This is a genomic window from Streptosporangium sp. NPDC020072, assembly GCF_040631445.1.
In the GTDB taxonomy this organism is placed as follows: domain Bacteria; phylum Actinomycetota; class Actinomycetes; order Streptosporangiales; family Streptosporangiaceae; genus Streptosporangium.
In genome coordinates, this window is record NZ_JBEYAB010000013.1 from 1 (window position 1) to 56,313 (window position 56,313).

The following is a 56,313-nucleotide window of genomic DNA, read 5'->3' on the forward strand; positions in this document are numbered from 1 at the left end:
TATCGCCGGGGGGACCCGTGGGTGGCCCGCGGCCCCCCCCGCGGGTGAGGACCCGCGGAACACGTCTCAGACCTTGGCCGCGCGGAGTCTCGTGACCGCTCTGGCGGCGACCGCCTGGGCGGCCGCGGCCTTCGGCGGCCGGAAGGCGAGCTGGCTGAGGACCATGAGGGTGGCGCGCACCCTGGCCAGAACCAGCACCTCCCCGTAGGCCCACTCGCCGTTGACGTTCACGGTGATCCACATGGCCCGGCTCCGGTCGCCGAGGGCGGCCATCCTGATCGGGGTGACCCGCACGACGGAGACGGCCGGGCGCTCACCCCGGTAGGCGAGGCTGAACGACGAGCAGCGGGGCAGCACCCTCAGGACGCGGTCGAGGTCGTGGTCGGCGACGACGGCCGTCGGGTAGCGCCGCAGGTTCTCCACGACCCACGGGCCGAAGGCCCCCTTGGCGGCGAACCCGGCGAAGGCGTAGTCGACGCCACGGTATCGGGGCCTGCTGAACTCCAGTTCGTCGAGTACGGCGGCGCACTCCGGACTGGTGCTGGTGCTGTAGGGCCTGTACTCGGGCTTCCAGGGGGCGTAACCGGCGGGCAGGTCGGCGAGGGTGAGCAGCCCGCGGCCGAGCGCGGGCACGGCCCTGCCCGTGGTGCCGTCGGCCCGTCCGGCCGACGGCACGAGCAGAACGAGCAGAACGAGCAGCAGAGGGACGGCCAGGAGAGTACGGCCAAGCGTCCCGGCACGGGACATGGCGTCACCACCCTTCGGTGGGAAACGGGGAGACGGGTTCCGGCACTGGTGCGTCGCGGTAGCGCCTGAGGTGGTCGCAGCGTCTGACGAACGCGGTCCACGCCAGTCCCTCCAGGTCCTGGGACCGGGTGCGGGCGCCGCGCAGGAACAGTTCGCCGACCTGGCGCAGAAGGCCGTCGTCCGAGTCACGCAGCGTCTCCCCCAGCCGCGCCCTGGCGGCGTGGTCGGCGGGAGCGCCGAATCCGGACACACCGACGGTGAACAGCCCCAGGCAGATCACGCCCGCCTGGGGTGAGTCGGGAAGCGCCGCCGCGCGCGTCGTCACGGGCGGAGGGGGCGCGGGAGAGAGGGTCAGCGGGCCTAGCGGGAGCACGAGGACGAGGACGAGGAGGGGCGCAGCCGTACGGAGGGGCAGGCGCGGGGCGAGCAGCGCGACCAGCGCGAGGACCAGCAGGAACAGCGCCGCCTGGGGGGTGATCATCAGGCGGGCGAGGTCGGCGGCTCCCCACTGCTCGGAGGCGGCCAGGCGGGCGGCGAGGGACCACGTGCCCAGCACGACGGCGAGCATCAGGGCCGCCAGGGGCGCCGTGTACCGCCAGGCACGCGTCCCCGCCCTGGGCGCCCACGCGCGGGCGGCCAGGGCGAGCCAGCCGGTCACCGCCGTGGTCAGCGCCAGGAGCGTCACCGTCATCCAGATCGCGGTGCCCGGCTGGATCTCGGTCGGCTCGGCGACGGCCGTGAAGTCGGGCGCCGTGGGGATCCAGCGGCTCCACCGCACACCCGACCTGGGCGCCAGGACCAGCCCGGCCACCAGTCCCGCCCCCAGCCCGAGGCCGCAGGCCAGCACCTGGAGCCGGGTGAGGACCCGCGCCGCCCCCGCCCGCCAGACGGCCAGGCCGACGATCCCGGAGACGGGCACCGCGGCGACGAGACCGGCCACCCAGTAGGCGACGAGCGGCGGCACGGGCAGCAGCGTCCGCAGGCTCACACCGAGTTCGGTGACGACGACGCCCGCCGCGATCCCGGTGGCGACGGCCTCGACGGCGGAGGGCCGCAGCAGCAGGTCCGGGTCGAGCAGCACCCTCAGCCGCCGTTCGTGGGGCGGGTGCAGGCGCAGCAGGCCGCGGCGTTCCTGCTTTCCGCCGGTCAGCAGGGCGAGCATGCCGCCGGGCCGCAGGTCGCCGCCCCACAGGTCGGCGTCGTGCTCGCGTGCCCTGACCACGGCGGCCCAGGTGCCCGTGACCAGCAGTGCGAGCACGAGGTCGCGCCAGGTGACGGCGAGCGCCGGGGTGGGGCCGGTGACCAGCAGCGCCGAGAGCCCGACCGGCGCGATCGTCACCAGCGCCAGGCTCACGACGGCGAAGACGGCCAGGTAGGTACGGTCGACGTCCCGGTTGCGCAGGTGACCGAGCTCGTGGGCGAGCGTCGCGGTGACCCGCTCGGTGTCCGTCACGGCGCACAGGGGGGTGTCGGAGGAGAGCATGACGCGGTGCCGGTTCCTGCGGCCGTAGACGAACATCCACAGCGGCCCGCTCTGTTCGCTGAGCATCAGCGTCGGCGTCCGGTCGAGTCCCGCCCGCTCGACGGTCTCCCGTATGGCCCGGGGCCAGGGGTCGAGCGGACGGGCGCCGTGCCGGTGGGTGATCACGGTGGGCGCCGCCAGGTAGGCCGACACGGTCAGGACCGCGACCAGCGCGGGACCGGCCAGCGGGACCAGTGCCTGGAGCACCAGGATCCGGGTCGAGCAGTCGAGGAACTCCTCGATCCCGGGCAGCGCGCCGCAGGCCCGGTTGCGTTCGCTCCAGCCGTCCTGGACGAGCACCAGGAACCAGTAACCGCCGAAGAGCGCCCCCGCCGCGACGGTGAGGAACAGCAGCCGCAGGCGTTCGACGCTCGTCGAGGGCAGGGTGGGGCCGTTCCCCCGCACGGGTCACCCCCCGGACGCGTCGGGTGGGGCGTCGATCCCGAGTTCGCGGTGGAGCGCGCCGACGACCGCGTCGGCCAGGAGCCGGGCCCGGGGCTCGGCCAGGCCCGCCGCGAGGGCGTTGGACAGGACGGCCTCCCCGATCCTGCGGCGTTGCCGGTCGTCGAAGGGCGGTAGCGGCTCCTCGATGAGCCGTTTCCTGCCGCGCCGGGTCACCCGGCCGAAGAGGCCGCGTATCCCGGTGCGGGTCTGGTCGGAGATCTCGTCCTTGGCGGCGTCCAGGAGGGCACCGCCGACGAAGGAGATGACCACGGGTGTCCAGGCGGTGATCTCCACCAGGATTCCGGAGCCCATGAGCCGCTCCCGGGACCGGCCGTCCGTGGGGTTCCTGACGTGGACCGCCCAGAGCCGGGGCAGGAAGGGGAGTTCCTCGGGGCCGAGGTCGGCGATGACCGCCTCGACGATTTCGTAGGGTGTGCGCCGTTGCGACACTGACGCTCCCGATGCCAAGGGAGAATGAGGCGTATCAGAAGGTACTCCTCCCGCCGGAGAATCGCCCCACCCGCCATGGCCTTTCTGCCGGATAAGCCATACCAAAACTGAATATTAACCTTTAAGGAAGATATATCCCTTAAGGGCGATATTTCGTTGCATAGCGGGATGAACGCCTGGTCAGGGGACGGTGACCACCACCTTGCCCCGCGCGTTCCCCTCCTGGACATAACGGATGGCCTCGGCCACCCGCTCCAGCGGATACGTACGGTCGACGACGGGGGTGACCTTTCCCGCCTCGATGAGTTCTTTCATGAGAAGAAGGTCGGCGCGGTCGTCGGTGTGCACCCGCACCCGCAGGCTCTGCCCGACGAACGGCGACAGCGCGAAGGCCCTGAACCAGCGGTCGGTCCCCCAGAACCAGGGGCCGCCGGTCCCTCCGACGATCACGAGGGTCCCGCGCGGCTTCAGCGCGCGACGGCACTCGGCCAGGGACGGGCTCCCCTGCACGTCGAGGATGAGGTCGTAGCGCTCCCCCCGGTCGGCGAACCTCTCCCTGGTGTGGTCGACGACGTCCTCGGCCCCCAGGGAACGCACGAGGTCGGCCTTGGCCGGGCCGCAGACACCGGTGACGGTGGCGCCGTACGAGCGGGCGATCTGCACGGCGAACGTGCCGACGCCGCCGGAGGCGCCGTTGACCAGGACCCGCTGCCCCGGGCCGATCCGCCCGTCGCGCAGCCCCTGCAGGGCGGTGAACGACGAGATGGGTACGGCGGCGGCCTGCTCCAGGGAGAGATTGACCGGTTTCGGCAGGAGTTGTCCCTCGGGGACGGCGACGTACTCGGCGAAGGAGCCGGCACACCAGCCGAAGACCTCGTCACCCGGCTCGAACTCCGTGACGTTCGCGCCGACCTCCTCGACCCGTCCGGCGACCTCAAGCCCGGCGACGGGGTTCCTTGGCCTGCGCAGCCCGGTCACGAACCGGGCGACGTACGGCATGCCCCGCATGAGGTGCCAGTCGTCTCCCCCGATGGGGGCCGCGTGGACCCTGACCAGCACCTCCCCGTCCCGGGGGACCGGCCTGGGGATCTCCTTGAGCCGTAACACCTCGTCGGGCGGGCCGTACCGCTCGTGGGTGATCGCGCGCATGACCGTCTCTCCTCACTGACTGGGGGTCGCGAGGAGCGGGGTCACTCCTCGGTTTCGGGGTACTGGAAGACGTCGTCGAGCGGGACGCCGAAGACCCGGGCGATGCGGAAGGCCATCTCCAGGGACGGCGAGTAGCGGCCCTGCTCGATGGCGATGACGGTCTGACGGGTCACACCGACGCGTTCGGCGAGTTCCGCCTGTGTCATCTCACCCTGGGCGAATCTGAGGGACCGGATCGTGTTCGTGATCCTGGTCGGCTTCACCACGTCTGGAAACCCCTGCGGTAGGCGATGATCTTGGCCGCCGATCCGAGGACCGACGACAGGACGAACGCCAGATAGATCACGTTGGCGATCCAGAAGTGGTCCAGCCTGGCCATGGCCATGCCGAGCGCCGCCACGCCACCCGCGACGACGAACGACCGGCCGACGTACTCGCCGAACCGGTAGATCTCCCGGTCGCGCTGGTCCTTCCTGTCGGCGTCCCCGGGTGAGGCTATCGCGAGCGCCACATCGAGCACGATCGTCGCCACGATCGCCGAGCCGACGGTCCACAGCAGCACCGGAACGTACGGCACGGCGGCCAGGGCGCCCTCTCCCACCCGTCCGAGGACGACCAACACGTAGGTCACGTAGGACACGACCGTGACCACCAGCATGACCCAGGCGCGCTTCTCTTCCGCCGACATGCCTTCAATGTAAAGCAAACAAAACATCATGTCTACTTTTCTTTACATCGCCGATCGTGGCCAGGATGTACGGAGGCGGGGCACTCTGTCAGTGACAGCACGATCGAACATCCGGGGGCCGACCTTGCGCGTGGAACACGACGGGGAGAACGACGTCGCCTACGTCCACCTGGCCGAGGAGATCGCCCCGGGCGCGGCGAGAACCCGGATCGTGGTCGAGGACCCGGCGCTGCGGGGTGAGGTGATCCTCGACCTCGACGAACACGGCCGCCTGCTGGGCGTCGAGGTCGCCGGCGCCTCCGCCGCGCTGTTCCCCGAGACCCTGGCCGAGTCCGAGCAGGAGGGCACGCCGTACGAGGGGTGACGCGGCGGTCGCCGTGAAGAAGATGTGCCCGTTTCAGTAAGTAGGGGTGTGAACCCACGAAGAACACCCCTGACGGCCATCGACGCCACCGGTAGAAGATGATCACAACCCCATCGCGAGAGGCCGAGGACGCCCATGCGATCGAGGAGTCCCTCCACGTCCCCGAACGGTTCGCCGTCCTCTACGACCGTTATTTTCCGGACATCCACCGCTACGTCGCGGGCAGGCTGGGCACCCAGACCGCCGACGACCTGACGGCGGAGGTCTTCCTCGCGGCCTTCCGCGGCCGCGAGGGCTTCGACCCCGCCCGGGGAACGGTCCGCGGCTGGCTGTACGGCATCGCCACCAACCTCCTCGCCCGCCACCGTGGCCAGGAGGCACACCACCTGAGCGTCCTGCGCCGGATGTCGGCCGACGACGGGATCGACGCCGGACACGAGGAACTGGTGGCCGGACGGCTCACCGCCGCGGGCGTGCGGGGGCCGCTCGCGGAGGCCCTGGAGGCGATGCCGGAGGCCGACCGTGACGCGCTGTTGCTCCTCGCGCTGGCCGAGCTCAGCTACGAGGAGATCGCGCACGCCCTCGGCGTCCCCACGGGAACCGTCGGATCGCGGCTCAACCGCGTCCGCAGAAAACTGCGAGCCGCCCTCGGCGGCGTCAACCCCTTGATCGGAGCATCGGATGGATGACCTCGCCCAGATCCGCGCGCTGATGTCGGTGCGGCCGCCCACGCCGGAGGTGGTCGCCGAAGGCAGGGCACGACTCACCGCCGCCTTCCAGGAGCCCCTCCGGGAAACCGTTTCCCGGGAACCCGTTCTCCCCGAGCCCACCGTCGGCCGGATCCGCAGGGCCATCCGGGCGGCCAGGTGGACCGCCCTCGGCGCGGGCCTGCTCGGCGTCGCGGCCACCACGGCCGTCGTGCTCTCGCAGGGGGCCCCGGATCCCGCGCCCACGCGCTCCGTGGCGACGCTGTCCGCCAAGGACGTCTTCCTGGCCGCCGCGAACTCGACCGTCAAGATGCCCACGACCGGGAAGTACTGGGTGCGCAAGGCCGTCAACGGCCGCCGGCTCGACTCTCCCGACAAGCGCTACCGCCTTGTGAAGACCACCGCGGTCGAGTCCTGGGTCCCGCGGGCACCGGGTGGACGCGCGTGGACGATCACGCAGGAGCAGGGAATCGTCCCGGCGACGCCCGAGGACGAGAAGGCCTGGCGGGCCGCGGGCTCCCCGCGGAGCTGGACCTACCCCGATCGGAAGATCACGCTCCACGCCGAACCGGGTGAACGCCAGGCCGTGTGGAACGACACCGGTAAGCCGATGACCCTGCTCGACACCCCCATGACCCCGCAGGCGTTGAAGGCGCTGCCGACGACCCCCGAGGGGATGCGGACCTACCTGGAGAAGGTCGTCGCCGACGGGTACGGCGCCGAGCCGGTCAACATGAACGCCAACGTCTTCCAGTACGGCACCCAGCTCGTCATGGACTTCCCCGTCTCCGCCGAGGTGCGGGCCGCGGTCTACCGCATGTGCGCCGTGTTGCCCGGTGTGAAGTCCCTCGGCACGGTCACCGATCCGCTCGGCCGTACCGGTCAGGCGGTCGGTTTCCAGGAGGGGGCCGCCGCGCGGACCCGGTTCGTGCTGGACACCGCCACGGGACGACCACTCGCGTCCGAGTCGGCCAACTCCTACCGTGGCGAGCTGATCGAGTCCTACGCGGCGGTCAGCTCCCTCACCTGGACCGACGAGGAGCCCGACCTCCCCACCAAGCAGAGCCCTCAGGACCGCCCGGCCGACTGACCCGCGTACGGCCCGCTCCGCCCGGCCACGCCTCATCCGGCGTGGCCGGGTGGACCCTTCCCACCTACTTCACAAAGCGGACAAGGGGCCTAATATCGGTCTGGACGCACGAACGAGTGGGGCTGGACCCACTGTGATCGCTCGCCCCGCACGGTGCACAGTTGAGGCACCGAACAAAAGCGAGGAAAGACATGAAACGCCTGGCATCGTGGCTGACATGTGCGGGGACGGGCTTCGTACGGTCATGTGTCGTGGTGGCCGTCAGCCTGTTGGTCCCGGCCGTGTGGGCGGTCGCCGTGGCACTGTGGATCCGGGTGTGGCACGGAGACCCGTGGTCGGGGATCGTCCCGCTCCTGTGGGCCTGCGTCGGCACCCTCGCCCTGGTCCGCCCGGTCTGCCGGATGGTCCGCTCCCTCGTCGCGAGGTGGACGGGAACCGTCATCCCCGCCGGGTACCGGCAGCCGGGACCGGTGACGCAGCTGTCCACCGGATACTGGTGGAACGGCCACTCCTACGAGCGCAGCGATCGCGACGCCCTCATGGACCAGAAGTGGCGGCTCCGCTGGAAGGACCCGGCGAACTGGCGTGACCTGCGGTTCGTGGCCATCATGCCGTTCACCGCGGGAGTGTCCGCGGTCATCCCACCGGCCGGGATCGCGGGAGCGATCGTCGGACTCTCCCAGCCGTCACCCGTCATGCGCCTCCTCGGCGTGTTCGGCGGCGCCGTGGCCGTCTTCCGCTCCCCGGACGCCTGGCGGGTCGTCGAGCCGGTGGCCGTCCGCTTCCTGCGCCCGTCGTCCGCGATGACGCTGGCGGAACGGGTCGACGAACTGACCGCCCAGCGCGCGGACACCACGGTCGCGCAGGCCGCCGAGATCCGCCGGATCGAGCGGGACCTGCACGACGGGGCGCAGGCACGCCTGGTCGCGCTCGGGATGTCGCTGGCGACCGTGGAGAAACTGATGAGGACCGACCCCGACCAGGCCGCCGAACTGCTGCGGGGAGCACGGGCGGGCGCCGCCACCTCCCTGGCCGAGCTGCGCGACCTGGTCAGGGGCATCAACCCGCCGGTGCTGAGCGAGCGGGGCCTCCTCGACGCCGTCCGCGCCCTCGCCCTGGACAGCCCCCTCGAAACGACCGTCAGCGCCGACGCCCGGCTGAGCCTGGACCTGCCGATCGAGTCCGCTCTCTACTTCGGGATCGCCGAACTGCTGACCAACGCGGCCAAGCACGCCCACGCGAGCCTGGCGCGCGTCTCCATCGTCCGGGACGAGACCGGCGTCGTCGTCGACGTCGAGGACGACGGCCGGGGCGGGGCCGACATGCGGACCGGCGGCGGACTCGACGGGCTGCGCCGCCGTCTCGCCGTCTTCGACGGCACCCTGGCGGTCACCAGCCCGGCAGGCGGTCCGACCCACGTGAGGATGATGGTGCCATGCGCGTCGTTGTAGCCGAAGACCTCTATCTCCTGCGTGACGGGATGATCCGCCTCCTCCAGGCGTACGGGCACGAGGTCGTGGCGACGGCCACCACCGGCCCCGAGACGCTCGACGCGCTGCTGAAGTGGCGGCCGGACGTCTCCGTGGTCGACGTCCGGATGCCGCCGACCCAGTCGGACGAGGGCCTGAAGGCCGCGCTCGCCGCCCGCCGCGAGGTGCCCGGCCTGCCGGTCCTGATCCTCTCCCAGCACGTCGAACAGCTCTACGCCCGGGAACTCCTGGCCGACGGCGCCGGAGGGGTCGGCTACCTCCTCAAGGAGAGCGTGTTCGACGCCGACCAGTTCGTCGACGCCATGGAACGCGTCGCCGGAGGCGGGACCGCCATGGACCCGGCCGTCATCGCCAGGCTGCTCTCCAGCGGCTCCACGAACAGGCGGCTCGAAGGCCTCACCGAACGCGAGCACTCCGTACTCGCCCTGATGGCCGAAGGACTGTCCAACCAGGCCATCCGCCGGCGGCTCTTCCTCAGCGAGAGCGCCATCAGCAAGTACACGACCTCGATGTTCGACAAACTCGGCATCACCGACGACCACCACAACCGTCGCGTCCTGGCCGTCCTCACCTATCTCAACAAAGCCTGATATTTCCGTCGCCGGGCGCCGTGGGCGCAGGTACGATCTTCACCCACGAAGATCACGGACTGGACGGGGATGACGAGGAGAAGACCCAACGGTCTCACCGCTCTGCCGGTGGCCGTCCTGCTGCTCACCGGATGCGCGGACCAGGGCGCCGAGAGGGCGGCCGAAGCCCCCAGGAGGCCCCTGGACGTCTCCGTCCTGCGTATCTCCGAGGCGGACTACGACCCCGCCCTCTCACCGGAGGCCCTGGCCGGACAGGAACCCGTCGTCGTGGCCGGGGTGGTGGACGGCTGGCAGCGGGGACCCGCCCTGGAGAGCTACGAGGACGGCCCCCTCGACCACCGCGTGGTGCTGAGGATCAGGGCCACCGACGTCCTCAAGGGCACGGTCCCCGGCGGAGTGGTCTTCGTGGAGCTTGACCAGGGGGCGGTCGTCCGGGACGACTCCCTGCCCGCCGAGAAGTGGAAGCCCGCGAAGTCGGTGGCCGACTTCGCCACGGCGATCCCCGCCGGGACGAAGGCCATGGCGTTCCTCGCCGAGAGGCCGCCCCACGAGCAGCGGGTCCTCGACGCGGGCGAGCCGCTTCCCGCGCAGGCGCACCTGATGAGCGCGCCACCGCAGGGCCTGGTCTTCGAGGACCCGTTCCTGGCCGCCCGGCAGCCCGACCGCCCCGCGCTCGTCGGCGGCAAGGAGCCCCTCGACGCCGCGGGCCGTACGCCATGGCTGGAACCGAGAAACATGACCGAACTGATCGACCGCCTGAAGGACAAGGGCTTCTCCGGATAGCCCTTCGGAGGGCGCGCCGCCGTACCTTGAAAGCATGATCGAACGGGCTGGGGTCGCGGTTGTCGGTGTCGGTAACAACGTGTCCGCGTTTCTGCAGGGGATGGCGCTGTACCGGGCCACGGGGGAGTTGGTCGGGGTCCGGCGGCCGGTGCTCGGGGGGATGGGCGTCGGTGACATCGACTTCGTGGCGGCGTTCGCCATGTCCCCGGGGAAGGTCGGGAAGGACCTCGCCGAGGCGATCTTCGCACCGCCCAACAACTTCCCCCGGATCGTCGACGACCTGCCGCCGTCGGGCGTCACGGTACGGCGTGGCCTCACGGCCGACGACGCAGGTGCCGACGCCGCCGAGGTGGAGCGGGTGGCCGGGGAACTCGCCGGGGCCGAGGTGGTGCTCTACGCGGCCCCCAGCGGAAGGCAGCGAACGGCGGAGGCCTACGCCGAAGCGGCGCTGCGGGCGGGCGCGGCGTTCGTCAACATCACCTCGGACACGGTGGCCCGTGATCCGCGGTGGCTTGACCGGTTCACCGAGGCCGGGCTTCCCCTGCTGGGGGACGACCTGACCAGCCAGTTCGGCACGTCCATCGTGCACCACGCCCTGTTGCGGCTGCTGGAGGAGCGAGGGCTCACCCTGGTCAGCTCCTACCAGGTCAACCTGGGCGGCACCGAGGACTTCCGCAACCTGGCGGAGAACGACAACACCAAGATGGAGTCCAAGCTCAACGCCCTGGGCACGGCCGGGCGGGTTGAGCTGGCCCCGCTCGGATACCTGCCGCACCTGGAGTCGCACAAGGTGGCGCACATCAACATCGAGGCGCAGGCGTGGGGCGGGGCCCCGGTCAGCCTGGACCTGAAGCTGAAGGTGCACGACCCCAGCGGCGGCGCCGGGGTGATCGTCGATCTGGTCCGCATCGCGGCACACGCGCTCCGACGGCGGCGCGGCGGCTGTCCGCCCGAGACGGCGTCACTGCTCAAGTCCCCGCCCACCGTCTAGGCCTTCCCACCGCCTTGCCAGGGCGGTCAGCGGGCATGAAAAAAGGGGCGTTCGCCCCTTTCCACTCTCAACGTATAGCGCATGGGGGGACTTGCCACAAGGCCCCGGGTATGCCGCAGAATCGTCGGCCGAGGCCAGGATCTGCGAAAACGGGGGACGCGGAATGCGTGTGGTGTTGTCGACGTACGGCTCGCGAGGGGACGTCGAACCACTGGTGGCGCTGGCGGTGCGGCTGCGGGAACACGGCGTGGAGGTGCGGGTGTGCGCGCCGCCGGACGAGGACTTCGCCCGGCGGCTGGCCGGGGTCGGTGTCCCGCTGGTTCCGGTCGGGCCGTCGGCCCGTGCGCTGACGACGGCGGCTCCGCCGTCCGCGGGAGACCTGCCCCGGCGTGCGGCCGAGGTGATCGTCGGCCAGTTCGAGGCGCTCGTCCCGGCGGCCGAGGGGTGCGACGCGCTGGTGGCGACCGGCATGATGCCCGCCGCCGCGGGCGCGCTCTCGGTGGCCGAACGGCTGGGCGTCCCCTCGGTCTCCGTGACCTTCCAGCAGCTCACCCTGCCGTCGCCGTACCACGCGCCGCTGGCCTACCCGGGCAGGCCGTTCCCGCCCGAGGTGACCGACAGACGGACGCTGTGGGACCTGGACGCCCGCAATATCAACGAACTGTTCGGTGAGGCGCTCAACGTCAACCGGACGGCGGCCGGGCTGCCGCCGGTCGACGACGTCCGTGGCTACGTCGTCGGCGAGCGGCCGTGGCTGGCCACGGACCCGGTCCTGGACCCGTGGCGGGAGACGCCGGAACTCGACGTCGTGCAGACCGGCGCGTGGACGCTGCCCGACGAACGGCCGCTCCCGGCCGAGCTGACGGCCTTCCTCGACGCCGGGGAGCCCCCGGTCTACGTGGGCTTCGGCAGCATGCCCATGCGGTCCGTGAAGGCCGAGGCGGTCGTCGAGGCGGTCCGGGCACGGGGCCGTCGTGTGGTCCTCGCCCGTGGCTGGGCCGACCTGGCCCCGATCGGCGGCCGGGACGACTGTTTCGTCGTCGGCGAGGTCAACCACCAGGCGCTGTTCGCCCGGGTGGCCGCCGTCGTGCACCACGGCGGCGCGGGCACCACGACGACGGCCACCCGGGCGGGCGCGCCCCAGGTGGTCGTGCCCCAGGCCGCCGACCAGCCGTACTGGGCGGGCAGGGTGGCCGAACTGGGTGTCGGCGTGGCGCACGACGGCCCGGCCCCGACGGCCGAGTCCCTGTCGGCCGCGCTCGGGACCATACTGAGCCCCGAGACCCGGGCGCGGGCGACCGCCGTGGCCGACACGGTCCGCGCCGACGGTACGGCGGTGGCCGCGCGGCTGCTGCTCGACATGATCGGCGGGAAGAGGCCGTGAACCGCTCAGAACCGCCGAACAAGATCGGAACCGATGTGAAGACCGTCAGCGCGTTCGACCTTCCCGAAGGCCTTGCCGCCAAGGCCGTACCGGCGCTGATCGCCCGTGACGAGCGGCACTTCGCGGCCATCGCGGAGAGTCTCGAACAGTCGATCGCCGAACTGTCCGACCGGCTCGACGCCGAACTCAAGGCTCCCGGCGGCGCGGGACGGCAGGCGATGGACCGGGACATGCAGGTCCACCGGCTGACCGCCCGCCTGCGCACCCTGCGCCGTTTCGGCCTGGACCTGTGCCTCGGGCACATGGTCGGTACGGACGACCCCGAACCCGTCTACATCGGGCGGCTCGGTCTCACCGACAGTGAGGGCCGCAGACTGCTGCTCGACTGGCGTTCCCCGGCGGCGGAGCCGTTCTTCGGCGCCACCCACGCCAACCCGATGGGGCTGGCCAGCCGCAGGAGATACCGCTGGACCCGGGGCCGGATCAACGACTACTGGGACGAGGTGTTCACCCAGGACGGGTTCGAGGGGCACGCCGCGCTCGACGACCAGTCCGCCTTCATCGCCAGCCTGGGGACCAACCGGTCGGCCAGGATGCGGGACGTGCTGGGCACCATCCAGGCCGACCAGGACGCCATCATCCGCGCCGGGTCCCGTGGTGCCCTCGTCGTGGACGGCGGCCCCGGCACCGGCAAGACCGTCGTCGCCCTGCACCGTTCGGCCTACCTCCTCTACTCCGACCCGCGTCTCGGGCACAACCGGGGCGGCGTGCTGTTCGTCGGCCCGCACCAGCCGTACCTCGCCTACGTCGCCGACGTCCTGCCCAGCCTCGGCGAGGAGGGCGTACGGCTGTGCACCCTGCGTGACCTCGTCCCCGAGGGGGGCTCCGCGGCGGTCGAGGCCGATCCCGAGGTGGCCCGGCTGAAGGCGTCCGCCGACCTGGTGGGGGCGATCGACAAGGCCGTCAGGTTCTACGAGAACCCGCCGACCGAGGGGATGACGGTCACGACGCACTGGTCGGACATCTGGCTGGGCGCCGACGACTGGGCCGAGGCGTTCGCCGTACCGGACCCCGGCACCCCGCACAACGAGGCGCGCGGTCAGATCTGGGAGGAGCTGCTCACGATCCTGGTGGACAAGCACGGCGACGAGGAGGCCCCCGCCCATCTGCTGCGCAGGTCGTTGACGGGCAACCGGGAGCTGGTCACGGCCTTCAACCGCGCGTGGCCGCTGCTTGAGGCGACCGACCTCGTCGGGGACCTCTGGACGGTGCCGGCCTACCTGCGGCTGTGCGCCCCCTGGCTCGACCGCGACGAGATCCGCAGGCTCCAGCGGGAGAACGCCCAGGCCTGGACGGTCTCCGACCTGCCGCTGCTCGACGCGGCACGTCAGCGGCTCGGCGACCCCGAGGCGGCCCGGCGCAGGCGTCGGCAGAACGCCGCCCTCGCCGCCCAGCGTGAGCGCATGTCGCGGGTCGTGGACAACCTGATCGAGGCCGACCCCGACGGTGAGGGGCTGGTGACGATGCTGCGCGGGGAGGACATGCGCAACTCCCTGGACGACGAGACCGTACTGCCCGGCGCCGAGAAGGACCCGCTGGCCGGGCCGTTCGCGCACATCGTCGTGGACGAGGCCCAGGAGCTGACCGACGCCGAATGGCAGATGCTGCTCTCCCGCTGCCCGTCCCGCAGTTTCACCGTCGTCGGAGACCGCGCCCAGGCCAGGCACGGGTTCACCGAGTCGTGGCAGGAACGCCTCGAACGCGTCGGTCTCGACCAGATCGCCCTGGCCTCCCTCAGCGTCAACTACCGGACGCCTGAGGAGGTCATGGCCGAGGCCGAACCGGTCATCCGGGCCGCGCTTCCCGACGCCAACGTGCCGACCTCCATCCGCAGTGTCGGCGTCCCCGTCCTGCACGGCCCCGTATCCGACCTGGACACGATTCTCGGCACCTGGCTCGCCGAGCACGCCGAGGGGGTCGCCTGCGTCATCGGCCGCCCCGCCTTCCGGGAAACCCCCCGCGTCCGCTCCCTCACCCCGGAACTGGCCAAGGGCCTGGAGTTCGACCTGGTCGTCCTCGTCGATCCCGACAGGTACGGCGAAGGCATAGCGGGAGCCGTGGACCGCTACGTCGCCATGACCCGGGCCACCCAACGCCTGGTCATCCTCACGACCCCCTGAGCATCAGCTCCGGACCCGGGAGAGCACCACGTAGCCGCCCGACGAGAAGGCGACGCGGTAGTCGTTCCTGAGCAGGAAGTCGACCCGTGCGGTCTGCTCGTCGAGTGACGGGAACGGGAAGGCGTGCTTTCCGACGTCCGCGACCACCCAGGGGGCCCAGCGTACGGTTCTGTCCCACAACAACGTCCTGGTCCGGCTTGAGAGAGCGGGGGCGACATTGTTCGCGGCTTCGACCAGGGCGTTATCGGGAACGACGGCAACGGCTGCGGCAGCCGCCTCCGTCCGGGTCGTCGAGGCGTGGAAACCCACGCCGAAGAACCTTCCAAACGCGAAGAAGGGAATCATCGCGACACTGACCAGAAGGACCAGTGAAGGCCATCCTCGAACGACGCGGAGAAGCCGTCCGGGGTTCTTCGCGTATGGCTCCGGTGACGTCCGGGATCGTATGCGGGCCGCCATTCTCCGATATCCGTCGACTCCCCCGAAGAACACCACCATCACGATGAAGGCGTTGTAGTGGTATTTCGGCTCCCACCAGTTCGGGAAAGAGCTTGAGAGCATTCGCTCCATCAGCAACGGAATGGCGGCGACGGTGACGGGCGACATGACCGAGGCGAAAAGGAGCGGGGCGAGGAGCAGAACCACGGTCTGGATCTTGACGGGAGGCGTGGCGAGCAGGGAGACGGCGTCGAACGGATGCGTCAAAGCACGCAGCGCGGCCTCTCTGAAATCACGGCCCAGCCCCGAGTAGGCCCAGTAGTAGTCCGCCCGGCCGCCGAAGTGCGGGATGAGGACCTGGGTGCACAGATAGGCCGCCGCCGCGCCGACCAGCACGAAGAGCGCCCCGAGGACGCGGTCCCCCTTCCTGGTGATGAAGAACAGTCCCACACCGGCCACGAGAAGCCCCATGTCCTCCTTGACCTGCAGGATCAGGAAGGCGGCCAGCAGGACGTGCCACCTCCTGCCCGCCTGGTGGCGCTCAAGGAGAACGGCCGTCAGCAGCGGGACGAAGGCGACCTCGTGGAAGTCGAAGGCGACGGCCTCCGCGACGGGCCAGGAGATCGCATAGGCGACGGCGACGCAGTACGCCATGCGCTCGGCGCCGTACTTGGAGACCACAGGCCCGGCGCTGAACGCCCTGAAGGCGTATCTCCAGAGAAACGGTATCGCCGACGCCAGAAGTATCGCCTGAAGAACGAGCAGGGTCTCCGGACCGTCGTGCACCCAGTAGAACGGGGAAAGCAGGGCCAGGATGGGCGACCAGTGGTCCCCCAATATCGAGAACTGGTCGCCGAAGCCGTTGTGGACACCTTTCACCATGGCCACCGGCGGCCCCAGCTGCGAATACGAACGCACCGCCTGATCGAAGATCACCAAGTCGTAGGCGCTCGCCCGGAACCTGGCGAACGATATGAGGGAGTACGCGGAGTAGAACACGGCGGAAAGAACGGTGAGGACAAGGAGGGGTGTCCTGCTCAGCCCCTTCTCCGGGGCCCGGAACGCCGCCGGAGATTTCCTTCTGCTCAGAGTTCCGGCCATGCGTCCTCTCCGTACGGAGGCCTCGGGAAAACAAGAAAGCTGCCGATCTCCCCCTGTGACGGGATTCGACCGGCAGCTTCTTCGGTACATGATCAGCTTACCTACCTTTTGGCAGGATTGCCGAATTTTTGGTGATTTATCGGCCGAAGTCCGGCAGGATCAACGCCCTCGGCGACCTCGGACCCCGTGCGTGTTTTCTCCCTGAAATTGAGACGTCTTGAATCTTTCCGGCATCCGGTACAAATGATCCGACCGATCGGCACTCATCGAGAAGGACCGGTGGCCCAAGGCGTCGGCTGTGGAAACCCTCGGCACGGACACCGACGCGGGCGGCCGAACGACGGCCCGCTCGGGAGTGGGTCTAGCCCCACCCTTCCGTACGGCCACCCTCATACTGGGCCGGTCGGGATCTCCGTAGCGTCGTCACCACAGCGACACGGAGGAGAAGGACCCATGAACGAGATGACGAGCACCGGCGACGCCCGCGCCCAGGAGGCCTTCGCGGCGGCGAGGAAGTACGTCCTGCTCTTCGGTGCCATCAGCGCCGTCGTCCTGGGAACGGTCGCCGTGATGGCCCTCATCGGCGGCGAGACGACCTCGTTCATGTGGGTCCGGGCGGTCGTCATGCTCGCGATCGCCCCGCTGCTCCACCGGATGGTCGTCCGCGCCGCGGAGGGGTCCGCCAAGGCCTTCGACCGGGTACGGACCCTGTCCGTCGTCATGCCGATCGCGATCATCGGCGTCGACCTGATCCCCGGCCTCTGCCCCGCGTGGTACGCCGTGCTCCAGGGCCTGTCGGGGCTCGCCCTCGTCGCCGTCGCCGTCATCACCCGCGGCCCCGCCTTCCCCAGGAAGAAGTGACCGCTCCGCCTGGGGAGCCTCCCGGCCACCCAACTGTCGACGATAGACGGATATGGCCGGATATGGACAGCGGGTCTCGATGCCGATTCAGCGCCGGTGACGGAGGCGGCGGAACGCTCACCACCGGCCCGGGGCCCGGCCTGAGCGCGAACCTCTCCAAGGACATCCGGAGGATCGAGCTCTGCGAGCTGAAGCCGGATGGGGATACTCCTGCGCGGACTGGAAGCCCTGATCCGGCCGGGAGGTTCCAGGCCGGGGCGCCCGTCCTACACGTGCGTACGAGGGGCGGCCGGTACAGACCGGTCTCCCCTCGCATGTGCCGGCAGGGACACCCAAGGCCCTGTATGGAGGCGTTAGTCTGCGGCCATGATCGTCTTCCGTGAGGCCGTGCCCGATGACTTCGCCGGTGTCATGCGTCTCTATCGGCAGTTGCAGCCGAAGGACCCGGTCCTGAGTGACGGGTCCGACGTGGCGACCTTCACGCGGATCCTGGACTCGCCCGGCCTGCATCTGTTCGTACTCGAAGCCGAGGGGGCCGTGGTCGCCACGGCGTATCTGAACGTGATCCCGAATCTCACCCGCTCCGCGTCGCCGTACGCCGTCATCGAGAACGTCGTGGTCGAGGAGAGCCTGCGGGGCACGGGGCTGGGCAAACAGGTCATGGCCGGTACGCTTCGGGTCGCCTGGGACGCGGGCTGTTACAAGGTGATGCTGCTGACCGGGTCGAGCAGGCCCGCCACCCACGCGTTCTACCGGGCGTGCGGTTTCTCCTCCGACGCCAAGACGGCCTACCTCGCCCGCCCCTCGTGAGGCCGTGGACTCACGAGGGGCGTTCACCCGGCCCGGCCGGTAGCGAGGATCATGAGACCAGCGGGGTCGTGAAGGACGTGGCGGGCCTGGGGCGGGGGCCGCTCAGCAGGAGACCTCCGGTGAGGGCGACCATGGCCGCGGTCGCGCCGTGCACGCCGAAGGCGATCGCGGGCGTTCCACCGGAGAACAGCACGAGGAGCATGTCACCGACCGGAGTGAGCGCGATGGCCAGCATGGCCCACCCCAGGACTCGGCGGTTGCCGGTCAGGGTGATCGCGAGGATCACCAGGCCGGAGACCACGTCCCGGATCCCCTTGACCGCGAGGAAGCCGGCTCCTTCGCCCTGCGGCCAGCTCGGCAGGCCGAAGTTGGGCGCCATGGACTGGGGTGCGACGAGGTAGCTCACCCCGATGTAGCCGATGAACAGGGCGCCGACGACGGCGAGGACGGTACCGATCTTCGTGAGCATCAGAGCTCTCCTCCACCGTTGGTGGACGCCTGGCGGTCACGGGTCCAGACCGGGCTGTCGAGGAAGTGGTTGTCGTACAGCTCCTGGGAGGCCAGCAGTTCCTCAAGCGTGGCCTCTCCCCTGCGCAGCCGGTCGAGCAGCCGGAAGTACTCGAAGCGCTGGATGCCCGGGGCGACGACGATGAGGAGGTCGGCGGTGTGGCCGGGAGCGGCGGCGAAGGCGTGCGGCGTCATCGGGGGCACGGCCGCCACGTCGCCCGCCCCCAGCGTCACGATCTCCTCGCCCGCCAGGATGCGGGCCTTGCCGTCCAGGATGTAGAACAGCTCGGTCGAGGTGGCGTGGTGGTGGGGCACGGCGCCGTCCGCGCCCTCGGTGAGGGTCATCCTGAGGGTGCTCAGCGCGCCGCCGGTGTCGCTGGAGTCGAGCAGCAGCCGTCCGGTGGCGGTGGCCGAGACGATGGTCTCGGCGTCGACCTCTCGGACGACGGCGGTTTCCGCGATCAGCGACATGTCATGTTCCCTTCGAGCGCGCAGGAGACGAGCCGTTCCGCGTAGGCCCGGTCGGTCGGTGCGCCGGTGATCATTACTCGGTAGTAGAGGGCTCCCGCGAGCTGGTCGAACAGCGCCTCGGCGTCGAGGTCGGCGCGCAGTTCACCGCGTAGCCGGGCGCGCTCGATCAGGGCGAGCGCGATGGCGTTGCGTCTGGCGTACTGCTCGCGGCCCAACCGGCCGATGTCCTCGTGTCTGGCCGCGGCGCCCACGAGTTCGCCGACGGCTCCCGCGGACGGGCCCCTGTTGCCACCCGCGGCACGCATCCGGTTGAGCCCGGCGGCGATCTTCTCCAGGTAGTCGACGAGGTCGGTCCGGATGTCCCCGGTGTCGGTGATCTCGTCGTCGGCCTGCAGCCGGGCCACCACCGCGACGGCCAGGTGGTCCTTGGTCGGCCAGCGGCGGTACAGCGTGGTCTTGGCCACGCCCGCCTGCTCGGCCACCTCGTCGACGGACAGCCCGGCGTAACCGCGCTCGAAGATCAGCGCGGCGGCGATCCGGAGCACCCGTTCGTCCACCTGCGTGTCACGCGGTCGTCCGCGCGGCGCCATCGCGACCCCCTCATTTACGAAACCCTTGTTGCGAAATAAAAGCTACTCCTCCGCCCTCCAATTACGCAACTCCGGTTTCGTAAACAACGCGGGGACCGGTCAGCGGAACGCGGCGGCGTTGCGCGTCGCCCAGGCGGCGAACGGCGCGGCCGGACGGCCGAGGACGCGCTCCACGTCGGGGCTGACCGCCTGCTCGGCCTCGGTTGGCTCGCCGAGGATGGACAGCGTGCCCTCCACCACCGGGGCGGGCATGAACGCCGACATCTGCGCGTGCGCCTGCTCGCGGGTCTGCTCGACGAACGTCACCGGCTCACCGATCGCCCGCCCGATCGCCTCGGCCCGCTGCCTCGGCGTGGTCGACTCCGGGCCGGTGAGCACGTAGGTCGCGCCGTCGTGCCCGTCACCGGTCAGTACGGCGGCGGCCACCGCCGCGACGTCGTCGGGGTCGACGAACGGCAGGCCGACCTCGGCGAACGGGGCGGCGGCGGTCCGGTGCGCGCGGATCGGCTCGGCCCAGGCGAACGCGTTGGAGGCCATTCCGCCCGAACGCAGCACCGTGAACTCCAGCCCGGAGGCGGCCACGGCCTGCTCGAAACCGGCGGCGTGCGCGTAGGCGCCGCCGGGCCGGGTGCCCACCCCCTGGGAGGACAGCAACACCACCCTGGCCACCCCTGCGGCCTTCGCCCTCGCCAGCACCCCGGCCGGGTCCTCCCCGGCGACCAGCAGGAACAGCGCCTTGGCACCGGCAAGCGCGCCGGAAAGACTGTCGGCGTCTCCCAGGTCCGCGGCCACGGCGCGAACCCCGGCCGGGACGTCGGCCGCCTCGATCCGGCGGGCCACCGCCGTCACCTGCTGCCCGGCCTCGACGAGCTCCCGCACCAGCGCACGGCCGACGTTCCCGGTGGCACCCGTAACAACGATCATGACTCTCCCCGTTCCAGGATGGCGAATCGCTTCGCCGCTTTGTTAGTTAGTTGACTAACTGAAAACAAAGCTAGCGGACCGCCTCCTGCTTGTCCAATCTGAGTTGGGCAACTGACTCACAACGGATCGCGCGGGACCGCCGGGCTCGGAGGCGTGACCGTTCCCGGGGCCGCCGACCGGCGACTCCGTCAGGGGGCGAGACCGGATCGGCGAACAATCGAGGGAAACGCCAGGTGCCTCAGGAAGGACGCTGATGGTCGAGATCCCCGTGGAGAAGCTCAAAGATGTCTTCGACCTGCTCGTGGAACGGATCAGCGCCGGCGGGCAGGTGGTGGAGATCAACGCCGAGGAGTTCTGGTCCGTGCCCCGGGACCAGGCCTACGACGTCTACAACGAGCCGCGAGACCTCACGATCGGCGCGCTGTCCGATTCGTGGGGCTACCTGGACGACATGCTCTCCGATCCCGACCGCGTCGTGGGATACGGGTTCGTCTGGCTCTCCGAGGTCCTCCGCGCCATCGGCGACGAAGCATCCTCCTGAAGGCCGTCCAGCGGCCGACGCCGTCCAGTTCGGCCAGGTCACCCGGGCCCAGGAGCCACCGGGTGTACTCATCGTGACGCCCTCGTCGTGCGCCCAAGGCGGCGCCCGCACCGGCATCGGCATCGGCATCGGCATCGGAGAGAAACTTCCCATGGGGAAGTAGGTACTTTGGAGCGTGTAACCCGTCCGCCGGTGAGAGGTGCGACCAGTGACGACGAAGGCGACCCAGGCCAAGGTGGAGTACGACGCGTTCCTGGCGGCGTGCCCCAGCCGGCAACTGCTCGCCCGGATCTCGGACAAGTGGGTCGTCCTGATCCTGTGCGCGCTGGGCGGCGACGACGGCCCCGGCAGGGCGATGCGTTACTCCGAGCTCGCCCGGCTCCTGGCCGGGGTCAGCCAGAAGATGCTGACCCAGACGCTGCGGTCACTGGAGCGCGACGGCCTGCTCACCCGCACCGTGACGCCGACCGTCCCCGTCACCGTCTCCTACGAGCTGACCGACCTCGGCCGCTCGCTCCACCACATGACGCGCGGGCTCAGAAGCTGGGCGCAGACACACATGGCCGAGGTCCTCGCGAACCGCGACCACTACGACGCCCGCTGAGCTCCGGCCCGGGACCGGTACACCTGGAGCACGGCGCCCACCATGACGACCCCGGCGGCGACCGCCAGGATGTTCCCGGCGAACGCGACGGGGAGGTGTTCCCGGGGCGCGAAGCCGTCGGGACCGAAGGCGGAGATCCCCAGTTTCCAGCCGCTCCACGCGGTCAGGAAGCCCGATCCGGCGAAGGCCACCGCCATCGGGAACCACACGGGCAGCCGCCTGGCCACCCGGGCGGTCAGCACACAGACGCCTCCCGCCGCGGCGAACGCCCACACACCGGAGGTGGCGGCGAGCAACCGGCCGTTCAGACCGAGGTCGGCGCGGAGCCCCACGGTGCCGCCGACCGCCCAGAACGACCACATCACCCCCAAGCCCGCCGCGACGGCAAGTGCCGCCCGTACGGCGTTCGCCCGCCAGGTGGGACGGACCCGGGGGAGGTCGCCGACCCGGCCCAGAAACGCCCAGGGCCACCGTTCCCGCAGATAGATCGGCAGTCCGACGGCCAGGCCCAGCCCCATCCCGGCGAAACCGATGGCCAGGAACGCCATCTCCCATCCGGCCGCCGCAGGCTCGGCGACGCTCACGGCACGTGCCCCCTCCTCGGCGTTCCCGTCGCCGAGCAGAGCGCTCACCACCATGTAGGGCAGCATCGGCACCAGGAAACCCGCGGCCGTCCAGGCGGGGAGCAGCAGCAACGGCGCCGGGATCCGCATTCCCCAGGGCCGGGCCAGTGACAGCCCGAGCGCCACCCCGGCCGCCGCCATCACCACGGTCAACGCGTTGAGCAGCGCCCAGTCGGCCACCTGCGTCTCGGCCTCCCACGAACCGCCGCCGAGCAGCAGCCTCGCCACCCAGATCACCTTGACCAGCAGATACAACGACATCGTCCCGGCCGCGCAGTATCCGGCGCCCTGCCGTACGGCACGCCACCTCGGCCCCACGGACGCCGCCTCTGGAATCGACATGTACTGGAGTATGACGAGACGGGACACTGACCTTTAGGTCGCTCTCAGCCTCCTCTCAGAGGGTCTCAGCCTCCTCTCAGAAACGGCCCGGGACCCTTGGTTCCCGGAAATGTCAGAAACGACGCCAGTCGTAACCGACGGCGGCGTATCCGGTCGGGCAGTCGGCGGTCAGGCCGGTGGTGTCGCCGAAGTCCTTCGCGAAAAGGCTCCAGTACCAGAGACCGTTCGCGCACTTGACGCCGATCTGGTATTTCTCCGGTCCGGTGCCGCCGCACCAGCCGGTGGCGTGGCCGGTTCCGGACTGCTGGTAGTAGGAAATGGCACAGGTACCGTTCCAGTCGGCATTGGCGGCGGGGGCGGCGAGCAGGGCGGCACCGAAGGCCGCCGAGGCGATCCCACCCAGGAGAGCTGCGCGTATGCGTGTCCGCATAGTAACCTCCCTAATACGTCTACGGATGTTTCCGTGGGCGGGTGTGTTTTCCAGGCCTCCCGCCCGCGGCAGTCCTGCCATGCGCCAGAATTCCGGCCAAGGCCTTTGTTTCTGCCTTATCCCGTTTCAGGCCCGACTCTGCGCCTGATTACATCCGGCCACTCGAAGAACCGAAACCCTGCATATATTCGGCATTATGGCCGGAGAGCTCCTGGTCGCTTATCAACCAAAGAAGTATCACGCGCGATTATCGCCACACCAGACGGCAAAACTGCCATTCTCGATGGCAGGGGAGACCGCTCAGGCCGAAGACGTCGGCGATGGCGAAGGCCAGGGGCGGGCCGGGGTCGTACCGCTCGGTCTCGATGACGTTGACGGCCGCCAGGAGACCTGGCACCGGTCTGCCTGACCCCCTCGGCGGGCCGCACGCGGTCCGCGCAGCCGGTTCTTCATGATGCCCCGTCATCGACGACCACGGTGCCGCGACCCTCGGCCGCCGACGGCTCCTGGCCGGCGGCCGTGTGCGGAAAGGGTCTCGCGTCGTTCAGCGGGTGGCTTGGGTGCCGGTCTTCGCCGTCGCGGCGCGTGCCGGGGGCAGGGACCTTTGGAGGAGGGCGCCGACCAGCAGGACGAGGCCTGCGTTGAGGAGCTGCAGCAGGTCGAGGACGGGCCCGGAGATGACGTCGTTCAGGAACAGGTTGATCGTGAGCAGCAGGGCGCCGTGGGCGGCCACACCGATGCCGACGACGCCGAGCAGGCGCCACTTGCCGAGCGGCGGGTCCTGGTGCCTGAGGAAGACGCCGATCATCCAGGCCGAGGCGGGCAGGAACATCACGACCGCGGTGAGCAGCCCCGGGTTGTACGTGCCGGTGGCAAGGGCGGGGACGATGTGGACGAAGCAGTTGACGATGACGATGCTGTAGAACGCGAACCCCATCATCACGTACTTGCCGGCGAGCAGGGCGCAGATCACCGCCACGACCCAGACCAACCCGATGTTGACGAACAGATAGAACTCTGTCGGGATCGGGCATTCCGGATAGGCACCCCGGTTGAGCGTGGTGCACAGAGAGTCGGGGAAGGCGTGGTGGGCGCCGTCGGCGGCGATGCCGTACTCCTCGATGTTGTGGAACAGGTACACGACGACGGCGACCCAGCCCAGCCAGGTCGGGTCCTTCCACCGGGGCAGGGCGCGGCCGCTGCGCAGCGCGTCGGTCGCCAGGAGGGCGACCGTCAGGACGATCGCGGCTCCGAGGCCGATCCAGGCGAATTCAAGATCGAATGTGGAGAACATGCGCGGGGTGCCTTCCAGGGGTTCTCGGTGCGGATCCGCCGCCGGACACGGGTCGCCCATCGGGATCCGGACCACCACACTGTATTTCAACACTTGTTGATGTCAACAGATGTTGATATCGGATAGGGTGCCTGGCATGGGCGAGAAGGACTCCGAGCGTCCCGGGCGGCCGCCCGGCGGCGACGGCCGTAACCGGGACCGCATCCTGGCCGCGGCCAGGCACGAGTTCGCGGCCAAGGGGTTCCGCGGGGCGACCATGCGGTCGATCGCCGCGGCGGCGGGGGTCGACGTCGCGCTGCTGGCCCACTACTTCGGCAACAAGGACGGCCTGTTCGCCGCCACCCTCCAGCTGCCCGGCCAGGCGGTCCAGCAGGTCCGGGAGGCCTTCGACGGGCCCGTCGGAGAGCTCGGCGAGCGCCTGACCCTCGCCTACCTGTCGCTGTGGGAGGACCCCGGCCTGGCCGGGTCCCTGAGCGCCACGGTGACGTCGGCCTTCGCCCACGAAGGCGCCCGCGAGCAGCTGCGCGCGCAGCTCACCGCCGCCCTGCCCGAAGACGTCCTCTCCCTGCTGCCCGGCGACGACCCGGACCTGCGCCTGGCCCTGGCGCTCAACCACCTGTTCGGCATCGCGCTGGGCCGCCACCTGCTCCGGCTCCCGGCCCTGGCCGACCGCGACCTGCCCGTCCTCCTCGCCGCCGTCGCCCCCACCGTCCAGCACTACCTCGCCGGCCCCCTGGACCGCCCCGAGCCCGCCACCACCTGAGCCGAGCAGCCACCGCCCAAGGCCCCGCCCCGCCGCAAACACCCCAGAACATCAAAGGAACATCACGCGCGACCGTCGCCGCACCGGACGGCAGACGGGACCATCCAGGCAAACCCTCCAGGGCTCGGGTCGTTCGGAGCGGAAGGTCCACAAAACAGGTCCTAGGTCCAAGGTCCCGGATCGCGCCGACCGGGCGTCCGATGCCGTGGAACACGGCGAGCGGCATAGTCGTGCCAGACAGCGCAGCGCACGCCAAGAGGGGAGGGGCGATGACCGGACCGGACGGGCCAAGTCCGGGCGCCGCCCACCCCAGCGCCCTCAGAGGGTGTGCCAACAAGTGTCCGCCGGTCCCGGTGCAGCCATGACAGGCCACCGAACCACACACGGACGAAAGGCACACCCATGTCCACGACCCAGTCCCCGCCCCGCAGCCGACGGCCGGGGCGGAGCCTCGCGCTGCTCGCGCTCGGGCATCTGATCATCAGTCTCGACTTCACCATCATCTATGTGGCTCTGCCCGACATCGCGACCGATGTCGGCTTCACACCGCACACCCTGCAATGGGTGATCACCGCGTACGCCGTCCTCTACGGAGGCTTCCTGCTGTTCGGCGGCCGGCTGTCCGACCTGATCGGGCGTCGGCGGATGTTCGTGCTCGGCATGGCGCTGTACGGCGTGGCCTCCGTACTGGGCGGCCTGGCCACGGCCCCGGCGGTACTGCTCACCGCGCGCGCCTTGCAGGGCCTCGCCGGCGCGGTGCTGTTCCCCGCGGTGCTGGCCCTGGTCAACACCACCTTCGCCGAGGGCAGGGAACGCAACCGTGCCCTGACGGTCTGGGCCATGGCGGGCGCAGGCGGGCTCACCGTGGGCGCGCTGGTCGGCGGGGTGCTCACCCAGGCGCTGGGCTGGCAGGCCGTGTTCTACGTCAACGTTCCGCTGGCCGCCGTGGGGGCCGCCGCCGCCTTCGCCCTGCTGCCCTCCGACGGCCGTGTCACCAGAGGAGGCGTCGACGTTCCGGGAACCCTGACCGGTACCGCGGGCGTCACGCTGTTGATCTTCGCGGTGGCGCACGGCTCCGAGGTCGGCTGGGGACGGACCGAGGTGATCGCCGCGGCCGCTCTCGCGGTGGTCCTGCTGGTCGTGTTCCTGCGCGTCCAGGCCCGCGGCCGGACACCGCTGATGCCGCTGCGGCTGTTCCGCAACCGCGCGTTCAGCGGAGGGGTCGTGGTCATCCTCGCCTTCGGGTTGACGATGCAGGCCGTGCCGTACTTCCTGACGCTGTACTTCCAGAACGTCCTTGGCTTCAGCGCCCTGGAGACCGGGCTGGCGTTCCTCGGCCCGACGCTGTCGATCACCGCGGGCAACTTCCTCAGTGAGCGGCTGATCCACCGGTTCGGCACCCGGAACACGCTGGTCGTCGGCATCGTCCTCAACGCCGTGGGCGCCGTGCTCCTGGCCCCCGGCATGCACGTGGGCGGATCCTTCCTCACCGTCCTGGCCGGGGTCGTCGTCATCGGTCTGGGCATGGGCGTCACCTACGAGGCCATGTGGATCGCCGCGGGCACCGGCGTCTCGGCGGACGAACAGGGCCTGGCCTCCGGGGTCGCCTCAACCGCGCTGCAGGTGGGAACCGCCGTGGGCCTGGCGGTGCTTGTGGCCGTCGCCAACCGTGACATCGAAGGGCAGGCTCTGGCCGCCACCTCCGCCGAGGGAATGCGCGTCGCCGTCCACGTCCTGGGCGCCGTCATGCTGACAGCCGTCCTGGCCGCCCTCAGGCTCCCCGGCTCGCGTGCCGGGGGCACCGTTGTCTTGAGTGACTCTCGGCGGTCAGACATGTAGGGCATGTGAGGGTTCGGGGAACACGCCTGACCGGTATCCAAGGGTTGTCAGGCATGTTGATCACGTCAGGAGCGAGGTCGACCGTCATCTAGGGTCGTCGAGCGAACCTGCTGGCCGGCCGCCTGAAAGCCTGTCGGGCAGCAGGTTCGTCCTGGTCCACCGCTGTCGCGTCGCCTTGGGATCGGGTGACCTCAGCGGGCGCAACGGGCGCATCGCAGGGCATCGATCAGACCAGGAGGTCCAGGGTTCCGGGCGTTTCGATCACCCCGACCTTGTATGAGACCCCGCCGCCGTCAGCGGCCGAAAAGGGTGTGACGGGCAACGCTACGTGGCCGGAAATCGGCAACGCTATTTGGCCGATCTGTCACCGTCAGCGACGCGGTTGAGCCAGATCACGTTAGGTGGAACCGCGGTTGTGCTGTTCCGGCAGTCAGCGCGCGTATGGCGCCACACCTTCTGCCGCGGCGCCATACTCATGCGGGCATTTCTCGGTCAGCCCTTGGGACATCCGGCCACCTTCTTCTTCACGTGCGCGGTCAGCTCGGGAGTGAACTTCACCCGGTCCGGCTGCGCCCAGACAAGCACCTGCCCCGGGGCCGTCGGCACCGCGTCCTTGACGAACCAGTTGCCCGGCACGTGCTGAGCGCGCTCCGACCTCTTGCCGACCCTGAACTCCTCGATCGAGCCGTCCCGCTCGGCCAGCACTCCTCGTACCTCGTCCACGGTCATGCCGCGGAACGGGACGCAGTGCAGCAGCTCACCGGTGGCATCGACATCACCGGCCGATTCGTACCGTTCACCGGGCCGGGCTGGACGGGCAAGCCAGATCTGCGCACTGCCCTGGAACTCCGCAGGAATGCGGAACGAGACCGCGCACCGGCCGCCGGGAGACTCGCATTCCACCGACTCCTCCTCGATGCGAGTCGTTCCCTCCGTGACTTCCCCGCCCGTGACATGGCCGACTGTGCTCGGCGAGCCTGGGGCGATCGACAGTCGGATATCGAACCCGCGGGCCCTGAACTCGGACGCGAAGCGCTCGGGGCCGGCGTAGAGGTCCTTGACGGTGACGATCCAGTCATCACCCGAACGCTGGAACGCCAGCGCGGCGGGCGGCGCGATGCCGCTCGGCGCGTCGGTGGGCAGGAAGGCCACCCCCGTGACGGCCGCCGCCGCCAGCACCGCGGCGACGGGGATCAACACCGGCCAGCGCACCCTGCGACGTGCCTTGACCTGCGTCGCGACAATCTCGTGGAACAACTCCCGCGCGTCCTGCCCCTGTTCTGGCGCGTGGGGTACGGGGTCGATGGCGGTCACCAGCCGGTCGATCTTGCTCACAGGCTCTCTCCTCTCAGTTCCGCGATCGCCTGGTCTTCTTCCGTCAGGCCCAGCGCCTTGGCCAGCCGCTTGCGTGCGCGGTGCAGCCTGATGCGGGCCGCCGTCGCCGTGCAGCCGAGTACCTTGCCGATCTCCGGGCCGGTCAGGCCTTCCCAGCAGGCCAACGCGAGCACGTCGCGATCACGGGCGGGAAGGCCGTCGAACGCCCTCCGCACATGGTCAAGCCCGTCTGGCCCGGACGGCCGTGCGGCGGACGACTCGTCCTTCAGCCGTTCTGCCAGCCCGGCCCTACGAGACTGGCCGCGCCGCTGGTTGGCCAGGACGCGACGGGCCACGCCGTACAGCCACAGGCGGGCGGCCTCGCCCTCGGGCACGTCGGCGATGCGCCGCCACGCGGTGAGGAACGTCTCGGACATCACGTCCGCGGTATCCTCGGGCGAGTCCGTACGGCGGGCTGCGTACTGGTGGATGGCCGGGTAGTGCGCGTTGTAGATCGCTTCGAAGCGGTCTCGCGCTCCCGGGGGATGGGTCACAGATGACTCTCCTCGTGCCAAGGTGTCAGACATCTCGATACATGTCCGACACCCTTTCCGAGTGTTTCACCCCGCCGTCCCGGACCACCTCTCCCAGGGGCCTCCCCGTTCGGTTGCAAGTAGCGTGACCTATCAGTGCCAACAAGCCTGATCCGAGGGATCCCGCAGACCAGGTCACGGCGGCTTACTGGTGCCAACTAACGTGATCTGGCTCAGCGGTCACATGGTGCCGATGACGAGGGCATCACGGGCAGCGTCGATGACCTCAGCGGTGATCCGATCGAGCTCGTTGAGCTTCATAACACGTTCGGCCTGGTCCAGTAGCCGGGTGACGAGCCGGAAATTGCCCGCGGTGGTGCGGGCGATCGCGGCGATGGCCTCGGTTGTCGTGGCGCCGAGGATGCCGAGACCGAGATGGCCGAACGCGGTGGCCAGGACGGTGGCGAGTTCGTCGGCGGCAAGGGTTCGGTAGTGGTGGACGAAGCCGATGCGACTGTAGAGCTGCGGGTAGCGGGCCAGCCGCTTTTCGATGCCGGGCATGCCGATGAGGACCAGGCCCAGGGCGCTTCGGTCATAGAAGTCACGGACTTGTTCCATGGCCCGGGTGGTGAGGCGTTCGGCCTCGTCGATGATCACCAGTTCGGTGTAGGGGCAGGCGCCGTGCAGGTTGGTCTCGCGTTTGGGGTCGTCGATGTCGCGGGCGCGGACCATCGCGTGACGGTTGGTCATGTCGGTCAGCTCTTTGAGTGCCCTGCCGGGCGGGGTATTGATCAGGGGTGTGTACAGCACGGTGTGCCAGTCGGGCCGGTTGGCGCCGCTGTGGAACCAGTCGACGAGCGCGTGCGGCATCTCCAGCAGGTGACGCTGTTCGCTCCAGCAGGCGTAGGTCTCGGCCGAGAGGGTCTTGCCGACGCCGGGCGGGCCGTAGCACAGGCCGATGTAGCGGTGAGTGCGCACAGTGTCGGCGAACTCGCAGAACCTGCGGTGTTCCATGGTCGAGATGAGATTCAGCGAAGTAGGAGCGCGTAACTGCCCACGTCGGGGGCTTTTCCAGTTGGGGTTCGGATGTGCTTTGGTCATGGGCGACCGGTGCTCCTCCACTCCTCGGTGTAGATCTTCAACCGGCGCTGGACGGGCGGAGCCGCTATGGGCTCGGCGCTGGGGGCGGGCAGGCCGGTGCGGTGGCTCAGGAGCTGGTCGACCAGGCTGGTGCGCTCGGCCAGGTCGCGGGTGAGCTGGCGGCGACGGGCGCGGCGGGCCGCGGTGATCTCGCGCATGCTGGTGGTGGTACCGGCCAGCTCGGCGCAGATCGCCCGGCAGATGAAGTCGCCGCGGTGGAAAATGCGCAGTTCGGCCAGGTCGCAAGGGTCGTAGCGGATGATGACGCTTTCACCGACGAAGGCGGCCAAGGTGGGATCCAGGTAGCGCAGCCCGAAGGCGTGGATGCCGTCGGGGTGGACTTTCCGAGGTTTGGCGACGGTGAGCAGCAGCAGGTCCAACTGCTCCAGGGACTCGGGCATCTGCGGCAGAAACCCCCCGGCGACCCAGCGGGTGGCGGGCGGCTGCCGGGTCTCGGAATGGGCACGCAGGTGGTAGTCGCCGACGATCCAGGCGTGCAGGGCCTCCTCCAGTTGCGCCATGCTCAGGCGGGCCTGGCGTGCGCGTTCGGGCAGACCCGCGGGGGCGTAGCCGGGCAGGGCCGACAGGCACATCTGGTGGACGGTGGAAAACAGCCGTTCGATCTTGCCTCGGCCGCGGGGCTGGCCGGGCAGGGAGAACACCAGGCGCATCTTCAAGTCGGCGGCGACCTGTTCCAGGTGCGCGGAGGTGAAGTCCGATCCGTGGTCGGTGTAGAAAACCGCGGGAATGCCGCACACCTGCCAGTGCGGATCGCCTTTGCGCCAGATCGCCCGGCGCAACGTCAAGGCGGTGCCTGCGGCGCTGGGCGCCTCCAGGCTCAGCCTGTAGGCGGCGATCGCGCGGGAGTACTCATCGGTGATCAGCGTCAGCCACGGCCGCGCCGCAGACCCGTCTTCGGCCAGCACGTAGAAGTCCAGCTGAGTGTGGTCGGCCTGCCAGCGGGCGTTGGGCGCCTGCACCTCTTGGCGGGCGATCAGCTCGAAGACCTCGGTGTAGCGCTTGCGGCCCTCATGGGCCAGACATTTGAGCGCGGGGTCCAAGTCCGCGATCACGTTGGCCACGGTGCGGCGGCCGGGGGGCGGCCAGCCGTGTTCGCGAGCCAGTTCCTGTGTCTGCCGGTACACGGTGGCGGCGCTGGGCTGGGGCGAGCGCAGGGCCAACGCTTCGATCAACATCCGTAGTTGCTCGGGCATTCGGCGGGTGCCGGCGTCGCTACGGGTTCGCGGGGCGAGCGCGGCCAAGCCACCATTGCGGTAGCGGGCTGCCCAACGGCGCGCTGTACGCGCCGTGATCTTTCCCATGCGGGCGGCCTCGGTCAGCGAGATACCATCTTCCAGATGAGGCTGAAGGACCTGAAAGCGCCTGACGGCTTCCTGGCGTGCCGCTGAGGAAAGTCGCGCCAGTGGTGGCGGTCCGGCTTCGGGTCCGCTCATGTTTTCGCTGGGCCGTCGTCGGCCGATGCATGGAAGACGTCATCGGGCAGGTCGTCGACCAGCAGCGCGGCCCGGGTCTCCTCGCGATGCCTGGCCAGCGCTCTGCGCAAGGTGGACTCCCGATGCCGAATCCGGCCGCGACGTCCGCAACCCGGATACCGGAGGCGACCATCGCGGCGGCCGCTGCTCGCTGCTGCGGCGTCGTCTTGGACGGTCGGCCATTGGGCAGGCCGCGTGATTCTTTGCCTCCCGGGCGCTGGCGACCCGCTCTAGCATGAAGATCCGCTCCATTTGCGCGAACATCGCCAGCAATGCGATGGCCATTTCCGCGGCCGGACCTGGGAGGCTGGTGTCCACGGGGATCGGGTCGCTGAGTGTGCGCAGGCCGATGCCCCGCTCGGTCAGCTCGTGGGCGAGGTCCAGGCACTCGCGCATGTTGCGGCCGAGCCGATCCAAGGTCACCGCGGTGATCCGGTGACCAGCGTGAGGCGGAACGCGCCGGAGCAGATCTTCCATGCCGTCGCGGGTCATCGTGGCCCCGGTGCGCCGGTCGGACCAGATGAGTTCCTCCGGGATGCCCGCGGCCTTGAGGGTGTCGATCTGCCGGGTGAGGTCCTGGGCCGTGGTGCTGACTCGGGCGTATCCGTAGTCCATGAGTCACCCGCTCGATAGCTGACGCCGTGACAGGGGTTACGAGCAGTGCTTTTGGCTTCAGGTTACGAGCGGAGCCGACCTGCGGCAGTGCCTTCACTGGCCTGGTAGTGGAGCGTCACGCCGAAAGCATGGATTCGAGCGCGACGCCGCCCGTCATGGACAGCGACGGGCGGCCAAATAGCGTTGCCGATTTCCGGCCAAGGAGCGTTGCTCGTCACAAAAAGGGGGAAACGGCGCCCAGCCGTCTGTGCCAGCATGCTTCGTCATGGTGGAACACGAGACGAGCAACGAGATCTTGGCCGCCATCGCCGGCCTGCACGGGATCAGCGCCGAGCAGGTGCGGCCCCTGCCGCAGGGGGTGGCCAACCATGTCTTCCTTCTCGGAGACGACCTGGTCCTGCGCGTCCCACGGGCCGAGCGGTTCCTCCCGGACCTGGTCAAGGAGTCCGCGGTCATTCCCCTCGCCCTGCACGTCGGCGTGCGCACTCCGGAAGTCGTCGCCTTCGATGACACCTGTTCGGTGGTGGACGTGCCCTACATGGTGCTCACCCGAACGCGGGGAGTAGATCTCGCACGCCTCGAACCACCCGCCGCCGACACCGAGCATCTCTTCCGGAACGTGGGGCGAGAGCTGGGCAAACTGCACCGGCTCTCCCCTGCCACCGCGCCGGCCCTTACCGGCGTTCCCGTGGACAACGACGTCACAGACCCCTGGGCGCTCACCGACCGCCTCCTCAAGGACGGCTGGATCGACGCCGGGACCGCCCGCTGGCTCACCGGATGGTTCGACCGGCTCTCGCCCCATCTCCCCACCAGCCCGCCCATGGTCCTGGTTCACGGCGACATCGCTCCGCAGAACCTGCTCGTCTCCCCGAAGACGACCCAGCTCAACGGCATCGTGGACTGGGGCGATGCCGCATGGGCAGACCCCGCTGTCGACTTCGCCAAGATGCCCCTCGCCGGCGTCCCGGCCATGCTCGACGGCTACCGACAGCAAACCGGCCAGGAAACCTCAACGAGCGCGCCGGCCTGGGAAGCCCGCGTGCTGTGGTTCCACCTCACCTGGGCACTTGGACGCCTGAAAGATCCCGTCCCGCACCCGGACGAACGCCACTGGACCGCCCCTCCGGCCAGCCGGCTTCTCGGCCTCCTCCGCTTCTTCGCCTCAGCTCCGCCGGCCCCTTGGGCCGATCTGTCCTGATGCCTCGCCCGGACCTCCCCGACGACCCGGATGGCCTTCTGCCGTCCGTCACCGTGGGCGCCGACCGCCCTTTCCCGCTCTTCGGCGGCGGCCCCGGACCGGTTCTGGGCCGCCCAGTACGGCTCTCGCCCTCGTCGGCTCCACCCGCATCTCGTTCACCGACCTGAAGACACTGCTCCCCCAGGCCGCGCCCGTCCTCGGGCTGACGCCCGGCCAGGTGGCGCAGGCGATCGGCGCCCGTGGCGTCAGCGGCACGCCGCCGGAGCGCACAGGACCACGTATCCCTTTTCGGAGAAGACCTTGCGGTAACCACGCTTCTGCAGAGCCGCCACATCCGAAGCCTGGTCGGCGACCGAGGCGAAATGGGGTTGCCTCTCGTCGAGATCGGCGACGACCCACGGCGCTCTCTGGGGCCGTTCGGCGGTTTTCGCGGCCCAGGCCACGACGTGTGTTCTCGCCGAGATCTGTGGTCCCAGACTGTTCGCGGTCTCGACCAGTACCCCGTCCGGGACAGTGGCCAGCGCCGCGACGGCGGCGGGTACGCGGTCGGGCGTTCTGTACCACGCTGGTGAGAACAGATTCCCCAACGCGAAGAACGGCACTGTCCCGACCATCATGAGCGCCATTCCCGCCGGGAGGTACAGCGTGGCAGGGCGCGACACCTCCTTACGCGCACGACGCCGAACACGTGCCAGGCCGTCGACCGCCGCACAGACGAGTGCCATGACGACGGCGGAGTTGTAGTGGTAGTGGGTACTCCACCAGCCGGACGCGCCAGGGTCGGTGGCCAGCATCCTGGCCAGCAACACCGCTCCCGGAGCGAGCATGTACGGCGAGGCCAGGCACAGAAAGAACAACGGCCCCAGGAGGAGCAGCACGGTCCACGCCTTGACGCCGGGGCTGAAAAGAGTGGTCACCACATCGTGCGGCCGGGTGATGACACCGACGATCGCATCCGGCTGATCGGCCCCCCAGAACGAGTAGTACCAGTAGCGATCGGCCTGGCCACCGAAAAACGGAATCACCACATGCGTGGCGAGGTACATGTAGAGGGCACCACAGACGAACAGCGTGGCCCCGAACAAACGCCTTCCACGCGTCAATGCCAGCCCGACACCAAGTCCGGCCACGAAAATTCCCATGTCCTCTTTGACCGCAAGGACAAGGGCCAGGAACGGGATCGTCTGAGCGAGCTTTCCGGCGCTTATCCTCTCGAAAACCAGGGCGGTCAGGAGAGGGACGAAAGCGTACTCGTGGAAGTGGAACGAAACCGCCTCCGCGATGGGCCACGAGAGCAGGTAGGCGACGGACACGAAATAGGCGGCGGGCACTCCCAGAGTCCGGCGCACGAACGTCCAGAGGGGCACTACGGCCAGGGAGAAAAGTATCGCCTGCGCGACGATCAGTGTCTCCGGACCGTCATATATCCAGTACAAGGGCGCCAGCAGCACCAGTATCGGAGATAAATGATCCCCCAGCAGGGAGAACGGAACACCCGGGGTTTCCCAGTTTCCCTTGACGTACGACAGAGGTTCCGAAAAATTCGCATAGCCACGGACGCCCTGATCGAATATCACCAGATCGTAGACGCCCACGCGGAACGTGTAGAACCTGACAAGCCCCAGCGTACCGTACACGACGGCCCCCACGGCCACCATCAAACCCACGAAAACCCGGTGGCGAAAAAACGGGGAACCGCCGGAGAGGCCCAAGGACGACTCTGTCCGCACGCTTTCATCTTCGGCTCTTGATCGCATGCGCTCCATACTGAACGAAAACGCCGCGGTTGGCCGACGTATCGGCCAACCGCGACAAGTGAATGTCAGTACCGGCGCCAGCCGTGGTTGAGGGAGGCGTACCCACTCGGGCAGTAGGCACTCAGGCCGGTCCGGTCACCGAAGGCCTTCGCTCCGGCGCTCCAGTACCAGACGTTGTTCCCACACTTGACGCCGATCTGGTATTTCTGCGGCCCGGTGCCGTCACACCAGCCGGTACCGGAGCCCTGACAGTGGGCAATGGCGCAGCCACCGTTGTAATCAGCGTTGGCGGCGAGCAGGGCGGCGCCAAAAGCCACCGAGGCGGTCCCGCCCGGGAGAGCTGCGCGATTAGCCTCTCTACCGCATCTACGGATGCCCCGTGGGCGGGTGTGGTTCCCAGGCCTCCCCCCACGGCAATCCTGCTGTGCACTTGAACCTTGGCAAGGCCTTTTTCACTTCAGGGCGACCCGAGCTCACGATTGCAAACCGAAACCCGACGCATCGAAAACCCGTGTGGCCATAACATACGGTCCGCAACCGTTTCAGATCACAGTCGAGAAACTCCGAACCGGCTTTCACCGCTAATTCACCTATTTGCCGACAACGTGCCGCATGCGATTATCGTTGTGCCGGGACGTCAGGGCGGCCATTCAGATGGGCCGTCATTCGGCCTCCGTTCCCGACGGCGACGGCCTGCGCCCCGGACCGCCGGGCGCCCCACGAACCGGCCAGAGCGGCGACCCCGGAGCCGTACCGCCGATCGCTCCCGTGTCGCTCGACCGACACCGTTGTCCACAGGCGAACAGGTGAATGTGGACGTACGGCAGGGCCCCAGGAGCCCAGGAAGCCCTTGGACAAGAGGGCACCGGTGAACGCGCCGTGGGATGTCTCAGGTCTGCGGTGTTTCGTCGATCGCTGCGCCGTAGCTCACCTGGCACCGGTCCACGGGGATCACGATGTCAGCCGATGGGCGTCCCCTTGACCAGGGCGAAGGGTTCCCAGCTTGTGGAGAGCATCACCGGTTCGTCGTCGGCGGTGAACGCGCCGGAACGGGTGGAACCGCCTGGTAGCACCGCAGCGGCGGAGACGGCCGGTACGCCTTCTCCTACCGCGTCGAACACCCCAGCCCGCAGGCGGACGCGTGGCCCTACGGCTACCGCACCGAGTGCGTGTCCCCCAGTCCAACTACGTCCGGGGACGACGTGAGGTGACGGGAACGGTCTTCTGCCGATCTCTCGCTGACAAATCCTTCGCGGCCCGTTCTCGGCCCCGGACGTTCTCCACGTCCGGGACACAGCGGACGTATCTTCATCAATATGGGGGTGCCCGATGATCGATCCGCCACCGAAGATCCGATTGACCACCACCACACGACTTGTCCTTGATCTGTTCCTGGCCACCGATCCCGACGACCCGCTGTGGGGATACCGCGTCACCGAGGAGACCGGGCTCGGCCCCGGCACGGTCTATCCCTTTCTCGAACGGCTGGAGAAGGCCGGGTGGATCACCGGCTCCTGGGAGGCGGATGTCCCCGAGGGCCGGCCCCGGCGCCGTCTCTACACCCTGTCCGGCACCGGCCGCCAGAAGTACGCCGCCCTCCGGCGGGGCCGTACCTCGCTGTGGTCCTGGAGTCCGAGGAGGGCCGGACGGTGATCGACGACCCGGTCGGCACGGCGGGCTGGTTCGACTCCGACGACTCGGCGTCCGCCGAGATCAGCGACCACGAACGTCTCATGATCATCGGCATCGCCGTCGCCGCCACCCTTCTTCTCCTCGCCTTCAGCGTCTACGTCTGGCTGGACAGCGGCGACCTGTCGGGCAGTCTGTCCTTCGCCGGGATGGCCCTGTTCGTCGGTGGCTCCATCGTCTCGGTCAACGTCCTCGACAGTCCGGCCTTCCGGAACAGGACACGCGGCCTCCTCGCGCTACGCCTCGCCCTGCGCGTCGGCGGCCGCGCCCGGCGGTGGCAGGCCGAAGACTGGCAGGCCGCCGTCGAGGCCTCCCCGAACCCCGTCCGGTACGGCCTCGGCCTGGTCCGCGCCGCCCTGCTGATGAGGCTGTACGACCTCGGCACCCTGCTGCTGAGAGCCGCGTGCTGGGTGCTCGCCTCCAACCACCGCACCTGGTGGCCCCTGGGTTCGGTGCTGGCCTTCGCCGCGGTCAACATCCACCTCGCCCAGGGCTGGGGTTCGGCCTTCTACACGCTGCCCACCATCGTCGCCTTCCACCTGGGCGTCGAGCACCTTCGCCGCCGCTGGAGCATCCCCAGGAAGCGCGACTGACCCGTCCTTCGTGAAGGCGAATCCGGGCATCGGCGGAACAGGGATGTGGATCACCAATGTCCGGGAGGTCGCCTTGCGTGTCCATCTGATGATCGTCGCCAGACGTACGGGCGTCCCGCTGCCGCCCGTGGTCCTCGACGCGGCACGCCAGGGGATCGCCCGTGCCTTCCCGGTGCCCGCCTCGACCCTGGCCTCGGAGGAGTGGCACTCGGCCACCGGTGACACGGCGCTGCTGTCCTGGTCGAACGAGCCCGAGGGGCACGGGTCGCCGATCATGTGCTCCGGTGGCGGCCGGGTCGCGGCCCTCACCGGGCACCTGGCCGAACCGTCCGAGGTGGACCGGCTGCTCGCCGTACCCCGGCTCGGCGAGGCCGTCACCCGCACCGGTGGTGTCTTCTCGATCTTCCGAGTCGCCGGGACGGAGGTGAGCGCCGCCACCGGGCTCACCCGGGCCTGTCCCGTCTTCCACGCCGAGACCCCGGACGTCCACGTCATCGGCAGCCGCGCGCTGCTCGTGCACCTCGTCGCCAGGGCCGCCGAGACGTCGTCGAGCCGCCCCGCGATCGTCTGGGACCTGGCCGCCCTTGAGTCGATGGTGCGGGCGGGATACTTCCTGTCCGACGAGACGCCGTTCCACGGGGTCGGCGCGCTGCCCCCGGCCGCCGAGATCAGGGTCGAGGGCGGGCGCCGTACCGTCACCGAGACCCCGTTCCCCGAGGCCCGCGAGGCCCCCGCCTCCCGACGCGCGGCACGCGCCCAGGTCGACGAACTCGCCGACGCGCTGCTCACCGCCGTACGGCCGCTGCGCCACACCACCGAGCCGGTACGGCTGTCGCTCACCGGTGGCCGTGACAGCCGTCTCCTCGCCGCGCTGCTGCACAGGGCCGGCATCCCGTTCGTGACGGCCACCTCCGGGCATGACGACAGCCCCGACGTGGTGCTCGCCGAACGTGTCGCGCGGGCCCTCGGCGTACGGCACAGCGTCGCCCGGCCGAAACGGTCCGACGACGGCACGGAGCTGGTCGTCCCCCATCCCCACGTTCGCGGCCACAACGTCCTGTTCGCCTGCGAGGGCATGATCTCGGTCTACGAGAACATCCCGGCCGGCGTACGGTTCGACCCCACGCCACGGATGTCCGGGCACGGCGGGGAGGTCCTGCGGGGCGGGTTCCTGCACAACCAGACCGGTCTGGACGCCAAGGCCGTCAGGCGGCGGATCGACGGCCTCTTCAGCAGGAACGCCGACCTGCTGACCGACCAGGGCAGACAGCACGCCCAGGCCCTGGCCTCCCCCTGGCGGGACCTGGACGGCCCCGGCGCCCTGGACCGGCTGTATCTGGCGCACCGTGTGGGCCGCTGGCACGCCGCCTCGCGGGCGTCGTTGCTGCGCGGCCAGAACCCGGTTCCGCCGTTCCTCGACAACCTGGTCGTCAGGACCGCGCTCGGGATCGACCCGCTGTGGCGACGCTCGGAGGCGCTCATCCACGGGGTGATCAACGCCTTCGCGCCCTCGCTGCGGGACGTGCCCGTCGAGGGGCGTCCGTGGCGGTTCACCGAGGAGAGCCGCCCGAGCCTGTGGGACCGGCTCCGCTCACGTGGCCTGTCCCTGCGTCCCGGCCCTTCCGCCGGTTCCTCTGCCGGTTTCCTGAAAGCCTCCGCGGCTTCCGCGGGGAAGCCCTGGAACTGGCGGACCGAGCCCTCGGCCGAGCTGACCGGCCTGCTGCGCGCGGCCGTGATCGACGACCGCGGGGAACTGCGGGCGGACGGGCTGGCACACGTCGTGGACGCGGCCCAGGTGTCACGGCTGCCGGACTCCCGGATGGACGTCCTGTGGCACCTCTACACCGTCTCCACGATGCTCACCGACGCCTTCGCCACCCCCGACCCCCCTGACCTGCCTTCCCTGCGCATCCCCATTCCGCGTTGATCGAATGGTTGACTTCCCCCATGCGTCTTCGGCAGGAAACACGTCTCTATCGGCTCCTCGTGTCGACCGTGTTCACCGAGGGACTCGACCACGACATGGACCTGTGGGCGCTGGGATTCGGTGCCACATGGGTTCAGGGAATGGACACCGCGGCCATCACGGCGAAGTTCTCCCTGGACCCGAGCACCCGCACGCCCTGCCGTCTGAGCGAGATCCTCGACCGCAACATCGACGACGGTTCCGTCTGGGTCGCCGAGGTCGGAGACTGGCTCTGCGTCGTGCCCGGAACGTACGACGACCGGTCTTTGCCGCCTCTCAGCGCCAACGGCGGGCAGGCCGTCGGCCTCACCATGGACGTCAACCACACCGAGCGGTTCGCGTACGCCCGCGACGGGCGCATGGTCGTCTCCTTCGACCCCCTGTCGCCCGACGAGAGGTCCGGTGACGACCCGCACGCGCTCGACCATCTGATGGAGGGGTTGCGTTTCCAGCTCAACGACCCGTACGACCCCGCGACCCCGGGAGGCCCCGAGGACCTCGTGGAAGAGGACGAGAGCATCAGCTCGACGCTGACGCTCATCGGACGGCTGACGGGAACGGACATCGCCGCCGACTGGTTCGACGCCCCGCATTCCTGTTTCAGGCCCGCCTCGCAGCGGTGACCGTAGGTCCTCGCGCCGCGTCACCGCCGGGTACGGTGCCCGTCCTCCTCGCGGCGTGCCGACTGCGGCTTCCCCTCAAGGTCGGCCAGGAGTGACAGCGCCAGGTCCTCCAGCAGGAGGTAGCCCGTCGAGGACGCCTGGTCCAGAGCTTGACGGGCGTACCGGATCGCGCGGTCGTGCGTACCCAGGTCGGCGTGCGCGCGGGCGAGGCCGAGCAGCGGCCTGACCTGCAGGTGCACCATGCCCGCCGTGACGGCGTACGTGAGTGCTCGCTGGTGGGCGTCGAGAGCCTCGCCGTGCTGTCCGGTCATCGCCTGGACGGTGCCGAGGACGTGCGTGGCGCGGCACATGGCGTAAACGTGGCGCGCGCCTTCCGCGCGCTCACCGGCCGAGACCACGGCCTCAAGGGCGAGGTCGAGACGGCCGCGGTCACGGTGGATCTCCGCCAGCGTGGTCAGGCTCTTGGCCTCGGGCACGTGCAGGCCGCTCTCGCGGTCGTGGCCGAGCGCCTCGGTGGCGAGGGCCAGGGCCTCGTCCAGGTCGCCGCTGAGACGCCGGACGGTCGCGAGCTCGTTGAGGGAGTGGCTCAGCTCGCTGCCGCGCAGGTGACGGTGGAGGGCGAGGGCGTCGCGCAGGTGCCGTTCCGCCTCCTCCAGGTCGCCGCATTCCAGGTGCACGGTACCCAGGTTGCCCATGGCGCGGGCCTCGCCGTAGGTGTCGCCGATCTCGCGGTTGAGCTCGACGGACCTGACGAGGTGGTCGATGGCCTGGCGGAGCCTGCCCAGGTCATGACAGGCGGTGGCGGCGTTGTTGTGCGCGGCGGCGGCGCCCGCGGACCAGCCCGCGTGCTCGCTGTACCGAATGGCCAGCTCACAGGCGGCGTGGGCGGCGGAGTAGTCGGCGCGGCACAGAGCGGCCGTGCCCGCGCAGAGGTGCGCCGCCGCCAGGCCGAGCGGGTCGTCCTCGACGGTGGCCGCGTGTGTCGCGGCGTCGGCGATCGCCACGATGTCGGCCAGGCTGGTGGCGGTGTGGTGGACGAGGTGGCCACGCAGGGCGTCGGCGATCAGCCAGGCGTGTCGTCTGGGGCCGGTGACCGGAGGCCTGCGGGTGGCGGAGGAGGGGTCGGCGGCACCGGCGGCGTGCAGGGCGAAGGCGACGAGGTTGGCCTGCTCGGCGCTGAACCAGGCCATCGCCTCGGCGCGGGGCCCGAGCCCGGACGGGACGGGGAGCGGCAGGCGGGTGATCGAGGGATAGGCGCTCTCCGCCGCCGCGACGGCCTCGGCCAGGTACCGGTCGCCGAGGCGTTCGAGGGCCCGGACGCCGGTCGCGGGGTCGTCGTCGCGGAGTGTGAGCTCTCCCGCGTACTGCCGGAGCAGGTCGTGACAGGTGTACCGGTACGGCCGGTACTCCTCGATCAGGTGGGCGGCGGCGAGGCGGTCCAGGAGCTGTTCGGCCTCGGCGATCTCGATGTCGGCCAGGGAGGCGACGGCCGACGCGGTGACGTCGGGCCCCTGGACCAGCCCCAGCAGCCTGAACAGGCGCCGCTCCGCCTCCGGCAGGCCCGTGTACGACAGCTCGAACGCCGCCCGGACCGCCACGTCGCCGTCGATCCGCAGCAGGTCCAGCCCTCGCGCGGACAACGCGGCGGCGTACTCGCCCAGCGACCTTCGCGGACGCGTCGCCAGCGTCGCGGCGGCCACACGCAGGGCCAGCGGGAGTCCTCCGCACAGCCGTACGATCCGCTCGGCCGCCTCCGGCTCCGCCGACAACCGTTGTTCCCCGACCATGGAGGCCAGCAGCCGGGCGCTGTTGTCCCGGTCGAGCACGCCGAGTGACAGGTTCCAGGCGCCGTGGGAGACGGTCAGCCCGGCGAGCGCGTTGCGACTGGTGACGACGACCAGGCAACCGGGATCGCCGGGTAACAGGGGCCGTACCTGTTCGGCCGTCCGCGCGTCGTCGAGCAGCACCAGCATCCGGCGGCCCGACAGGCGCGAGCGGTACAGACCGGCCGCGGCCTCCTCCTGCTCGGGAATCCGCTCCGGGGGTATCCCGAGCGAACCGAGCATCCGCACGAGGGCCTCCAGCGGCGGCATGGGCGGGCGGGCCGCATGCCCGCGCAGGTTCACGTAGAGCCGGCCGTCGGGGAACTCCTCGGCCACGAGATGGCCGAACCGTACGGCCAGGGCGGTCTTGCCCGCGCCGGCCGCGCCGGTGACGGTCGCGATGGAGGGAGCACCCGCGGCGAGGGCATTCCGGCGCAGCAGAGCCAGGTCGTGTTCACGCCCCACGAAGCCGGTCACGTCGGCGGGTAACTCGGCGGGCACCTGCCTCGCCTCCTCGCGTCCGTGGAACGGCTCGGGGTCGGGGGCGTCGGCGAGGACGGTCGCCTCCAACCGGCGCAGCTCGGGCCCGGGGTCGAGGCCGAGTTCGTCCGCGAGCAGGGTTCGCCCCTCGCGGTACACCTCCAGCGCGTCGGACCGCCGCCCGGAGCCGTGCAGCGCCGTCATGAGCAGTGCCCGCAGATGTTCCCTCAGCGGATGCTCGGCGAGCAGTTCGGACAGCTCACCGACCAGGTCGCGATGCCGGCCGAGGGCCAGGCCCAGTTCGGCCCGCTCCTCAAGGACGCTCAGGCGCAGCTCCTCCCACCGTCCGGCGAAGGCCGCCAGCTCCTCCAGTTCCAGGTCGGCGAGCACCGGGCCGCGCCACAGTGCCAGGGCCTGCCCCAGCAGGTCGGCGGCCTCGGCCTGTCGTCCGGCCCGAGCCGCCTGCCTGCCCCGATCGATGCACCGCTCCGCCTGGTGCGTGTCCACCAGGCCACCGGCCAGCCGGTAGCCGGACCCCTCCGTCCTGATGATCTCCGGTCCGGCGCCCATCCCGCGTAGTTCCCTGCGCAGGGCCGCCACCGCGATCATGACCTGGTTGCGTACGGTCGCCGGCGGGTGCCGCCCCCAGGCGGTGGCCAACCGGTCGATGCTGAGCACCTGGCCGTGGCCGACGACCAGCATGGCCAGTACGGCCCGGGCCCGCGGACCGCCCAGCCGCACCGGCCTGCCGTCGACCGTCGCTTCGAGCCGCCCCAGGATGTTGAACCGTACGTCAGGCCCCATGTGATCACGATAGCGAGGGCGGGCGTCCCGTCCGTCCGGAGAGAAACCGTGGTCGTTTCACGCGGGGGCGAGGGCCGTTACCCAGCACGAAAAGGGATCGTTCTCCGGAGGTCACGACCGGCGTCGCCGTCATATCGGGTCGATAGCGAAACAAAAGCGGGCGTTCGTAGGGTCGGAACGAATCTCAGGCCGAAACGGTGGGCTGTGCGAAACGGTCGACCGCGAACCTGAACTCCCTACAGAGAAAGCCGAGAAATTGAACACCACGACAAAGTTCGCGTTCGCCGTGGCGGTCGGCACGTTCGCCCTGTCCGTCTTCGCCACCCCTTCCAACGCCAGCTCCGCCGGTGTCGGCCTGCCGACGTCCTCTGTGAACAAGGCCGCCTGCGCGGTTCAGCACCACTTCTACGACGTCGGGTACGCCAGGAGGGTGGACCTCTCCAACGAGTGCTCCTCCACGCGCTACGTCTGCATCGACAAGGTCTGGAACCAGGACTCCGGGCCGCACGCCGTCCCCGGACGTTCGACGAAGACCGTCTCCTACGCCACCTGGCCCGAGCCGACCGGCCGGAGCGTCTACACCGCGAGCTCCTCCAGCAGGTGCTGAACGCGATATACGCCACTCACAAGAGCTGAAGAGAACGGCCGGCTGGACGGGGGCGTTCCGGCTGACCTCCTCCGAGGAATCTTTGATCGGTCATTCCCAGGCCCACCGTACGGCTTCTCGCACTCCTGTTCCGGGCCCGTTCCACAGCGGTGACCGCGGGTCTGGGGTGCCCGATGGTGTGACCGGCGCATCGGGCACCCCAGAGTCTTCATTCAGGGGTGGAAGGTGTCGAAGTAGTCGGCGGGGATTTTGTTGAGCCAGGCGTGGGTGACACCGGTCCAGCCGATGCGCAGGAAGTCGGCCTTGCCGTCCCCGTCGATGTCGGCGAACTGGATGTCCTTGGGCGGCAGGTCGCCGTCCCCGGCGATCCTGCCGATGTCGCGGTAGGTGCCGCCCGCGCCCTTGGCTCCCTCGTTGATCCAGGCGCGGGCGCCGCCCTTGAGGGTGATCAGGATGCGGTCGGCCCGCTTGTCACCGTTGATGTCGGCGTAGCGGATCTCCCGGGGGTTGGCCAGGGCGCCACTGATCTGCTGGGGAGCGGTCCAGTCCAGCCACTTGCGGCCGTCCTTGTTCTGGAAGTCCCTGTTGTACGCGGCGGTCGTCGTGCCGTCCGGTTTGATCAGCAGGTAGTCGTCCCGGCCGCCCCCGGTGACGTCGGCGAACCGGATCTTGGTGGCCGGATCGATGTTCAGGATCTCACCCTGCGACCCCTCGTCGAAGACACTGGCCATGCCGTTGTACTTGTTCATGCACATGCGCTGCCCGGAGGGGTTGTCGGCCTTCCAGGTGGAGACCTCCACCTTGCCGGTCAGCCAGACCACCATGCAGTCGGGGAACCCGTCACCGTCGACGTCACCGAAACGCAGCATGTTGCCCACCGCCCCGGCGCCGGGTTCGTAGGAGTTCTGGCCTTCGACGAAGGGCATCCAGTTCTTGCCGGAGGGCCCGCTGTTCCACCAGAACCGGAAGTTCTGCTTCTCGTCGACCGCGACGAACTCGGCCTTGCGGTCCTTGTTGACGTCGACCATCCAGAACCGGCTGGTGTTGGGGTACTGCTGGTCCTGGATGACGCCGCGGTCCTCCCAGTTCGGGCCGAGCTTGGAGCTGTTGTCACCGGTGCCGGTACCGTCGTCCCTCGGGCCGCCACAGGCGTCGGACACCTGGCCGGGATCCTGCTCGGCCGGCGGCCGGAGCCAACCTCTGTCACTCGCCTGACCGGCCGCCTTCACGAACGCCGTGCCGATCTTCTCGTAGCCCTGGTCAGTGGGGTGAATGCCATCGGTGCCGATGTCGGAGAGCTCCAATCCGGTGGTGTCGGTGTACACCACACGCAGGCCGCGTTTCACCAGCAGATCGACCATGGCGGGGATCTGGGCGGTGAACGCCTCACCCCGCGCGTTGGCGCCGGGAAATTTCGGGGAGTTCAAGGGCTGCATCCCCGCCACCAGGACGACGGCCCTCGGAGAGTCACCGGCGATCTGCTCGACCAGTCTTTGGAGCCGCCCGATCGCACCGTCCATCTGGATGTCGTAGAGGACATCGTTGCCGCCGGCGATGAGCGTGATGACGTTGGGCTTGAACACCTTGACCGCGCACTGGGCCTTCCCGGCGATCAGGTCGATCGTGTATCCACGCCAGCCCTCGACCTCCCGGTCCTCCATCGTCCCCACCCGGACCGAGCCCACCCAGTCCACCCAGGGGGTGACGTCGTCACTGACCTCGGTACCGGCGGGCTGTGCCCTGCGCTCCGCGAGATCGTTGAACCCCTGATCGGCGGTGTCGCGGTAACCGTTCCCGTCCGAACTGCCTTCCCCGTAAGTGCTGGACGACCCGAGTGCCATCGGACGCAGGCTCGCGGATCCGATGCCGTTGCGGAGCCTGTGGAGATTCGCGAGAAGGGCTGGAGCGAGGCCCTCAAGATATTGGGCCACGAACTCAAGCGGGCTCCGGAACGCGGTGAACTTCGCCGCCAGGTTCTTCACGCCCTGCGCGATCTTCTGGAGCAGGGGGTTGGCCCCCGTCTCCATCACCGCGAGCGCCTTGCCCAGCACGGCGCCGGTGATGGCTCCGTGGATGCCCACCGCCAACGCCTCCGTCCAGACCGCCGGGTCGGTGAACGGCCTGTTGTCGAAATAGGCGTTAACAACTCCCCGATCATGCCCCCCACGAATCCGCCGAGGGCTCCGCAGAACGGCGCGGCCGCCGGGGCGCCGACATTGAAGGCTCCCAGGCACAACGCCGAGGTCAGGATCATCGCGCCCGTCCCCACAGTGGCGGAGAGGAACTTCTGCCACCAGTTCGCGTTCGGGCCGACCTGGTCGGCCGGTATCACGATGGCCACCCCGGTGTCGATCACCTGGATGGAGCCTTCGAACCCGACGCCTTCCCATGCGTCCGGGTAAACGCCCACCTCGTACGACTTCAGGAGCGTGATCATGTGATCGCTCAGCGACTGACCCGTCGCCTGTGCTCTGTGGATCTTGTCCACCTCGGCCTGGAGGGGACCACGGTCGACCTGCGAGACCTCGAAGCTCATCACCACGTCGTCGGCGTCCTCCGCCAACGCGGCGAGGCGCGCAGGGGCCTCACCCGCGCACATCAGGCGTATCGCCGAGGCCTGGCCGACGCCGGCGGGCCCGATGCCCCCCAGCCGGGCGGCGGCGCGGTCGGCGCCCTCGCACGAGGACGGCCGGAGCGGTGCACCCGCTTGCGCGGGCGTGACGGCGCCGGCCAGGACCAGCGTCACGGAGACCACAACCGCGGCGATCCGGCTCCACCAGCCTCGGCGGCGGCCGGCTCCCACATTCGAGGCCGACGGTGGACCCGGCAAACGCAGCCGTGCGACCGGCGCGGTATATAACGACTTTCTCAAGAAGCTCTCCTAAAAGGCGTTCCGGTCGCGCCCGACTCGGCGAACCGGCGTGTCATGACAGAGCGGTCACGGTCGCGAACGCGGGCGCGTCGGCTCTCCCGGCCAGACCAGCGGACCTGTACGGGCTTGGGTGCGGCACGGCTGCCTCCCGGCGGGAGGCACTCCTGGACGGAATCGGACACCGCACCGGCAAGCATGTCGCGACAGCCGTACCCGGATCGATCCCGCCTGCTGCCCATGTGAGGTACGGCTCGCGCTACCGCGGTCCCCTGTTCCCGCAGGTCCGGACGTGCCTCGGCTGCGCGCGGGCACGCGGTACGGATCGAAGGGGGACGTTCGCCGGAGAAACGGCGACCCCTGGCACGGACTCTGCTTCTCTCCTTTCCGAACGAAAGGCTGAAGCCAGTCTGTTGATTCTCCGGCGGAATGTCGTTGACGGTTTCCGCAGAATGTGTTGACGGTTTCTGCAAACGCCTGAACGCCTCGGGTTTCACCCAGGAGGCGCCGCGAAACCGGGGCGAAGGTGTGGTGAAACCCGGGTCGTCGAACCTGTGTCCATGAGCATCACCCAAGAGACAAGACAGACGAGGTCCGGTGCCGAGACGGCGGTGAGCGCCGTCCGGGCCGAGGGACTGGTCAAGACGTTCGGCACGTACCGCGCCGTCGACGGGATCGACCTGGACGTACGGCCCGGCGAGGTCTTCGGGGTCCTCGGCCCCAACGGCGCGGGCAAGACCACGACGATGCGGATGCTGGCGACGCTGCTGAAGATCGACGCCGGACGCGCCGAGATCTTCGGCGTCGACGTGGCCGACAACCCGCACGTGATCAGGCAGCTGGTCGGGGTCACCGGCCAGTACGCGTCGGTCGACGAGAACCTGACCGCGCGGGAGAACCTGTGGCTGTTCGGGCGGCTGCAGGGCATCGGCTCCGCGGAGGCGAAGCGGATCTCCACCGACCTGCTGGGGCGGTTCGGGCTTGAGGAGGCCGCCAACAAGCCGATCGCGCAGTTCTCCGGGGGCATGCGGCGGCGGCTCGACCTGGCCGCCAGCCTGATCACCAGGCCGCCGTTGATCTTCCTGGACGAGCCGACCACCGGACTCGACCCCCGTACACGCGGACAGATGTGGGACACCATCCGCGACCTGGTCGCCGACGGCTGCACCGTCCTGCTGACCACCCAGTACCTCGACGAGGCCGACCAGCTCGCCGACCGGATCGCCGTCATCGACCACGGCAGGAAGGTGGCCGAGGGCACCCCGGACGAGCTGAAGACCACGGTCGGCGACTCCGCCCTGCAGGTCGTGCTCGCCGTACCCGGTGAGATGCGGCAGGCCTCGGACATCGTGCGCCGTGTGGTCGGCGTCGAGCCCGTGCTCAGCCCGGAGCAGGGACGGCTCACCGCCCCGCTCGGCCAGGCGGACCTGGCCGCCGACGTGCTGATCGCGCTACGCACCGCGGGGGTGTCCGTAGCGTCGGTGAGCGTGGACAAGCCCAGCCTGGACGAGGTGTTCCTGGCCCTCACCGGTCACGAGGCCGACGAGAAGAACGACAACGACGGAGAGAACCGATGAGCACCCTGACCGCACCGGCCGCCCACCAGCCCGTACGGGCCGCCGACCGGGTGGCGTCCGCGCGGCGGCGCGTCTCGGTCGGCGAGACGCTCAGCCAGACCATGATGATGGCCTGGCGGGCGGTGAAGAAGATGTTCCGCAACCCCGAGCAGTTCATCGACGTGACGATGCAGCCCATCCTGTTCACGGCGATGTTCGCCTACATCTTCGGCGGCGCCATCGCCGGGAACGTGGGCAACTACCTGCCGCTCATGATTCCCGGCATCCTCGCCCAGACCGTGCTGACCACCTGTATGGCGACCGGCATCCAGCTCCGTGAGGACATGGAGAAGGGGGTCTTCGACCGGTTCAAGTCGCTGCCGATCGCCCGCATCGCGCCGCTGGCCGGGCCGATGGTCGCCGACCTGGTGCGTTACACGATCGCCTCGGGGCTGACCTTCGGCATGGGCATCCTCATGGGCTACCGGCCGGGCGGCGGCGTGTTCGGGACGCTCGGCGCGATCGCGCTGTCGATCGTCACGGGCTGGTCGCTGGCGTGGGCCTTCACCTGGGTCGGCACCATCGCGCGCAGCGCCCAGGCGGTGCAGGGCATCTCGATGATGATCATGTTCCCGCTGACGTTCCTGTCCAACGCGTTCGTGCCGGTGGACACGCTGCCGGGCTGGCTGGCCGCCTTCGTCCGGGTCAACCCGGTCTCGCACCTGGTCACGGCGGCCCGCGACCTGGCCAACAACGGTGTCGTGAGCGGGGAGGTGGCCTGGACGCTACTGGCCTGCCTGATCTGCATCCTGATCTTCGCGCCGCTGGCGGTGCGTTCCTACAAGCGGCACATCTGAGCCGTGGCCGCGCAGCGCCTTCCTGGCCTCGTCGAGCAACTCGGGGCCGCGCCGGTCGCCGTACTCCGCCCGTATCGCGGAGATCAGACCGGGCGCGGCCCTCTCCGCGTGCGGTTCGATCCGGTCGAAGGCCATGCTGGACATCATCTGGCTGTAGGAGAAACGCTCGGCGAGCACCAGCAGCCTGATCGCCTCGTGCGCGGGCAGCGCCTCCCACAGCAGGCCCCACGCTCCGAGCGCGAACAGCATCGTCCCGACCACCGGATAGTCGATGTAGAGGCTGCGCGCGCTCAGCATCTCCCCGTTCAGCAGGAAGGACCGGTCGGCGAACAGTTCCTCGCCGTGACGCAGGTCGGACGGGCCGGCGTGGTAGGCGTGGGCCGTCAGCGCGAAGGCGGTGATGACGATCACCCACGGTTCGCTGCCGCTCGGAAGACCGGAGGTCAGCCGCATGTCACGGGCCCGCTGCACGGCCAGGCGGTACTGGGCCAGGGCGTGCGCCGTGTCACCGCGGGCGAGGGACAACTCGGCCGCGCACATCGGGATGAACACCATCTCGCCCTGCACCGCCTCGCTCTCGCTGATCCGCGTCAGCTCGGCGAACTCGGCCTCGGCCGTCTCCAGATCACCCGTCTGGATGGCGTTGTGGATGATGACGGCGCGCAGTTGCACCTCGTCGTCGGTGGCGCCGATCCTGATCATGGCGGGAAGGGCGGCGCGGGCGTGGCGGACCGCCTGCTCGTGGTCTCCCCGTTGCAGGGTCAGCTGGGCGAGTGTGGCCCGCAGGACGGCCTTCTGCCACGGCCCGTCGTCCTCCCGCGCCACGGCCAGCGCCCGCTCCGCCGCCGCGCACGCGGCCTCCGCCGCTCCGATGTTCTCCAGCGCGTGGGCCAGCGCCTGCCCCGCCATCAGGGCGAGGTCGTGGTCGGAACTCAGACTCAGCTCGGTCAGTCGCTGGATGACCTGGTTCCCGTTGGGGGAGTCACTGGCCAGCACCACCCGCGTCATCGCGGCCAGGCGGGGGACGGGGCTCTCGCGTTCGGGCAGGTGGGTGAGCAGGTCGCGCAGCGTGCGGTCGGTCATCCCCATCATGTTCATGAGCATGATGAGCAGGGCCGCCCTGGTCGCCTCCTCAAGCTCCGGGGGCGGGACCCAGCCGTCGAGCGCCTGGACCAGCGCCTCACGCAGCACGACGATCCTGGGGTGGTCGCCACGGATCGACCACAGCGCGCCCACGGCGGACATCAGCTGCATCACCGTGCCGGAGTCGCCCTCGCCCAGCGCCCGGCGCAGCTGGTCGGCCAGGTTGCCCTCCTCGGCGCGCAGCGCGTCCACGGCCTCGAACTGGCGGACACTGAACAGATAGTCGATATGGCGTATGCCGTACTCGACGGCCCAGGACCGTTGCGCCGCCCGCGCCCGCTCCTCCTCACCGGCCTCGGCCAGGCGCATCAGGCCGAACTCCCTGACCGTCTCCAGCATGCGGTAGCGCAGGCCGTACGCGGTCTCCCTGACGCTCAGCAGGGACTGCTCGACCAGCGCGTCCACGGCGTGCAGCGCGTCCGAGCCGAGCATGTACTCGGCCGTCTCCAGCGTGAAGCCGTCGCCGAACAGCGACAGCCGGCTCAGCGCGCGCCGCTCCCGCTCGCCCAGCAGGTTCCAGGACCAGTCGATGACCGCGAGCAACGTCTGGTGCCGGTCGGGGGCGCTGCGGTTACCGCCACGCAGCAGGGCGAACCGGTCGTTCAGCCGCCGTCTGATCTCCTCGACCGACATCATCCGCGTCTTGGCCGCAGCCAGCTCGATGGCCAGCGGAAGACCGTCGAGCCGGGTGACGATCTCGCGCACGACCTCCTCGTCGAGCCGCACACCGGGACGGGCCGCCGTGGCCCGTTGGCCGAACAACTCGACCGCGTCACCCGTGGCCAGCTCGCCGAGCTGGTGGACCCGTTCGGCGGGGATCGCCAGCGGGGCGCGTGAGGTGGTGAGAATCCGCAGGTCACGAGTGGTGGCGATGAGGAAGGCCACCAGGTCGGCCACGGCCTCGACGACGTGCTCGCAGTTGTCCAGGATGAGCAGGGAGGGCACCTGGTCCAGGTGGGCGGCGATGCGGGTCCGCACGTCGGCGCGCTGCTGCGGGGTCAGTGCCCGCCGTCCGACGACCGAGTCACGCACCCCGAGCGCGGACCCCACCTCGTCCACCACGCCCTCGGGAGAGGACACGGCGACCAGTTCGACGAAGTGCGCCACCGGCTGCACGGCGTTCCTGCCCGCCACGTGGGCCAGCCGCGTCTTGCCCAGCCCGCCGGGGCCGACGATGGAGACGACCCTGCCGCTCTGCAGCAGGGCGTGGACCGTACGGATGTCGTCCTCACGGCCGAGCAGCGAGGAACCGTCGTAGCGAAGCCCCTCGCGCACCGGCCGGTCGGCGGCCAGCAGCCCGGCGTGCACCCGCGTCAGCTCAGGCCCGGGATCGGTGCCGAGCCGGTCGGCGAGGTCGGCCCGGTAGCGTTCGTAGCGTTCCAGCGCCGCGGCGACACCGCGCACCGCCGCCTCACTGCGCAGCAGGCAGGCCAGCAGTTCCTCGTCGTGCGGAAGGGCGGCCGCGCGCTCCTCAAGCAGGGGAAGCGCGCCCGCGTGGTCGCCGTCCCTGCCCCGCGCGAGGGCAAGCACCCGGCAGGCCTCGGCCAGGTGTCCGGCGGCGACGGCGCGCAGGTCGGCCAGCGCTCCGGTCGACGGCTCACGACCGTTCCCCGCCAGGGTGATCGCCTGCTCGGCGCACCGGCGGGCCAGGGCCGTGTCCCCCTCGCCCAGCGCCCTGACCGCCCGCCCCACGAGGTCGGCGAGCAGGTGGGCGTCGACCTGGTCCGCCGACAGGCCAAGCCGGTAGCCGCGCGCCGTACGCACCACGACGTCGGGGCCGGTCGCGGAACGGGTACGGGAGACCACGACCTGTAGCGCCTTGACGGGATTGGCGGGCGGGTCCTCCCACCACAGCTCCCGGACCAGGTGATCGTCGCTGACCCCGGCCTTCCCGTGCAGCACGAGCACGGCCAGCAGGGCATGCGCGCGATCGCCCGCCAGTGGCCTACCCTCCCAGCGGACACCGTCGAGCAGGGTCAGCACCGGAGCCACGCACCCCAGCTTACGGCGTATCGGCCTTCCAGTAGCAATGCATATATTTCCCCCTCAAAAGGCCGCTGACCTGCGGTATTTACGACATCCGACCGCCGGCCCCGCCGCGTACGCCAGGTTTCAAACACCACCACCGGCCCCTGGGGCGGCTACTCCCGGGATCGATCGGTCACGTATCACCGTGAAGCCCAGCAACCGATCGTGAAGAACCTGGCCCTCCGCGTCGAAGAGCGTCCACAGCCCGGCACCGGGCACGAGGGCGAGCAGCGGAAAGGCCACCACCCGAAGCACCGCCCTCCCGGCCGTTGATCGTGTGCCCGTCGCGACGACACGGATCCCCAGCAGCCGTTTACCGGGCGTCCGCCCCCACAGGACGTGCTGGATCCAGAAGAAGAGGAACAGTCCGGCGGGGGCGGCCGGTGCCGTCGGGTACGTCTCGGCCCGCTTCAGGAAGCCGGCTCCCATCCCGGACATCGGGCCCACGCCGATCACCAGTCCCACGACGGAGCTGAGGACTGTACAGATGACGAGATAGTCGACCAGGACCGCGGCCGGTCGTCGCCACGCCATCCCCGCCGATGAGCCGTCCGGATGACGCTCCCGTGAGGCGGCGAACATCAGCGCCGCCGCCATCAGAAGGCACAGCTGGGTGGTCCCCACCCGTTGGTCATCGCCGCCAACCGCTCGACGCTGAGAAGCGGGATCTCCTCCCGGCAGATCCCGCTGGAGCCGTACAGCGAGACGAGAGCTCCGACGGCCGCGCCCATGACGAGGAGCCAGGCCACACGTCGGCCGGTCGCTCCGGGATCCCCACGGTTCAGACAGGACAGAAGGCCGAGAAGAACCACCAGCGCCGCGACCGCCCACTCCGTGGCGAACCCCCGATCGCTTCAAGATCGTGGCTCAGCGGGGCGAGCGGGGACAGCGTCGTTCCACTGCCGAACCGGCACACGACCCTGTAAAACGTGTCGGGCTCTCCCGAAGTCCGTACGAACTCCTCATAACCAAGGCGTCCGCGCCGCAAATCCCACGTCGGGAGGGCCGCGACGACCGCGGCCGTCACCCACGCCGCCAGCATCGACCGGGACATCCGCGGCAAGGTGGTCCTTTCGTCTTGGGAAACGACACCCTACCGACAGACCTGGACGCCACAGATTTCGTGGAAATGTCTCACTACGCTGTCATCGGCCCTGGAACTCACGGCGAGGTGTTTCCACAGGAAGGCAGAACTCCATGGCGGTTCTTCTCGCGAGTGCTCTCGACAGCCTGCGGATGTATCTGGGCTCCGACTTTCTCATCACCGAGGTGGAGGACGGCATCCCCACGGGCAGCCCCTCGCCCGGTGACGGCATGAGGATGACGCTCCCCAGGATCGGGGCAGGTCCCAACGGGGTCAGCATCGTCAGCATGGTCACTTCTGGGGGAACGAACCAGCGAGGTGGTCCGATCCATGTCCGCTACGAACTCTGGGACGCCGAGCCCAGCCTGCTCCCCTCCTGGGAGCGCATGTGGGAAGGGCGGCTCCACCTGCGCTCCGGCCGGATCGGCATCGTCGAGGAGATAGGAGAGGAAGGAGAGGAGATAGGCGACTACCTGGAGTTCGACACCGGCAGACGAGACAGCACCTGGTCGGCCCGGGTGTTGACCAGATACCTGTCCAACACCGACGAACCCGACTTCCCGGCCACCGTCGTCGATGTCGACCTCTACCGGATGCCGCTCTGGCCGGTGTAGCGGTTACCCGCCGGTCGCCTCGCGTACGGCGGCCGGGCTGGGTTGGGCGGGTGGGACGGGGCCCTGGCGGGTGCGGTAGACGACGTAGGGGCGCCACAGGTAGGCCAGGGGGGCCGACCAGACGTGGACGAGCCGGGTGAAGGGCCACAGCGCCAGGAGCAGGAAGCCGCCGACGGCGTGCAGCTGGTAGACCAGCGGGGCGCCGGTCATCAGGTCACTGCGCGGGGAGAACAGGAACACGCCGCGGAACCAGACCGCGACCGTCTCCCGGTAGTCGTATCCCGGGCCGAACAGGTTCACGACGACCGTGGCGGCCATCCCGAGCCCGATCATGACCGCCAGGGCCGCGTAGAGCACCCTGTCCATGGGGGTTGTCTTCCGCCTGACCCGGCGGTTGACCACGCGACGGGCGACGAGCAGGACGAACCCGGCGACGAGCATGACGCCGGTCACCGTACCGGCCCAGACCGCGACCAGGTGGTAGAGGTGCTCGGGGACACCCAGCCACGCGGTCACCGAGGCCGGGACCAGCAGCCCCATCGCGTGCCCGCCGATGGCCCCGAACGCGCCCAGGTGGAACAGCGGCGACCCCAGGCGCAGGATCCGGTTCTCCAGCAGCTGGCTGGTGTGCGTGGTCCAGCCGAACTGGTCGTGGCGCCACCGCCATATGTGGCCGCCGACGAACACCACGAGGCAGAGGTACGGCAGGGCGATCCAGATGACGGTGTTCATCGCAGGTCCTCCGAGGAGGGGGTGGGGTACGGTGCCAGGCCGATACCGCCGAGCTCGTCACCGTGGAGGTCGAGGTCCCGGCCCGGGAAGCCCAGGCTGAGGAGGTCCGGCCCCAGAGAGCCCAGGCCCGGGGAACCCGGACCGCAGGGGTTCAGGCCAGAGGGGTCCAGACCGGGAGAACCCGGACCGCAGGGGTTCGGGCCGGGGGTGTCCAGGCCGACGGACTCGACGGGTGGGCCGTCCAGGGCCAGCTCCGCGATGGCCGCCCGGTCGGCGTCGGTCAGTTCGGGCAGGACGGCGGTGATCGCGTCGAGCAGCAGGCCGTACGGCGTGCCGAGGTCGGCCAAGGCGGCACGGAGCAGTTCGACGCCGCGCCGGTGCTGGCGCAGCGGCGCCTCCCCCTCGCCGGGACCGACCACGGCGGCGAACTCAAGGACGACCGGCAGCAGGTCGGGCAGCTCACCGGCGGCCAGCCGCAGACCGTGGGCACGGTAACGCCGCTTGAGGACGAGCAGCGCCATGCCCCGCCTACGGGTGTCGCCGTGCAGGTAGTACGTCAGGTAGAGGCCGGACTTACGGCGCAGGTCGAAGGTCCGCACGTAGTGCCGCTGCGCGTCGATCGGCGCCGTGCCGGTCAGCCAGGCGAGGAACTCCTCGACCTGCCCGCGCAGCCACGGGTGCCCGATTCCGGCGGCGGCACCGCGCAGCTCGTCGGCGGCGCCGAGCAGTTCCGCGTCCGGATAGGTGAGCAACACCGAGGCGAGCTGGAACAGTCGGATCCGGTCGGCCGGGGCCACGGAGGCCCCGTCGATCACGGAGGTCCCGACGGCCACCACCGCCGGGGTCGTGCCCATGGCGGCCGGAGCCCCATCGATCACCGTCCCCGAGGTCGTATCCGTGGTGGCCGGGACTCCACCGGTCGCCGCCGTCGAGGCCGTGCCCATGGCGGCCGGGGCCGTGTCGATCACGGGCATGGGGGCCGCATCGGTGACGGCCGTCAAAGTCACGTCGATCACGGGCACCGGGATCCTGGTGGTCGCGGTCACCGGGGTCACCGGGGTCGCCGTGAAGGTCGTGTTGGTCGGGGGTGTGGTCATGACCGGTCCCGCAGGGGGTCGATGGTCAGGCCCGTCCGGCCGTCGGGGCGTCGTGTCGTGAGTCCCTGTCTTCCGACGTGCACGTCGTCGGCACCGCCCTCGACGAGGTGGAAGCGCTCGGTCACGGCCCTGACCCGCTCGACATCACCCGCGCCAGGACCGCCCGCGCCAGAGCCGTCCGTTCCGGAACCGCCTGCGCCAGGACCGCCCGCCCCGGAACCACCCGCACCGAACCCGGCCGCCCCGGAACCGCCCATGCCCGGGCCGCCCTCGCAGTCCAGGGAGCAACCGCCTGACGCGGCGGCCTGGGCCTCAAGGGCGGCGGCGTCCTTGCTGTAGGCGGTCGGGATGACGTACCGCTCGTCGTACTTGGCGATGGCGAGCAGCCGGTACATCGACTCGACCTGCTCGGCCGTCATCCCGATGCCGTCGAGCAGTTCCTCGGCGACCGTGCCGTCCAGGGTCCTGGCCCGCATGTACGAACGCATCGCGGCCAGCTTCATCAGGACCCCGGCGGCGGCGTCGGCGTCGCCCGCGGTGAACAGCTCGGCGAGATACTCGACCGGGATGCGCAGGTCCCTGATGGTGTGGAAGACGTCGTCGGCGTCGGTGTCGTCACGGCCCGCCGCGCCGGTCGCGTCGAGCACCGGGGAGAGCGGCGGGACGTACCAGACCATCGGCAGCGTCCGGTACTCCGGGTGCAACGGCAACGCGATCCGGTACTCGCTGATCAGCCGCCACACCGGCGACAGCCTCGCGGCCTCGACCCACTCCTCGGGCATTCCCGCGTCGCGGGCCGCCCGCCGTACCGCCGGGTCGTGGGGGTTGAGGAAGACCTCGCGCTGGGCGTCGAGCAGGTCGTGCTCGTCCGGCACCGACGCGGCGGCGAGGACGGCGTCCTCGTCGTAGAGGACGATGCCGAGATAGCGGAGCCGTCCCACACACGTCTCCGAGCAGATGGTCGGCTGGCCCGCCTCG

General features: G+C 69.8%; 56 protein-coding genes (1 of these 56 only partly in view). 24 read left to right on the forward strand and 32 right to left on the reverse strand.

Annotation, left to right across the window (positions count from 1 at the left end; translation table 11 throughout):
* Positions 1–66: 66 nt before the first annotated feature.
* From ABZ470_RS28770 to ABZ470_RS28795, 6 genes are all read right to left on the reverse strand, one after another.
* A complete protein-coding gene (locus tag ABZ470_RS28770; protein ID WP_362915260.1) occupies positions 67–747 on the reverse strand; it encodes a hypothetical protein in 681 nt (226 codons plus the stop codon).
* A gap of 4 nt (positions 748–751) precedes the next feature.
* Positions 752–2,674, reverse strand: a complete 1,923-nt coding sequence (locus ABZ470_RS28775) for a M48 family metalloprotease (protein ID WP_362915262.1) — start codon at positions 2,672–2,674, stop codon at positions 752–754.
* A 3-nt stretch (positions 2,675–2,677) separates the two neighbouring features.
* A complete protein-coding gene (locus ABZ470_RS28780) occupies positions 2,678–3,163 on the reverse strand; it encodes a hypothetical protein (RefSeq protein WP_362915264.1) in 486 nt (161 codons plus the stop codon).
* Between the two features lie 180 nt (positions 3,164–3,343).
* Positions 3,344–4,312, reverse strand: a complete 969-nt coding sequence (locus ABZ470_RS28785) for an NAD(P)-dependent alcohol dehydrogenase (protein ID WP_352012850.1) — start codon at positions 4,310–4,312, stop codon at positions 3,344–3,346.
* A gap of 41 nt (positions 4,313–4,353) precedes the next feature.
* A complete protein-coding gene (locus ABZ470_RS28790) occupies positions 4,354–4,578 on the reverse strand; it encodes a helix-turn-helix transcriptional regulator (RefSeq protein ID WP_352012849.1) in 225 nt (74 codons plus the stop codon).
* Positions 4,572–5,000, reverse strand: a complete 429-nt coding sequence (locus ABZ470_RS28795) for a hypothetical protein (protein WP_352012848.1) — start codon at positions 4,998–5,000, stop codon at positions 4,572–4,574. The genes ABZ470_RS28790 and ABZ470_RS28795 overlap by 7 nt, the downstream gene beginning before the upstream one ends.
* A gap of 130 nt (positions 5,001–5,130) precedes the next feature.
* On the opposite strand from ABZ470_RS28795, the gene ABZ470_RS28800 reads away from it, so the two are divergent.
* From ABZ470_RS28800 to helR, 9 genes are all read left to right on the forward strand, one after another.
* A complete protein-coding gene (locus ABZ470_RS28800) occupies positions 5,131–5,364 on the forward strand; it encodes a DUF2283 domain-containing protein (RefSeq protein ID WP_352012973.1) in 234 nt (77 codons plus the stop codon).
* A 98-nt stretch (positions 5,365–5,462) separates the two neighbouring features.
* Entirely contained in the window at positions 5,463–6,053 is a 591-nt protein-coding gene (locus ABZ470_RS28805; protein WP_352012847.1) for an RNA polymerase sigma factor, read from the forward strand.
* Entirely contained in the window at positions 6,046–7,161 is a 1,116-nt protein-coding gene (locus tag ABZ470_RS28810) for a CU044_5270 family protein (protein ID WP_362915267.1), read from the forward strand. The genes ABZ470_RS28805 and ABZ470_RS28810 overlap by 8 nt, the downstream gene beginning before the upstream one ends.
* A gap of 191 nt (positions 7,162–7,352) precedes the next feature.
* Positions 7,353–8,612 carry a histidine kinase gene (locus tag ABZ470_RS28815; protein WP_362915269.1) on the forward strand — a complete coding sequence of 420 codons (1,260 nt, stop codon included), beginning with the start codon at positions 7,353–7,355 and terminating at the stop codon, positions 8,610–8,612.
* Positions 8,597–9,241 (forward strand): response regulator transcription factor, encoded by a 645-nt coding sequence (locus ABZ470_RS28820; RefSeq protein WP_352012844.1) that lies wholly within the window; start codon positions 8,597–8,599, stop codon positions 9,239–9,241. Before ABZ470_RS28815 ends, ABZ470_RS28820 begins: the two co-directional genes overlap by 16 nt.
* A gap of 69 nt (positions 9,242–9,310) precedes the next feature.
* The gene (locus ABZ470_RS28825; RefSeq protein WP_362915271.1) at positions 9,311–10,024 is read left to right on the forward strand and encodes a hypothetical protein; all 714 of its coding nucleotides are present in this window, start codon (positions 9,311–9,313) and stop codon (positions 10,022–10,024) included.
* A gap of 34 nt (positions 10,025–10,058) precedes the next feature.
* The gene (locus tag ABZ470_RS28830) at positions 10,059–11,015 is read left to right on the forward strand and encodes an inositol-3-phosphate synthase (RefSeq protein ID WP_362915273.1); all 957 of its coding nucleotides are present in this window, start codon (positions 10,059–10,061) and stop codon (positions 11,013–11,015) included.
* 163 nt (positions 11,016–11,178) lie between these two features.
* The gene (locus tag ABZ470_RS28835) at positions 11,179–12,399 is read left to right on the forward strand and encodes a glycosyltransferase (protein ID WP_362915275.1); all 1,221 of its coding nucleotides are present in this window, start codon (positions 11,179–11,181) and stop codon (positions 12,397–12,399) included.
* Entirely contained in the window at positions 12,396–14,579 is a 2,184-nt protein-coding gene (helR, locus tag ABZ470_RS28840; protein WP_362915277.1) for an RNA polymerase recycling motor ATPase HelR, read from the forward strand. The genes ABZ470_RS28835 and helR overlap by 4 nt, the downstream gene beginning before the upstream one ends.
* A gap of 3 nt (positions 14,580–14,582) precedes the next feature.
* On the opposite strand, the gene ABZ470_RS28845 is transcribed toward helR, so the two are convergent.
* The gene (locus ABZ470_RS28845) at positions 14,583–16,208 is read right to left on the reverse strand and encodes a DUF2079 domain-containing protein (RefSeq protein ID WP_362915279.1); all 1,626 of its coding nucleotides are present in this window, start codon (positions 16,206–16,208) and stop codon (positions 14,583–14,585) included.
* A gap of 363 nt (positions 16,209–16,571) precedes the next feature.
* Here ABZ470_RS28845 and ABZ470_RS28850 point away from each other — a divergent pair, with 363 nt between their 5' ends.
* Both ABZ470_RS28850 and ABZ470_RS28855 read left to right on the forward strand, forming a co-directional pair.
* Positions 16,572–16,979 (forward strand): hypothetical protein, encoded by a 408-nt coding sequence (locus ABZ470_RS28850; protein WP_362915281.1) that lies wholly within the window; start codon positions 16,572–16,574, stop codon positions 16,977–16,979.
* Positions 16,980–17,345: 366 nt separating this feature from the next.
* Positions 17,346–17,789 carry a GNAT family N-acetyltransferase gene (locus ABZ470_RS28855; RefSeq protein ID WP_362915283.1) on the forward strand — a complete coding sequence of 148 codons (444 nt, stop codon included), beginning with the start codon at positions 17,346–17,348 and terminating at the stop codon, positions 17,787–17,789.
* A 49-nt stretch (positions 17,790–17,838) separates the two neighbouring features.
* On the opposite strand, the gene ABZ470_RS28860 is transcribed toward ABZ470_RS28855, so the two are convergent.
* The 4 genes from ABZ470_RS28860 to ABZ470_RS28875 form a co-directional block, all read right to left on the reverse strand.
* Positions 17,839–18,258 carry a DUF4267 domain-containing protein gene (locus ABZ470_RS28860; RefSeq protein WP_362915285.1) on the reverse strand — a complete coding sequence of 140 codons (420 nt, stop codon included), beginning with the start codon at positions 18,256–18,258 and terminating at the stop codon, positions 17,839–17,841.
* Positions 18,258–18,767, reverse strand: coding sequence for a cupin domain-containing protein (locus ABZ470_RS28865; RefSeq protein ID WP_362915287.1), 510 nt, complete (start codon positions 18,765–18,767; stop codon positions 18,258–18,260). Before ABZ470_RS28865 ends, ABZ470_RS28860 begins: the two co-directional genes overlap by 1 nt.
* Positions 18,758–19,357 (reverse strand): TetR/AcrR family transcriptional regulator, encoded by a 600-nt coding sequence (locus tag ABZ470_RS28870; RefSeq protein WP_362915289.1) that lies wholly within the window; start codon positions 19,355–19,357, stop codon positions 18,758–18,760. Before ABZ470_RS28870 ends, ABZ470_RS28865 begins: the two co-directional genes overlap by 10 nt.
* Positions 19,358–19,456: 99 nt before the next feature.
* On the reverse strand, positions 19,457–20,281 hold the full coding sequence (locus tag ABZ470_RS28875) for an NAD(P)H-binding protein (protein ID WP_362915291.1): 825 nt from the start codon (positions 20,279–20,281) through the stop codon (positions 19,457–19,459).
* A 253-nt stretch (positions 20,282–20,534) separates the two neighbouring features.
* Here ABZ470_RS28875 and ABZ470_RS28880 point away from each other — a divergent pair, with 253 nt between their 5' ends.
* A complete protein-coding gene (locus tag ABZ470_RS28880; RefSeq protein WP_362915293.1) occupies positions 20,535–20,822 on the forward strand; it encodes a hypothetical protein in 288 nt (95 codons plus the stop codon).
* 208 nt (positions 20,823–21,030) lie between these two features.
* Positions 21,031–21,426 (forward strand): helix-turn-helix domain-containing protein, encoded by a 396-nt coding sequence (locus ABZ470_RS28885; RefSeq protein ID WP_362915295.1) that lies wholly within the window; start codon positions 21,031–21,033, stop codon positions 21,424–21,426.
* On the opposite strand, the gene ABZ470_RS28890 is transcribed toward ABZ470_RS28885, so the two are convergent.
* From ABZ470_RS28890 to ABZ470_RS28905, 4 genes are all read right to left on the reverse strand, one after another.
* Positions 21,411–22,391 (reverse strand): hypothetical protein, encoded by a 981-nt coding sequence (locus ABZ470_RS28890; protein ID WP_362915297.1) that lies wholly within the window; start codon positions 22,389–22,391, stop codon positions 21,411–21,413. The two genes, ABZ470_RS28885 and ABZ470_RS28890, sit on opposite strands and share 16 nt — an antisense overlap.
* Before the next feature lie 112 nt (positions 22,392–22,503).
* Entirely contained in the window at positions 22,504–22,821 is a 318-nt protein-coding gene (locus ABZ470_RS28895) for a hypothetical protein (protein ID WP_352012828.1), read from the reverse strand.
* A gap of 247 nt (positions 22,822–23,068) precedes the next feature.
* Positions 23,069–23,218: a hypothetical protein gene (locus tag ABZ470_RS28900; RefSeq protein WP_362915299.1), complete on the reverse strand. Its 150-nt coding sequence runs from the start codon at positions 23,216–23,218 to the stop codon at positions 23,069–23,071.
* Positions 23,219–23,365: 147 nt separating this feature from the next.
* Complete coding sequence (locus tag ABZ470_RS28905; protein ID WP_362915301.1) at positions 23,366–24,115, reverse strand: HXXEE domain-containing protein; 750 nt, start codon at positions 24,113–24,115, stop codon at positions 23,366–23,368.
* A gap of 136 nt (positions 24,116–24,251) precedes the next feature.
* On the opposite strand from ABZ470_RS28905, the gene ABZ470_RS28910 reads away from it, so the two are divergent.
* Both ABZ470_RS28910 and ABZ470_RS28915 read left to right on the forward strand, forming a co-directional pair.
* Positions 24,252–24,878, forward strand: a complete 627-nt coding sequence (locus ABZ470_RS28910; RefSeq protein ID WP_362915303.1) for a TetR family transcriptional regulator — start codon at positions 24,252–24,254, stop codon at positions 24,876–24,878.
* Between the two features lie 402 nt (positions 24,879–25,280).
* On the forward strand, positions 25,281–26,717 hold the full coding sequence (locus tag ABZ470_RS28915; protein WP_362915305.1) for an MFS transporter: 1,437 nt from the start codon (positions 25,281–25,283) through the stop codon (positions 26,715–26,717).
* A 492-nt stretch (positions 26,718–27,209) separates the two neighbouring features.
* Here ABZ470_RS28915 and ABZ470_RS28920 read toward each other — a convergent pair whose 3' ends face one another.
* From ABZ470_RS28920 to ABZ470_RS28940, 5 genes are all read right to left on the reverse strand, one after another.
* Positions 27,210–28,052: a hypothetical protein gene (locus tag ABZ470_RS28920; protein ID WP_362915307.1), complete on the reverse strand. Its 843-nt coding sequence runs from the start codon at positions 28,050–28,052 to the stop codon at positions 27,210–27,212.
* Complete coding sequence (locus tag ABZ470_RS28925; protein ID WP_362915309.1) at positions 28,049–28,585, reverse strand: RNA polymerase sigma factor; 537 nt, start codon at positions 28,583–28,585, stop codon at positions 28,049–28,051. Before ABZ470_RS28925 ends, ABZ470_RS28920 begins: the two co-directional genes overlap by 4 nt.
* Before the next feature lie 219 nt (positions 28,586–28,804).
* Positions 28,805–29,578 carry an AAA family ATPase gene (locus ABZ470_RS28930; RefSeq protein WP_362915311.1) on the reverse strand — a complete coding sequence of 258 codons (774 nt, stop codon included), beginning with the start codon at positions 29,576–29,578 and terminating at the stop codon, positions 28,805–28,807.
* Between the two features lie 83 nt (positions 29,579–29,661).
* Positions 29,662–31,158, reverse strand: coding sequence for a Mu transposase C-terminal domain-containing protein (locus ABZ470_RS28935; protein WP_362915313.1), 1,497 nt, complete (start codon positions 31,156–31,158; stop codon positions 29,662–29,664).
* Positions 31,159–31,197: 39 nt separating this feature from the next.
* Positions 31,198–31,812, reverse strand: a complete 615-nt coding sequence (locus tag ABZ470_RS28940; protein WP_362915315.1) for a recombinase family protein — start codon at positions 31,810–31,812, stop codon at positions 31,198–31,200.
* Between the two features lie 295 nt (positions 31,813–32,107).
* On the opposite strand from ABZ470_RS28940, the gene ABZ470_RS28945 reads away from it, so the two are divergent.
* Positions 32,108–33,013, forward strand: coding sequence for an aminoglycoside phosphotransferase family protein (locus ABZ470_RS28945; RefSeq protein ID WP_362915317.1), 906 nt, complete (start codon positions 32,108–32,110; stop codon positions 33,011–33,013).
* A gap of 245 nt (positions 33,014–33,258) precedes the next feature.
* Here the strand turns inward: ABZ470_RS28945 and ABZ470_RS28950 are convergent, their stop codons facing one another.
* The 3 genes from ABZ470_RS28950 to ABZ470_RS28960 all read right to left on the reverse strand — a co-directional run bounded on the left by ABZ470_RS28950 (position 33,259) and on the right by ABZ470_RS28960 (position 35,891).
* Positions 33,259–34,743 carry a DUF2079 domain-containing protein gene (locus ABZ470_RS28950; RefSeq protein WP_362915319.1) on the reverse strand — a complete coding sequence of 495 codons (1,485 nt, stop codon included), beginning with the start codon at positions 34,741–34,743 and terminating at the stop codon, positions 33,259–33,261.
* 92 nt (positions 34,744–34,835) lie between these two features.
* On the reverse strand, positions 34,836–35,087 hold the full coding sequence (locus tag ABZ470_RS28955) for a hypothetical protein (protein ID WP_362782215.1): 252 nt from the start codon (positions 35,085–35,087) through the stop codon (positions 34,836–34,838).
* A gap of 642 nt (positions 35,088–35,729) precedes the next feature.
* The gene (locus ABZ470_RS28960; RefSeq protein ID WP_362915321.1) at positions 35,730–35,891 is read right to left on the reverse strand and encodes a hypothetical protein; all 162 of its coding nucleotides are present in this window, start codon (positions 35,889–35,891) and stop codon (positions 35,730–35,732) included.
* Between the two features lie 208 nt (positions 35,892–36,099).
* Here ABZ470_RS28960 and ABZ470_RS28965 point away from each other — a divergent pair, with 208 nt between their 5' ends.
* The 4 genes from ABZ470_RS28965 to ABZ470_RS28980 all read left to right on the forward strand — a co-directional run bounded on the left by ABZ470_RS28965 (position 36,100) and on the right by ABZ470_RS28980 (position 39,641).
* A complete protein-coding gene (locus ABZ470_RS28965) occupies positions 36,100–36,423 on the forward strand; it encodes a helix-turn-helix transcriptional regulator (protein ID WP_362915323.1) in 324 nt (107 codons plus the stop codon).
* On the forward strand, positions 36,420–37,052 hold the full coding sequence (locus tag ABZ470_RS28970) for a hypothetical protein (RefSeq protein WP_362915325.1): 633 nt from the start codon (positions 36,420–36,422) through the stop codon (positions 37,050–37,052). The genes ABZ470_RS28965 and ABZ470_RS28970 overlap by 4 nt, the downstream gene beginning before the upstream one ends.
* Positions 37,053–37,125: 73 nt before the next feature.
* Positions 37,126–38,979: an asparagine synthase-related protein gene (locus tag ABZ470_RS28975; RefSeq protein WP_362915327.1), complete on the forward strand. Its 1,854-nt coding sequence runs from the start codon at positions 37,126–37,128 to the stop codon at positions 38,977–38,979.
* Positions 38,980–39,038: 59 nt separating this feature from the next.
* Positions 39,039–39,641, forward strand: a complete 603-nt coding sequence (locus ABZ470_RS28980; RefSeq protein ID WP_362915329.1) for a DUF6461 domain-containing protein — start codon at positions 39,039–39,041, stop codon at positions 39,639–39,641.
* 20 nt (positions 39,642–39,661) lie between these two features.
* On the opposite strand, the gene ABZ470_RS28985 is transcribed toward ABZ470_RS28980, so the two are convergent.
* Entirely contained in the window at positions 39,662–42,748 is a 3,087-nt protein-coding gene (locus ABZ470_RS28985; RefSeq protein ID WP_362915331.1) for a BTAD domain-containing putative transcriptional regulator, read from the reverse strand.
* Between the two features lie 256 nt (positions 42,749–43,004).
* Between ABZ470_RS28985 and ABZ470_RS28990 the strand changes: the two genes are divergently transcribed.
* A complete protein-coding gene (locus ABZ470_RS28990) occupies positions 43,005–43,355 on the forward strand; it encodes a hypothetical protein (protein ID WP_362915333.1) in 351 nt (116 codons plus the stop codon).
* Between the two features lie 212 nt (positions 43,356–43,567).
* Here ABZ470_RS28990 and ABZ470_RS28995 read toward each other — a convergent pair whose 3' ends face one another.
* Positions 43,568–45,436, reverse strand: a complete 1,869-nt coding sequence (locus ABZ470_RS28995; protein WP_362915336.1) for an FG-GAP-like repeat-containing protein — start codon at positions 45,434–45,436, stop codon at positions 43,568–43,570.
* On the reverse strand, positions 45,382–46,101 hold the full coding sequence (locus ABZ470_RS29000; protein ID WP_362915339.1) for a hypothetical protein: 720 nt from the start codon (positions 46,099–46,101) through the stop codon (positions 45,382–45,384). The genes ABZ470_RS28995 and ABZ470_RS29000 overlap by 55 nt, the downstream gene beginning before the upstream one ends.
* Positions 46,102–46,784: 683 nt before the next feature.
* On the opposite strand from ABZ470_RS29000, the gene ABZ470_RS29005 reads away from it, so the two are divergent.
* Both ABZ470_RS29005 and ABZ470_RS29010 read left to right on the forward strand, forming a co-directional pair.
* Positions 46,785–47,801, forward strand: coding sequence for an ATP-binding cassette domain-containing protein (locus ABZ470_RS29005; RefSeq protein ID WP_362782232.1), 1,017 nt, complete (start codon positions 46,785–46,787; stop codon positions 47,799–47,801).
* The gene (locus tag ABZ470_RS29010) at positions 47,798–48,637 is read left to right on the forward strand and encodes an ABC transporter permease (RefSeq protein WP_362915341.1); all 840 of its coding nucleotides are present in this window, start codon (positions 47,798–47,800) and stop codon (positions 48,635–48,637) included. The genes ABZ470_RS29005 and ABZ470_RS29010 overlap by 4 nt, the downstream gene beginning before the upstream one ends.
* Here the strand turns inward: ABZ470_RS29010 and ABZ470_RS29015 are convergent.
* The 3 genes from ABZ470_RS29015 to ABZ470_RS29025 form a co-directional block, all read right to left on the reverse strand.
* Positions 48,566–51,772, reverse strand: a complete 3,207-nt coding sequence (locus ABZ470_RS29015; RefSeq protein ID WP_362915343.1) for a BTAD domain-containing putative transcriptional regulator — start codon at positions 51,770–51,772, stop codon at positions 48,566–48,568. The genes ABZ470_RS29010 and ABZ470_RS29015 overlap by 72 nt on opposite strands.
* Before the next feature lie 120 nt (positions 51,773–51,892).
* The gene (locus tag ABZ470_RS29020) at positions 51,893–52,432 is read right to left on the reverse strand and encodes an RDD family protein (protein WP_362915345.1); all 540 of its coding nucleotides are present in this window, start codon (positions 52,430–52,432) and stop codon (positions 51,893–51,895) included.
* Positions 52,405–52,557: a hypothetical protein gene (locus ABZ470_RS29025; RefSeq protein ID WP_362915347.1), complete on the reverse strand. Its 153-nt coding sequence runs from the start codon at positions 52,555–52,557 to the stop codon at positions 52,405–52,407. Before ABZ470_RS29025 ends, ABZ470_RS29020 begins: the two co-directional genes overlap by 28 nt.
* 448 nt (positions 52,558–53,005) lie before the next feature.
* Between ABZ470_RS29025 and ABZ470_RS29030 the strand changes: the two genes are divergently transcribed.
* Positions 53,006–53,506 carry a hypothetical protein gene (locus ABZ470_RS29030; protein WP_362915350.1) on the forward strand — a complete coding sequence of 167 codons (501 nt, stop codon included), beginning with the start codon at positions 53,006–53,008 and terminating at the stop codon, positions 53,504–53,506.
* 3 nt (positions 53,507–53,509) lie between these two features.
* On the opposite strand, the gene narI is transcribed toward ABZ470_RS29030, so the two are convergent.
* The 3 genes in view from narI to narH are tightly spaced (each overlapping or abutting the next) and all read right to left on the reverse strand, a layout consistent with a single transcriptional unit that may run on beyond the window.
* On the reverse strand, positions 53,510–54,238 hold the full coding sequence (gene narI, locus ABZ470_RS29035) for a respiratory nitrate reductase subunit gamma (RefSeq protein WP_352012807.1): 729 nt from the start codon (positions 54,236–54,238) through the stop codon (positions 53,510–53,512).
* Entirely contained in the window at positions 54,235–55,335 is a 1,101-nt protein-coding gene (narJ, locus tag ABZ470_RS29040; protein WP_362915353.1) for a nitrate reductase molybdenum cofactor assembly chaperone, read from the reverse strand. Before narJ ends, narI begins: the two co-directional genes overlap by 4 nt.
* Positions 55,332–56,313, reverse strand: the 3' portion of a protein-coding gene (gene narH / locus ABZ470_RS29045; protein ID WP_362915355.1) for a nitrate reductase subunit beta. 761 nt of this gene lie beyond the right edge of the window; 982 of the gene's 1,743 nt are visible here — the last part of the coding sequence; the start codon falls outside the window, past its right edge; its stop codon occupies positions 55,332–55,334. The genes narJ and narH overlap by 4 nt, the downstream gene beginning before the upstream one ends.

Excerpts from the sequence above, each read along its gene's own strand:
- ABZ470_RS28770 (WP_362915260.1), bottom strand. The coding sequence starts at position 747 with ATGTCCCGTGCCGGGACGCTTGGCCGTACTCTCCTGGCCGTCCCTCTG.
- ABZ470_RS28785 (WP_352012850.1), bottom strand. The coding sequence starts at position 4,312 with ATGCGCGCGATCACCCACGAGCGGTACGGCCCGCCCGACGAGGTGTTA.
- ABZ470_RS28795 (WP_352012848.1), bottom strand. The coding sequence starts at position 5,000 with ATGTCGGCGGAAGAGAAGCGCGCCTGGGTCATGCTGGTGGTCACGGTC.
- ABZ470_RS28805 (WP_352012847.1), top strand. The coding sequence starts at position 5,463 with ATGATCACAACCCCATCGCGAGAGGCCGAGGACGCCCATGCGATCGAG.
- ABZ470_RS28810 (WP_362915267.1), top strand. The coding sequence starts at position 6,046 with ATGGATGACCTCGCCCAGATCCGCGCGCTGATGTCGGTGCGGCCGCCC.
- ABZ470_RS28815 (WP_362915269.1), top strand. The coding sequence starts at position 7,353 with ATGAAACGCCTGGCATCGTGGCTGACATGTGCGGGGACGGGCTTCGTA.
- ABZ470_RS28820 (WP_352012844.1), top strand. The coding sequence starts at position 8,597 with ATGCGCGTCGTTGTAGCCGAAGACCTCTATCTCCTGCGTGACGGGATG.
- ABZ470_RS28825 (WP_362915271.1), top strand. The coding sequence starts at position 9,311 with ATGACGAGGAGAAGACCCAACGGTCTCACCGCTCTGCCGGTGGCCGTC.
- ABZ470_RS28830 (WP_362915273.1), top strand. The coding sequence starts at position 10,059 with ATGATCGAACGGGCTGGGGTCGCGGTTGTCGGTGTCGGTAACAACGTG.
- ABZ470_RS28835 (WP_362915275.1), top strand. The coding sequence starts at position 11,179 with ATGCGTGTGGTGTTGTCGACGTACGGCTCGCGAGGGGACGTCGAACCA.
- ABZ470_RS28845 (WP_362915279.1), bottom strand. The coding sequence starts at position 16,208 with ATGTACCGAAGAAGCTGCCGGTCGAATCCCGTCACAGGGGGAGATCGG.
- ABZ470_RS28850 (WP_362915281.1), top strand. The coding sequence starts at position 16,572 with ATGAACGAGATGACGAGCACCGGCGACGCCCGCGCCCAGGAGGCCTTC.
- ABZ470_RS28855 (WP_362915283.1), top strand. The coding sequence starts at position 17,346 with ATGATCGTCTTCCGTGAGGCCGTGCCCGATGACTTCGCCGGTGTCATG.
- ABZ470_RS28860 (WP_362915285.1), bottom strand. The coding sequence starts at position 18,258 with ATGCTCACGAAGATCGGTACCGTCCTCGCCGTCGTCGGCGCCCTGTTC.
- ABZ470_RS28865 (WP_362915287.1), bottom strand. The coding sequence starts at position 18,767 with ATGTCGCTGATCGCGGAAACCGCCGTCGTCCGAGAGGTCGACGCCGAG.
- ABZ470_RS28870 (WP_362915289.1), bottom strand. The coding sequence starts at position 19,357 with ATGGCGCCGCGCGGACGACCGCGTGACACGCAGGTGGACGAACGGGTG.
- ABZ470_RS28875 (WP_362915291.1), bottom strand. The coding sequence starts at position 20,281 with ATGATCGTTGTTACGGGTGCCACCGGGAACGTCGGCCGTGCGCTGGTG.
- ABZ470_RS28880 (WP_362915293.1), top strand. The coding sequence starts at position 20,535 with ATGGTCGAGATCCCCGTGGAGAAGCTCAAAGATGTCTTCGACCTGCTC.
- ABZ470_RS28890 (WP_362915297.1), bottom strand. The coding sequence starts at position 22,391 with ATGTCGATTCCAGAGGCGGCGTCCGTGGGGCCGAGGTGGCGTGCCGTA.
- ABZ470_RS28895 (WP_352012828.1), bottom strand. The coding sequence starts at position 22,821 with ATGCGGACACGCATACGCGCAGCTCTCCTGGGTGGGATCGCCTCGGCG.
- ABZ470_RS28905 (WP_362915301.1), bottom strand. The coding sequence starts at position 24,115 with ATGTTCTCCACATTCGATCTTGAATTCGCCTGGATCGGCCTCGGAGCC.
- ABZ470_RS28910 (WP_362915303.1), top strand. The coding sequence starts at position 24,252 with ATGGGCGAGAAGGACTCCGAGCGTCCCGGGCGGCCGCCCGGCGGCGAC.
- ABZ470_RS28915 (WP_362915305.1), top strand. The coding sequence starts at position 25,281 with ATGTCCACGACCCAGTCCCCGCCCCGCAGCCGACGGCCGGGGCGGAGC.
- ABZ470_RS28930 (WP_362915311.1), bottom strand. The coding sequence starts at position 29,578 with ATGGAACACCGCAGGTTCTGCGAGTTCGCCGACACTGTGCGCACTCAC.
- ABZ470_RS28935 (WP_362915313.1), bottom strand. The coding sequence starts at position 31,158 with ATGAGCGGACCCGAAGCCGGACCGCCACCACTGGCGCGACTTTCCTCA.
- ABZ470_RS28940 (WP_362915315.1), bottom strand. The coding sequence starts at position 31,812 with ATGGACTACGGATACGCCCGAGTCAGCACCACGGCCCAGGACCTCACC.
- ABZ470_RS28965 (WP_362915323.1), top strand. The coding sequence starts at position 36,100 with ATGATCGATCCGCCACCGAAGATCCGATTGACCACCACCACACGACTT.
- ABZ470_RS28985 (WP_362915331.1), bottom strand. The coding sequence starts at position 42,748 with ATGGGGCCTGACGTACGGTTCAACATCCTGGGGCGGCTCGAAGCGACG.
- ABZ470_RS29005 (WP_362782232.1), top strand. The coding sequence starts at position 46,785 with ATGAGCATCACCCAAGAGACAAGACAGACGAGGTCCGGTGCCGAGACG.
- ABZ470_RS29010 (WP_362915341.1), top strand. The coding sequence starts at position 47,798 with ATGAGCACCCTGACCGCACCGGCCGCCCACCAGCCCGTACGGGCCGCC.
- ABZ470_RS29030 (WP_362915350.1), top strand. The coding sequence starts at position 53,006 with ATGGCGGTTCTTCTCGCGAGTGCTCTCGACAGCCTGCGGATGTATCTG.
- narI (WP_352012807.1), bottom strand. The coding sequence starts at position 54,238 with ATGAACACCGTCATCTGGATCGCCCTGCCGTACCTCTGCCTCGTGGTG.
- narJ (WP_362915353.1), bottom strand. The coding sequence starts at position 55,335 with ATGACCACACCCCCGACCAACACGACCTTCACGGCGACCCCGGTGACC.